A 47,548-nucleotide genomic window follows, 5' to 3' on the forward strand; every position below is an offset into this window, starting at 1 on the left:
CGTCCGGCAGAAAAGTGTGGATCCGGTAGCCCCTGCGGGGGAGGGAGAAAGGCGGATGCCGTCGCTCCTGGCCTGACAGCTTCGAGCGACCTCGGCCCTAACCCAGCGACATCCCGCCATGATCGATCCCGACCTCGCCGGCCGCCTGGACTTCCGCCACCGCCTGCCCACCCAGCAGCCCCTCCCCCCGGGCCGGCATGACCTCGGCCTGTTCTCCGAGCGCGACGCGGTGCTGGTGGTCCCCGAGGGTCTCGATCCGCGCCGGCCCTGCCCCCTGGTGGTGCTGTTCCACGGCGGCGGCGGCAGCGCCGAGCGGATCCTGCCGATGCTCGAGCGGCACGCCCACGCCGAAAAATTCCTGCTCCTCGCCCCGCAATCGCTGTTCCCGACCTGGGACATCGTCATCGCCGGTCACGGGCCGGACCGCGAGCGGGTCGCGACGGCGCTCGGCTCCGTGGCGGACCGATTCCTCCTCGACCCCCAGCACCTCTGCTTCGCCGGCCATTCCGACGGCGGCAGTTACACCCTCTCGCTCGGGCTCGCGAACGGCGACGTGGCGAGCCACCTGATCGTGGCGTCGGCGGGCTTCCTGTCGGCGCACCTGCAAGTCGGCGCGCCACGAATCTTCCTGTCGCACGGCACGCAGGACGCGCAGATCCCCATCGACCGCAGCGCCCGGGTCCACGTCCCGGCGCTGCGCGAGGCCGGCTACCCAGTCACGTCTGTCGAGTATGACGGGCCGCACGCACATCAGCCGGCCGTGGTGGCGCAGGCCGTCGCGTTCTTCCTGGCAGATACGTCCGACGCCCGTTGAAGCTCAGGCCAGGGCAGCCTGGGCCGGCGTGCGGATCGGTTCCTCGGGCGCATCGGCCTGGGACAGGAGCGCCGGGATCAGGTCCGTCTGGGAGACGATCCCGACGAGGCGGCCGTCTGCGTCGATCACCGGCAGGTGATGGAGCCCCGCCTCCGACATCCGCGGCACCAGAGCGGCGATGGGTGTATCGGGAGCGACCGGCTCGACGGCACTCATGATGTCGGCGGCGCAGCCATGGGGCGCCCTGCCCCGCTCGGCGGTCAGGCGTAGGCGGCGGCCGAGGCCGAGCCGCGGCCCGGCCCGGTCCCAGGCGGCCTTGTCGAGGAGATCGGTCTGCGTGACGATGCCGAGGACGCGCGCACCTTCGTCGGTGACCGGCAGCGCCTTGATCCGGTGGCGACGCAACAGCCGCATGGCTTCGTCCAGTGACGCATCCGGCGCCACCGCGATCACGTCGCGCGACATGATCGCCGCGCAGGCGATCGGTCCCGAGCGGCGGCCATAGACCCGCATCTGCACCCGCCGCAGGATCTGCTCCAGGTCGCCGCGATCGACATCGAGCAGCTGGTCGAAATCCTCCAGCGCGGCGTCGAGGTCCGAGGCCCGGAACCCGACCCGGGCGTCGGACGGCGGATCGGCCGTCCGCGGCCCGGCCGGGCGCAGGTGCGGGTAGGTGCGCCCGGTCAGGTTGTTGAACAGCAGGGCGGTGGCGAGCAGGATCAGCGAGTTGACCGCCACCGGCCAGAGCACGAAGCCGTAGCCCAGTGCCCGGATCGCCGGGCCGCCCAGCACCGCCGTCAGTGCCACGGCGCCGCTGGGCGGATGCAGGCAGCGCAGAAGCATCATCAGGGCGATCGCCACCCCGATGGCGCAGGCCGCAGCCACGAACGGATCGGCGATCCAGGCCGCCGCCGTGACGCCGACCAGAGCGGCGACCAGATTGCCGCCGAGGATCGACCAGGGCTGCGCCAGGGGACTCGCCGGCACGGCGAAGAGGAGCACCGCCGAGGCGCCCATCGGGGCGATCAGGATCGGCAGCGCCTCGGCCGGGGCGGATGCCCGGCAGACGAGGCCGGTCGCCAGGATGCCCACCAGGGCGCCCGCGGCGGAGCGCAGGCGCTCGCGCGTGCTGACCGGGGTCAGCTCCGGCAGGAAACGACTGAGGAACGCACGCATCGGGTCGGAGGCTCACACATGGATAGGACGGCGCCGCGGCGACGCCGTCCTGTCTCAGGATCACAGAGGGCGGCCGGTCCCTATCAGACTGCGCGGGCCTCGTGCATGGCCCGGATCTGCTCCTGCGTGTAGCCCAGGTCTGCCAGCACCTCGTCGGTGTGCTCGCCGAGCAGGGGCGAAGCCTTCACCTCGACCGTCATGTCGGAGAACTTGATCGGGCTTCCGACCGTCAGGTACGTGCCGAGCTTCGGATGCGCCACCTCGACCACGGTGCCGCTCTCGCGCAGGGACTTGTCCTCGGCGATCTCCTTCATGGACAGCACCGGCGCGCAGGGAATGTCGTAGGTGCGCAGGATGTCCACCGCCTCGAACTTGGTCTTGTCGGCGAGCCAGTCCTCGATCGTCTTGAAGATGTCGAAGATCTTGTCCTGGCGGGCCCGCGGGGTGTTGTAGGCGGGATCGGAGATCCACTCCTCTTTGCCGAGCACCTTGCAGATCGGTGCCCAGGCGTGGCCCTGGATCGTGAAGTAGATGTAGGCGTTCGGGTCGGTCTCCCAGCCCTTGCACTTCAGAACCCAACCCGGCTGACCGCCGCCGCCCGCGTTGCCGCCACGCGGCACCACGTCGGAGAACTCGCCGTGGGGGTATTGGGGGTACTCTTCGAGGTAGCCCAGCGCGTCGAGGCGCTGCTGGTCGCGCAGCTTCACCCGGCAGAGGTTGATCACCGAGTCCTGCATCGACACGGCGACCTTCTGGCCGGTGCCGGTCTTGTTCTTCTGGTGGAGGGCCGTGAGGATACCGATGGCCAGATGCATACCGGTGTTCGAGTCACCGAGCGCGGCGGCGCTGACGGTGGGCGGCCCGTCCCAGAATCCCGTGGTCGAGGCGGCACCGCCCGCGCACTGGGCCACGTTCTCGTAGACCTTCAGGTCCTCGTAATGGTGGCCGTCGGAAAACCCCTTCGCCGAGGCGAGGATCATGCCCGGGTTCAGCGCCTGGATGCGCGCCCAGGAGAAGCCCATCCGGTCGAGCGCGCCAGGGCCGAAATTCTCGACCATGACGTCGGAATCCTGGATCAGCTTCTCGAGGACTTCCTTGCCGGCCTGGGTCTTGGTGTCGAGGGTGAGCGAGCGCTTGTTGGAGTTCAGCATCGTGAAGTAGAGCGCGTCGGCATCCTCGACGTGGCGCAGCTGCGTGCGGGTCACGTCGCCGGACCCGGGGCGCTCGACCTTGATCACGTCGGCGCCGAACCAGGCGAGGAGCTGCGTGCAAGCCGGTCCGGCCTGAACGTGCGTGAAATCGATGATCTTGATGCCTTCCAGCGGCTTGCTCATGGGGCGTCCTCCCTTGGAATGTTGGGCGTTTCGGTGAAGGCGATGCGCGGCGGGCCCGGTCAGGCCGGCACGGTGGCTTCGAGCTCGGCCACGCGCTGGCGCAGCCGCTTTTCTTCCGTCCAGCGCTCGGTCTCGTCGCGGATCACCGCCACGATCCCGGTCACCCGGTCGGCGGCGTCCCGCACCATTCCCACCGTGAAGGCGATGGAGAGCTGGCTTCCGTCCTTGCGGATGGCCGGCACCCTCAGGGTCTCTGCGCCGTAGCGTGTGGTCCCGGTCCGCATCGTCTTGGCGTAGCCGTCCCAGTGGCGACGGCGGTGCCGTTCGGGCGTGATCAGGTCGAGCGTCTGGCCGAGCGCCTCCGTGGCGGAGTAGCCGAAGATCCGCTCGGCGGCCGGGTTCCAGACGGTGATCAGACCCTCCGGATCGGCGACGACGACCGCGTCGCCGATGGCCGCAACGAGACTCGCAAGCGCGGATCCTGACCCTGTCGTCGTGCTGGCCGCCCCGTGCGGGATCGGTGGCAGCGGGGCATGCGTCATGGGCGGCCTTTCTCTCCGGACTTGGAGCTAAAGTTCCGGCTTACCGGTGTGGCGACGGCAATTTACCGCCCCGCACCGTTGGTATTTGGTATGCCATATGTGGAATGGCGTCAACGGCACGCGGAGAGCTGCACTTTCATTCCAACCCGTTCTGTATTCCGGCGCATGCGCTCGTCGAGGCCGGATGCGGGGCCGGTCCGGCCTATCGTGTTCTCAGATTTGCCGCTTTCGACGCGCAGGAGCGCCGCAGCCGACAGCTCGGACCGGCGGTTCGGCACCCCGCCCTGGAGTTCATCCGGTGATCCGCTTCGAGAAAGTCAGCAAGGTCTACCGCACGGACGGTCACAAGCGGACCATCCTCGAACAGGCCTCGTTCACCCTGAAGCCAGGCATTTCTTATGGGATCCTCGGCATCAACGGTGCCGGAAAATCGACCACGATGCGGCTGATCGCCGGAACGGAAGATGCCACCCGGGGCAAGATCTATCGCGGGCTGCGGGTTTCCTGGCCGCTGGGTTTCGCGGGCGGCTTCCACCCAAAGATGACCGGCCGTGACAACGTGATTTTCGTGGCCCGAATCTACGGCGAGGACCCGCGAAAGGTGCTGGATTTCGTCGAGGACTTCTCGGAGCTTGGCAGCTACCTCGACGTACCGATCTACACCTACTCGTCCGGCATGGGCGCGCGCCTCGCCTTCGGCATGAGCATGGCGATCCCGTTCGACTGCTACCTGATCGACGAGATCACCTCCGTGGGCGACGCGCGCTTCTCGAAGCGCTGCGACGAGGTCTTCTCCCAACGTCGCAAGAACGCCGACATCATCATGGTCTCGCACTCCATGGAGACGATCCGGCAATGGTGCTCGCAGGGCCTTGTGCTGCTCAACGGCCGGGCGATCATCTACGAGGACGTGAACGACGCCATCGAGGTCTACCGGCGCCTCAACGCGTGACGCGACGCCGTCCGCCGTTGGCGGACATGCTTTTGCCGTGACTGCGTGAGAGACGATCCGGACGCGTGCGCCGCTGTGCGGCCGGGTGCTTCCGGACGGATCGACCGTCAGGGCCGAGGAGGCCAGGAATCAAGCCATGAATATGGAGATCCGGAAAGCCGAGGGGCAGCCGGTCACGACCGCGGAACGCCAGCAGGCGATCACCGAGTCGCTGCGGCAGATCGCGCGGATGTCGCGCTTCGCCGATCGCAAGAAGGGCATCCGCTCCTATCAGAGCCACGTCAAGAACGACCCCTGGATCCCGATCCTGTTCGTGGTCTGCTTCGTGCTGCCGACGCTGGCCGGAGCCATCTACTACGGGTTGATCGCCTCCGACCGGTACGTCACCGAGGCACGATTCGCGATCCGGCCGGCCATCGGGACGGCCGACAAGGCGGCACCGGATTCGGTGGGAACCAGCGCCGGCGTTCCGAGCCAGATGGTCGCTCAGGATACGCTGATCACCAAGGAATACATCGTCAGCCGGCCGATGCTGGAATCGCTCGAGACACAGTTGCCACTGCGCGAATGGTTCGGCAGCGACAGCATCGATTACGTCTCGCGTTTCGACCCGAGCAAGCCGATCGAGAAATTCCTCCGCTACTGGAAGCGGCGCGTCGACATCGACATCGAGCCCAATTCCGGGATCATGGCGGTCACCGTCGAAGCGTTCGACCCGGATCATTCCCTCGCCATCGCCAAGGCCGTGATGAAGGAGGCCGAGCGGATGGTGAACGACCTCAGCGTGAAGGCGCGCGAGGATGCGGTGGCCGAGAGCACCCGGGAGTTGAAGCTCGCCGAGGAGCGGATGACCAAGATCCGCCTCGCGATGCGCGACCTGCGCAACCGCGAAGGCGTGCTTGACGCCCAGAAGTCGAACGAAATCAATTTGAAGATGATCGCTGAGTTGCGCTCTGCGCGGATCAACCTTGCGGTCCAGCTCGCCATCGGCCAGCGGGATCTCGGCCCCGAATCCCGCCGCATCATCGACATCAAGCAGCAGATCAAGGATCTCGACGAGAACATCGCGCGGATCGAGCGGCAATCCGCCAGCCAGGATCCGGAGCAGAAGCGCCTTCTTTCGGATGCGCTGACGCGATTCGAGGCCCTGGAGAACGATCGCAAGAACGCCGAGAAGTACTATCAGCAGGTGCTGACGGCCTACGAGCGTTCCCGGATGATCGCGGCCCGCCAGATCGAGTTCTTCAGCCCGATCGTGGAGCCGGTGCGGGCCGAATCCTCGACCGAGCCCCGGCGTCTCCTGATGATCAGCCTCGTCACGGCAGGCGCGGCGGTGCTGTTCGCCGCCGCCATGTTCGCGCGGAAGATGATGGCCTGAAGCTGCGCCGCGGCGGCTCGATTCAACGATCTGCGCTGGTCGTACCGACCGTGCCGCCGGTCCAGCCCTGCGCGCGCCAGCCCTCGGCGCGCTCGTCGAGATCGATCGAGCCCGCCTGGGCGAGAATGCTCAACGCGCGGTCGGCCCGTGTCTCGTCGGCCCGGACCGTCACCAGCGTACCGCCGCGTCGCACGCCCTCGGCGTAGGTCTCGGCCTCGCCTTCGCTCAACCCGGCTCCGGTCAGCCCCCCGATCAGCCCGCCGGCGGCGGCACCGACGCCCGCGGCCGTCACGGTTGCCACGAGCCAGCCCGCCGCCACCACCGGCCCAAGGCCGGGAATGGCGAGGAGCCCGAGGCCGGCGAGCAGGCCTGCACCGCCACCCAGCACCGTTCCGACCGTCGCGCCGGTGCCGGCCGAATCGACCGCCTCGTCCGGTTCGTGCGCCTGGTCGATCGGCGGCAGCGCGGCGCCCTCGGGGTCGGTTCGGTTCGAGATGATGCTGATGTCGCCATGGGCGAAGCCGGCGGCCTCGAGTTGATCCACCGCTCGGGCGGCAGCCTCGTAATCGTCGAACAGGGCGGTCAGCGCGCGTGCAGCCATCGGTATCTCCCGGATCGGTGGCGACGCCGCGGGCGGGATACGGCGGGGCCGGTGCCGGGCGGTTGCGTTCACCGACCGGTCAAGCGGCAGAGGCGCGCCCGGTTCCCGACTCCGGCCGCTCTCGTCTTAACGGGCCGCTAACCATCCACCCGGCAGATCTTGCCGGGTTCGCTGCGGGGAACGCGTCTGGACAGGCAGCGACGGGTGGGATCGATGGCGGACACGGCGAGCGCGCCGACACGGATGGGCCCGGCGGCGATCCTGGGACAGTTCGCGCTGCCGACCCGCGGCGACATGCAGGCCCTGTCGAAGCGCTCGGACCTCCTGTTCGCCACCGGCGTGCTGGGGATCCTCGCGGTCCTGATCTTCCCACTGCCCGCGATGCTGCTCGACCTGCTGCTGGCGGTCTCGATCATCATTTCGGTGCTGATCATGATGACCGGGCTGTCGATCGACAACCCGCTGGAATTCACCGTCTTCCCGACGCTGCTGCTCATCGCCACGATGCTGCGGCTGGCCCTGAATCTGGCCTCGACCCGCCTGATCCTCGGCCACGGCCACGAGGGCACGGCGGCGGCCGGCCACGTGATCGAGGCCTTCGGGCACTTCGTCATGGGCGGCAATTTCGTGATTGGGATCATCGTGTTCGCGATCCTGATCATCGTGAACTTCGTGGTGATCACGAAGGGTTCGGGCCGCATCGCCGAAGTCGCGGCGCGCTTCACCCTCGACGCGATGCCCGGCAAGCAGATGGCGATCGACGCCGACCTCTCGGCCGGGCTGATCGACGAGAAGGCCGCCAAGGCCCGCCGCTCGGCGCTCGAAGAGGAATCCTCCTTCTTCGGCGCGATGGACGGCGCCTCGAAATTCGTGCGCGGCGACGCCGTGGCGGCGCTGCTGATCACCTTCATCAACGTGGTTGGCGGCATCATCATCGGCGTGGCGCAGCAGGGCCTGAGCTTCGGCGACGCCGCCAAGAGCTACACGCTGCTCACCATCGGCGACGGCCTCGCGAGCCAAGTGCCGGCCCTGATCGTCTCCACGGCCGCCGGCCTGCTGGTCTCCAAGGCGGGCGTGAAGGGCGCGGCCGACAAGGCTTTGGGCAAGCAGCTCGCCCATTATCCGAAGGCGCTCGGCATGTCGGCGGCGGTGATGCTGCTGATCGCGCTCCTGCCCGGCATGCCGATGCTGCCATTCCTGCTGCTGGGCGGCGGCGCCGGCTACGCGGCGTGGCGGATCAACAAGACCGCCAAGGAGGCACCACCGCTGGATGCGGAGGGCGCGCCGATCGACGCGAAGGCGGTCGCGGCCGCGAAGGAGGAGACCGTCACCGATCTGCTCAAGCTCGACGACCTGAAGCTCGAGATGGGTTACGCGCTGCTCGCCCTCGTCAACGGCGAGGGCCAGGACCGCCTCACCGACCAGATCAAGGCCCTGCGCCGCCAGCTCGCCGCCGAACTGGGCTTCGTGATGCCCTCGGTGCGCATCCTCGACAACGTCCAGCTCGACGCCAACACCTACGTGGTGCGGGTGAAGGAGATCGAGGCCGGCACCGGCCGGATCTTCCCCGGCCAGTTCATGGCGATGGATCCGATGGGCGGGCAGGTCCAGCTACCGGGCCAGCACATGCTGGAGCCGACCTTCGGCCTGCCGGCGACCTGGATCGACGCAGCGCTGCGGGATCAGGCGCAGCTCAAGGGCTACACGGTGGTGGACGCCGCCACCGTGGTCTCGACGCACCTCACCGAGTTGATCAAGGCCCACGTCTCCGAGCTCCTGAACCATGTCGAGGTCTCGAAGCTGCTGCGCGAGCTGTCGAAGGATCACACCGACCTGCTCAAGGAGATCGTGCCGTCGCAGATCTCCACAACCGGCATTCAGCGGGTGCTGCAGTTCCTCCTGGCCGAGCGCGTCTCGATCCGCGATCTCGGGGCGATCGTCGAAGCGGTCGCCGAGGTTGCGGGCGGCGTGAAGAACCCCCGCGACGTGGTCGAGCATGTCCGTGCCCGGCTCGGGCGCCAGATCTGCGCCCAGTACCAGGATCAGAACGGCGCGTTGCCGATCATCACCCTGTCGCCGGCCTGGGAGCAGGCCTTCCTGGAATCGATCGTCGGCGAGCGGGAGGAGCGCTACCTTGCGATGCAGCCCTCGAAGCTCAGCGAATTCGTCACGGCGGTGCGCGACCGCTTCGAGGCGGCGGCGCGGCAGGGCGAGATGCCCGTGCTGGTGACCTCGGCGCAGACGCGACCTTTCGTGCGTTCGATCATCGAGCGGTTCCGCCGGGAGACCCCGGTGATGAGCCAGGCCGAGATCCACCCGCGCGCACGGCTGCGGACGGTGAGTTCGATCTGAGCGAGAGGAAATAGAGGCGCTGCCGGTCCGACTCGCTTCCCCTTCCCCTTCGGGGGGACCCTCCCCCGCAGAGGCGGAGGGAGAGGCGGCGCTCGACGTGCCCTCCCCGCTGACCCGCCTCAGATCGCCTTCTGCTTCAATTCCCGCTCCAGCTCATGGGGATTGAGCCCCGGGGCCACGACCGGCGGATCCGGCACCACGGTCGCCTTCGGTCCGTGCGCCGCGGAGCCGATCGCCGCCGCCAGCCTGGACCGCTCGAACGCGATCACCACGACCACTGAGATCAGCGCGGGGATCCAGAAGTAGAAGATCCGGAAGATGATCACCGCCGCGATGATCGCGTCCTTCTGCGCCTCGTCGGTGATGTGCATCGCTGTGATGAACACGATCTCGAACACACCGAGACCGCCCGGGGCGTGTGAGGCGAGCGCGACCGAGAACGAAGCCAGGAAGATCGCCAGCACCGGGATGAAGCCCGGATTCATCGCGTCGGGAAGCGCGAAGTAGATGATGCCTGCCGCACCCAGCAGCTCCAGCGGCGCCGCGAGCAGCTGGCGGGCCATGATGCCGGGCCGCGGGTATTCCAGCTTGAACGAGCGGATGTGCATTGGGCGCAGCCGCAGGATCGATCCGATCACGTACAGGCCGACGAAGGCCAGCATGCCAATGCCGACGCTTAGTGCGGCCTTCGGATCGGTGAGGAAGCCCGGCAGCTTGCCGTCGAGCCGCGACAGCAGGTGCGGATCGACGACGAGCGTGAAGCCGCCGAGCAGGATCGTGCCCAGGAAGAAGGTGAAGGAGCAGAGCGCCACCAGCACGGCGACCTGAGCGGCGGTGAGGCCCTTGGCGGTGTAGGCCCGGTAGCGCACCAGGGCGCCCGAGAAGACCGAAGCGCCAATATTGTGCGAGAGCGCGTAGGTCGTGAACGAGCAGAGCGAGACGAACAACAACGAGATGTGGCGGACGCCCAAATGCAGCAGTGCGATTCGGTCGTACCAAGCGAGTGCCGCGTAGGCGACCAGCGTCGAGAGTGCCGCGAGCATGATCCGATGCGGCGGGATCGCCAGGATTGCGGCCCAGATCGCCGACAGCGAGGTCGACTTCAATTCCTGGTAGAGAAAATAGCCCGATATGACGACGGCGGCGAGGCCGATGAGCGGCCAGATGAACTCGCTGATCTTCTTCATGAATACCGACGCCCCGGGGATAGCCCCTGATGCGCCGTCACGCGGCGCCCTGCAAGCGGCGTGACGCCACCAAGGGGCCCCCTTGTCAGCTGATCATGACGGTTTCGTGCCACGCACCGGCTCGGGGGCCGATCGCATCAGCCGCGGGCGCGGTTCAGTCCGATCCCGTCCATCGCGGCCTGATCGCGGACCAATTCCGCGGCCCGCTCGGCGGTACGCTCGCGATCGTTCAGGATCTCGACCTTCTTCAACTCCTCGAAGGCCTCGCCGAGCTCGGCCTTGGCCTCCGCGAGCTGGCCCTCCAGGGCCTGGGCGGACTGGCGCATGTTGTCCCGGCGGGTGGCCGCCGCGCGGGCGTAGGTCGGGTAGGCGAAGTGGCCCACATCGGTGATGCCGGCGCGGGTCTCCTCGACGGCGACCTCGCGGTCGAGTTCCACCGCCATGCGCTGGAAGTCGGCCATCATCATCTCGATCTGGGTCACACGCCGGCGCTTCTCATCGACCTGGAAGCGGCGCAGGCGGATCAGCGTGTCACGCGATTTCATCAGGACGCTCACTCCACGCAACGCTCAAGGCCGTGCCGAGGATCGCGCCTGGCCCGTGCCCCTAGGCCCCGCCGACGATCTGACCGAGCCGTGCGTAACCATCGCTGATGGACGTTGCTTCTTCCTTACCCTGCCCAAGAAAAGCCTCAAGATGAGGCATGAGCGCCACGGCCTCGTCGACCTCCTGGGATGAGCCGGCGCGGTAGGCGCCGAGCCGGATCAGCTCCTCCATATCGGCATAGGTCGAGAGCACTCGGCGCGCCCGCCGCACCACCGGCAGGTAGGCCGGATCGCAGGATCGCGGCATGGTCCGCGAGACCGAGCGCAACACATTGATCGCCGGGTAGCGTCCCCGCTCGGCGATGGCCCGCTCCATTACGATGTGCCCATCGAGGATGCCGCGCACCGCATCGGCCACCGGCTCGTTGTGGTCGTCGCCCTCGACCAGCACCGTGAAAAGCGCCGAGATCGTGCCCTGCCCGACGCCCGGGCCAGCGCGTTCCAGCAGGCGTGGCAGTTCGGAAAAGACCGTCGGCGTGTAGCCCTTGGCGGTGGGCGGCTCGCCGGCCGCGAGGCCGATGTCCCGCTGGGCCATGGCGAAGCGCGTGATCGAATCGATCATGCACAGCACCTTGGCACCCTGATCGCGAAAATGCTCCGCCACCGAGAGCGTCACGTAGGCCGCGTTGCGGCGCATGAGGGCCGGCTCGTCGGAGGTGGCCACCACCACGACCGAGCGCGCGAGGCCGGCGGCACCCAGATCGTCCTGCAGGAACTCTTGGACCTCCCGCCCGCGCTCGCCCACGAGCCCGATCACCGCCACGTCGGCCGCCGTGTAGCGGGCAAGCATCGAGAGCAGCACCGACTTGCCGACGCCGGACCCTGCGAAGATGCCCATCCGCTGGCCAGCGCACATGGTCAGGAAGGTGTTGATGCAGCGGACCCCGAGATCCAGCGGGCCGCCGACCCGGGTCCGGGCATGGGCGGGCGGCGGGTCGGCCCGCAGACTATAGATGTCCGGTCCCTGCGGCAGGGGCCCGAGCCCGTCGACCGGTCGCCCCAGGGCGTCGATCACGCGCCCGAGCCAGGCGCCCGAGGGGCGGATCGCCCCCGCAGCCTCGTCGCGCACGAAGGCCGGGCAGCCGCGGCGGACACCCTCCAGGGACCCGAACGGCATGGCCAGCGCCCGGTCGCCTTGGAAGCCGATGATCTCGCAGGGGACCAACCCGTGGCCGTTCGCGCCTTCGACGTCGATCCGCCCGCCGAGCCGCATCGCCGCCACGGGGCCGGCGACCTCCACCAGCAGGCCGCGGATCGCCACGACCCGGCCGAAGGTCTCCAGCACCTCCACGCGCTCCAGCGCGGCCTGCGCCGCCGCGAGGGAGGAAACGGATCTTGCCGAATCCTGTGTCATGAGCCGCGCTCTCAACGCTTCGTTTACCGGCCTCCTTAACACTGCGACCCACGAGCACGCAGCGGCTCGGTCCAGCAGAGGTTCACGGTCAAGCTCCACGAATCCGGGCGCTGTGTCCGGTGAACCACAGCTCGGACCATAGCGTTTCGTGAGAAGTACTTAGACCGCCGGGGCGGACGCCCCGGTCGCAAGCGAAGCAGAATCACGGTCCCGGACGGGGCCGGAGGAGCCTTCTTTCTCCGGTCAAGCTCGCAGATTGGCGAATGAAGCGCTTGCGGTCGGGAACCAGGTTTTGTTAACGATTAATCCATAGCGTCCCACGTCAAGAGCGACGAGGCGTCCGTCCACAGGCCGGTGGCGGGCGAACGACGGGACGTGTCTGCGCGCTGATGCGGCCGGCGGGGCTGGGGACCGACGATGCGGGTACTTCTGATCGAGGACGACAGCGCGACTGCGCAGAGCATCGAGTTGATGCTCAAGTCCGAGAACTTCAACACCTACACCACCGATCTCGGTGAGGAAGGTATCGATCTCGGCAAGCTGTACGACTACGATATCATCCTCCTCGATCTGAACCTGCCCGACATGTCGGGCTACGAGGTGCTGCGCAACCTTCGGGTCGCGAAGGTGAAGACGCCAATCCTGATCCTCTCCGGCATGGCCGGCATCGAGGATAAGGTGAAGGGTCTCGGCTTCGGGGCGGACGATTACCTCACCAAGCCGTTCCACAAGGACGAGCTGGTGGCGCGGATCCACGCCATCGTGCGCCGCTCGAAGGGCCATGCCCAATCGGTCATCACCACCGGCGACCTGATCGTGAATCTCGATCAGAAGACCGTCGAGGTCGGCGGCGCCCGGGTTCACCTGACCGGCAAGGAGTACCAGATGCTGGAACTCCTCTCGCTGCGGAAGGGCACGACGCTCACCAAGGAGATGTTCCTCAACCATCTCTACGGCGGCATGGACGAGCCGGAGCTGAAGATCATCGACGTCTTCATCTGCAAGCTGCGCAAGAAGCTCGCCAACGCCAGCTCGGGCAAGAACTACATCGAGACCGTCTGGGGCCGCGGTTACGTGCTGCGCGAGCCGATGGACAGCGAAGAGCGCATGGCGGTCTGATCCGCCAGGCAATCCGATCCGGAAAAACCCCGTGCGGTCCGGCCGCGCGGGGTTTTCGCGTTTTTGACGGGCGCGCGACTCCGAAACTTCAGCGCCCTTTTGAAAAAACCTGCGCGGCCGGCGCGATCACCACGTAGTTGCCGCACGGCGCGGCCCGGCTGATCACCGCGCTGGCGACGCCCCAGACGTAGAGGCCACGCCGGTCCTGCGCCACGACCGGCCCACCGGAATCTCCGAAGCAGACCCGGGCGCCCTGGGCCTGCGCGATGGTCAGCCCGGTGCTGCTGGCGGCCAGCGGCGTCAGCGTCGCCGTGCGCAGGCGCCCGACGCCGTTCCCCGACAGGCCAGCCCCGGCGATCCGCAGGGTCTTCGGAACGCGCCCCGCATCGGCCGCCAGCGCGATTGGCCGACGGCCGCGCGCCGGCTCGGTGAGGCGCAGCACCGCGAGGTCGAGGGAGAGGTCGGCGAGGCTCACGTCGGGGGCGGCGTTCGGCAGCATCTCCCCCGGATCGGGGCTGTAGCGGGCCGCGACCCGCGCGCCATAGACCGGCTGCGCCGGTTCGGTGCCGCGGAAGAAGACAACCAGCGCGCCGAGGGGATCACCGTTCACGCAATGCGCCGCCGTGAGAACGAGGTCCGGCGCGATGAGGATTCCGGTGCAGCGGGTGAGTTTTAGCGCCTCCTCGGGCTGGGTGATCGTGCCGACGGCGACGGTGGCCTGCGCCAGGGCGTCCCGCCCGGCCGGCGCGCCGCCTTGGATCGCTGCGGCCGGCCCGGCCAAGCCAAGCCCGAGCGCGAACACCGATCCGGCGCGGGTGAGGCGCCACCCAAGGGTTCCGATGATGGTCACGTGCGGATCCCTTTTCCGGCTTACTGTCCTGCCTGACAGATGCTGCCCGCAAGCGCCCCGGCAAGCAGGCGCGAGGACGCGGCCGAAACGTCAGCGCGCCACCGTCCACGTGGTCGTGCCGTCCTTGTTGTCCTTGACGGCCACGCCCATCGCGGCCAGGGCGTCGCGCGCCCGGTCGGAGGCCGCCCAATCCTTGGCAGCTCGGGCCGCGCGTCGTTCGGCGATCAATGCGTCGACCGCCGCGACATCGACGCCGGAGGCGGCGACCGCGTCCTGCTCCCGGTCGCTGCGGGTGCGCGCAAGGAGGCCAAACAGGTTCGCGCCAGCGCGCAGCGCGGCGGACTGCCCCTCCGAACCGAGCCGATGCAGTTCGTTGATCGCTGCCGGCGTGTTGAGGTCGTCACACAGGGCGTCGACGACCGTGTCGGGGATGTCGCGCGCCACCGGCGCATCCCCGGCGGCGTTGTACCAGCGGTCGAGCACCCGGCTCGATTCCTCCAGCCCGCGCAACGTCCAGTCGATCGGCTGACGATAGTGCGTCTTCAGCATCGTGAGCCGCACCACCTCGCCGGGCCAGTCCTTCAGCACGTCGCGGATGGTGACGAAATTGCCGAGCGACTTCGACATCTTCTCCCCCTCCACCTGGAGGAAGCCGTTGTGCAGCCAGACATTGGCCATCACGGGCGTATCGAAGCAGCAGCGCGATTGCGCCACCTCGTTCTCGTGATGCGGGAAGATCAGGTCGATCCCGCCCGCGTGGATGTCGAAGGTCTGCCCCAGGTGCTTGGCCGACATGGCGGAGCACTCGATGTGCCAGCCCGGACGCCCCGGCTCGGCGATCCCGGCCGGTGACGGCCAGGACGGCTCACCGGGCTTCGAGGGCTTCCACAACACGAAGTCCAGGGGCGAGCGCTTGTAAGGCGCGACCTCGACCCGGGCACCGGCCTCCATCTCGTCGAGGGGGCGCTTCGAAAGCCCGCCGTACTCCGGCATCGACGGCACATCGAACAGGACATGGCCCGCCGCCACGTAGGCGTGGCCGGAGCGGACCAGCGCCTCGATCATCGCAACCATCTCGGCAATGTGATCGGTGGCGCGGGGCTCGATGAAGCGGGGACGCTCGCCGGCCACGTTCACGTCACCCGGCATCAGCACGCCGAGGTCGCGCACGTCGCGGTGGAACTGTGCCAGCGTCCCGTCGGTGAGTTCGCGTATGGTGATGCCGCGTTCGGCCGCTCGCGCGTTGATCTTGTCGTCCACGTCCGTGACATTGCGGGCGTAGGTCACGTGCGCGGTCCCGTAGAGGTGACGTAGCATCCGGAACAGCAGGTCGAAGACGATGATCGGCCGGGCGTTACCGATATGGGCGGCATCGTAGACCGTCGGGCCGCACGCGTAGATGCGGACATGCTCCGGATCGATCGGCGCGAAGCTCTCCTTGGCGCCGGTCAGCGTGTTGTAGAGCCGCAACATCGGCGCCATGAATCCAACTCTCCTTCCGGCGCGACCGCCGACGAAAACGAGCCTGCCTTCAGAGGCCTACGGGGCCCACGCGGCCAAGAACGGCCGAAACGTGGCGCTGCGGACGGTGCCGTCACGGCATCCTGTTGCATCGCCGCGACGGCGCGGCCCGCGCGATGGGGCTAACGCAAAAGCGTGAGGAATTCGAGAAGGCACTCGCATCCTGCGGGTAAGGCTTCCTTAACCGCGGCGTCGGACCGTCCGGGCCACAAACCTCACGCCGCAGTTCCTGTGCTCAAGGACCCTCGATGCGTCGCTCGGCAATCGGTATTCTCGCCCTCGTCACGGCTTTCGCCACCGCAGGTCTTGCGCATGCCGCGCTGGCCGGCAGCGACGGCGAGACGCCCGTGAAGGCGCCGAGCCACGTCGAGAAGACCTTCCTCATCCCCTCGAGCGACGGCTACGGCGTCGGCGACTGCCTGACGACGCCAGGAAGCAGCTGCGGCCAAGTCGTCGCCAATGCGTGGTGCGAGGCGCAGGGCTACGCCGCGGCCAACTCCTACGGCATCGCCGCCGCCGACGAGTATACCGGCGCGATCAGCCAGCCGGTCTCGACTCCGCTGGAGCGGCCGATCCGGATAACCTGCCAGGACTGACAGTCACAGACCGACCGCGGGAGCCCACCCTACTTCATGGCGTCCGCGCATTTCGGTGCCGGCTCCGTGCCCCATGGGGCGAGCGGCACCGCCGAGCTCGAGTTCTTCGGCGAGCCCTGGATCACCTTGTCGGAATAGACCATATAAATCAGCGTATTGCGCCGCGCGTCGCAGCCGCGCACAATCTGCATCGATTTGAAGATCAGCGAACGGCGCTCGCTGAACACCACCTCGCCCTGGCTCAGCTTACCCTTGAAGGTGACCGGTCCGGTCTGGCGGCAGGCCAGCGAGATATCCGAGACATCCTCGGCCAGACCCAGCGTGCCCTTGATCCCGCCCTTCTCGGGCTGCGTGTACCAGCAGGCGACACCCGCCACCACCGGATCATCGATGCCGTAGACGACCAATTTGTCGTTCGGCGTCAGCGGGCGCCAGACCGTCGATTTGTCGAAAATCCGGTCCGGCTCCTGGGATGCCGCGGGGCCCGCTGCCGCCATCCCGAGCGCCAGAACGCCAACATAGGTGAGACTCCGAAACAACATCACCGGCCAATTCCCCCTCAAGCTTGCCAATGGGATGTAGGGGGGGTGTTGCCGTCCTGCGAGGGGGCGTAGGATCGCGGTGCTTCGGCCCCGAAGCGCGGATGCGCGCCGCTCGGCCTCTTCGGAGCGCAGCGTACCTGGCCAACGCGATGCAGCCTATGCCTCACCGTCCGATCGTCCGTTCGCTCGGCCGCATCCTTTCGATTGCGGCCCTGACCCTCGGACTGTCCTGCCCCCTCCTCGTGCCGGCTGCCGCGCAGGAGACGCCGTCGGCCGCCGAGACGCGGCCGGTGCCGCAGATGCCCTCGCCCCAGTGCCGGCGCTATCGAGCCGAACTGGCGTCGATCCAGAACGGCGGCAGCACGACGCGGGCACTCAACGACGAGATCGGGCGGCTCGAGGCCTATTACCGCGGCCTCAACTGTTCGGAAAAATTCCTGTTCTTCGATACGCGGCCACCGCAATGCGGGGCCGTGGAACAGCGGATCCGCGCCCTCAAGGCCACCTACGGCGGCGCGGTGCTCGACGACGATGGTGCGCGCCGGCGCGAACTCCAGAGCCTCGTGGCGTCGACCTGCCCCACGCGGGAGACCTACGCGGCAAGCGGGGAATCCTACGCCCGGGGCGGCCCGCAGATGGTCTGCGTCCGGAGCTGCGACGGCGGGTTCTTCCCGCTGCGCAACCTGCCCGAAGGGCGCGGCGGTGCGGACGAGATGTGCCAAGCGCTCTGCCCCGGCGCCGAGGCGCAGGCCTATTCCATGCCCTACGGCGACGATGCGCTGAAGCATGCTGCCACGGTAAAGGGCAGCCGCGCCTATACGAGCCTCGCCAACGCCTTCAAGTTCCGCAAAGAATTCGTGCCGAATTGCTCCTGCAAGCCCGAGGGCAAGACCTGGGCGCAGTCGCTGGTCAAGGCCGAGAGCATGCTGGTCCGGCACAAGGGCGATATCTTCGTGACGCCCATGCAGGCCGAGGCGCTGTCCCGCCCGAAGGTCAGGCTGACGCTGGTCGGCCGCGCCGATCGGACCGCAGCGGAACTGGCTGCCGACGCCGCCGGACGGGCCGTAAAGGGCAACGCGGAAGCCTCTGCCACAGGGCCCGACGCCGGCAAAGGCTGGGTCGACCCTGAAGCACAGCCGTCCAATCGCGCGAAGCCGGATCACGTCGCCGTGCGCATCATCGCGCCGAATGTGATCGCTGTTCCACAGCGTCTCACACCTTAGCGCGTATCCGCGGGGAACCAATCGCAGCGTTCCGTGTTCGGCTCGGCCTGATCCGATACGAGGCCTCGATGCGGCTCCTGCGACTGCTCCTTCTGACCGGCACCGTGCTGCCGGCTCTGACCACCCTCCAGCCGGCCGACGCGGCGCCGGGCCGAATCATCCTGGCGCAGGGCGGTCCGGAGGAGCGTGGCCCTCGCGGCGGCGGTGAGACCCCGCGCGGTGGCCCAGGTCCGGAGCGCCCGCCGCAGGAACGTCCCGGCCCGCCGGCGGGACGCGAGCGGCCGGAATCGCGTCCGGATCGGGCGACCCCGCCGCCGCGGGAGCGTCCCGAGCCCCAAGCCCCGCGTCAGGCAGAACCTCCGCAACGGGAGCGGCCGCCTGAGCGCCGACCGGAACCGCCGGCCCCGCGTCCGCCGGCCCAGGAGCGGCCGGATGCACGCCCGGATCGGCAGGAGCAGCGGCAGGAGCAGCGACCAGACCGTCAGGAGCAGCGTTCGCCGGACGCTCGGTCGAATCGGCAGGAGCGCCAGCCCGACCGTGAGGACCGTCAGCCGGATCGGCCCGCACCGGACCGCAATGTTGGTCCCGGCCGCCAGCCCCGGCCGGACAACGACCAGCCAGGGACGCCGCCGCGGCAACAAGGCCCAGCTCTTGACCGCCGTGCGCCCGATGCCGATCGCCCGAACCCGCCGCCGGGTGCTCCGGGTCGGCCCGATAACCAGCGCGACAAGCGCCCGGAGCCAAGTGCAGGACCGGGCGCCGAGCCGAGCCGTCCCGCGCCGCCCAACCCGGCTCCCGGAGCCCCCGGACGGCCGGATCAGCGCCAAGATCTTCAGCGTCAGGATCTCCAGCGTCAGAATCCTCAGCGCCAGGATGTGCAGCCCGGTGACCGGCCTCAACCGAATGCCGGTCCCGGTGCCGAGCCGAACCATCCGGCTCCGCCCAACATGGCCCCGGGCGTGCCCGGGCGGCCGTTCCAGCGCCAGGACGTTCAGCCCAATGGTCGCCCACAGCCGAATGCCGGCCCCGGCGCGGAGCCGGGCCGCCCCATTCCCCCCAATCTGGCCCCAGGCATCCCCGGGCGTCCATTCCAGCCGGGTCAAGCCGGAGGCCCCGCTCAGGTTGGTGGCCCCGGTGGTCGAGCCGGCAACGGTGTGTTCAGCGCGCCGGGTCAGCCGGGCTACGTGCCGGGCGGCTTCCGCCAAGACGACAACGTCCGCAGCTTCGACCAGGTGGTGCGTGAACGGCGCGAGTACAACGAGGACGGGCGGACCTACTACCGCGAGCCCGGGCGCATCATCGTGCGCGACCGCGACTCGTACCTGATCCGGCACGACGAGAACGAGCGCTTCCGCGCCCTCGACCCGCGCGGCTACCGCTTCGTGCAGCAGGGCGCCGATTTCTACAGCTATCTCGACCGGCCGGGCGGCCAGCAGGTCGTGACCGTGACCGCCGATGACGGGCGGATGCTGCGCCGCTACCTACGTTATCGCGACGGCCGCGAAGTCATGCTGATCGACAACAGCTATGCGGGTCCGATCCGCCCGATCTACGAGGACGTCGTGGTGCTGCCGCCCCCGGATATCCGGATCCCGCGGGACCGCTACATCGTGGATTACGCGCAGGCCGACGCGGGCGAGGTCTACGAGGCGTTGACGGCACCGCCGGTTGTTCCCGTCGAGCGCCGCTACACCCTTGACCAGATCCGCAACAGCCCGGACCTCCGGGCCCGTATGCGCGCGGTCGATATCAACGCGATCACCTTCGACACCGGCTCGTTCACGGTCACGCCAGAGCAGGCGGCGAAGCTCTCGGTGATCGCGGCCGCGATGAACCGCGCCATCCAGGCGAACCCGCGTGAGGTCTTCTTGATCGAAGGCTTCACCGACGCGGTCGGCTCCGCGATCGACAACCTCTCCCTGTCGGACCGGCGTGCCCAGTCGGTGGCGACCGTGCTCACCGAGCAGTTCCGCGTGCCACCCGAGAACCTGACCACGCAGGGCTACGGCGAGCAGTACCTCAAGGTGAACACACAGGGCCCGTCGCGGGAAAACCGCCGCGTCGTCGTCCAGCGGATCACGCCGCTGCTGCAGCAGGGCGAGGGGCAGGGACAGGCAGCGCCGCCCCCGCCACGCTGAGCCGGAAAGACGTCTCGATCGGGCGGCCGCCATCGGCCGCCCGGTCCTTCGCCTTCAACCTCAGCCGGGCGGCGCGAGGCTGAGAAGCCACCGGCGTGCGAGGGCCTGCACGCGTTGCCGAACGGCAGCATCGAGGTCGCACCTTCGAACCAGTCGGGCGGCAACCTCTTGATCCGCGACGTGGCCAGCAGTCCACCCGCCAGAGACAGCCCGCGCTAACCCTCTCTGCGAACGCCGCACAACGCTGGCGCTGATCCGCAATCGCCTGGAGCGCGCCAGAGAGTCCGACGACCTGCCGCCTAAGCGGATGCGGCGCGGTTGGGGGCGTTCGTCCACGGGATCATCAGGCAGGCGATCTCGTTCCAAGTGCGCGACGGCGCCACGCGCGAGGCGTTGCGAGCGCTGATCGCCGCGATAGCCGGATGCGCGGGAGTTGACGACAGCACCAGCGGACATCACCAACACGCGAAGATCGGCAACGCGGGACGGGCATGGACAGCGAAGCGGACGGGCGGCTGATCCGGGCGGGCACGCCGGTTTTCCGCCGGACGGCGCTGGCATTGGCGGCCGCGGGGTTCTCGACCTTCGCGGTGCTCTACGCGGTGCAGCCCCTGCTGCCGATCTATGCCGAGGATTTCGGCGTGTCCCCGGCCGAGAGCAGTCTCGCCCTGTCGCTGCCCTGCGGCCTGCTGGCCGTAGCGCTCTTGGTGGTGAGCCCGCTGTCCGAGATGTGGGGCCGCAAGCCCGTGATGCTGGCCTCGCTCCTGGCCTCCGCGCTGCTCACCATCGTGGCCGCCCTTATCCCCGGCTGGCACGGGTTCCTAGTGCTGCGCGCACTCACCGGCCTCACGGCGAGCGGCCTGCCGGCGGTCGCCATGGCCTATCTGGCGGAGGAGATGGACGCGCAGGCGATCGGCCTGTCGATGGGCCTGCTGGTCGGCGGCAACGCGTTGGGCGGCATGGCGGGTCGGCTCATCAGCGGCGTCATGGCCGATCATGTCGGTTGGCGGATCGGGCTGGCCACGATCGGCGTGCTGGCGCTGGCTGCGGCCCTCGCCTTCTGGCGCTGGCTGCCCCCCTCCCGCAGCTTCGTGGCGCGCCGGATGGCGTGGCGCGAGGTGCCGGGGAGTTTCGGCCACCATTTCCGCGATGCCGGCCTGCCGTGGCTGTTCGTCGAGGCGTTCCTGCTGATGGGCGGCTTCGTTTGCATCTACAACTACATCGGGTTCCGCCTGCTCGATCCGCCCTTCTCGTTGAGCCAGACGGTGATCGGGCTGATCTTCTCGGTCTACCTCGCCGGCATGGTAAGCAGCCCGGTCGCCGGGGAGCTCGCCAGCCGTTTGGGCCGGCGGCGGGTGCTGTGGCTCGCGACCAGCCTCGGGCTCGCCGGGATCCTGATGACCCTCTTCGACAACATCGTGCTGATCGTCTTCGGCGTCGTGGTCACGACGGTGGGCTTCTTCGCGGCACACTCGGTCGCGAGCAGTTGGGTCGGCCGGCGGGCGCGGCGCGACCGGGCGCAAGCCTCCTCGGTCTACCTGTGCATGTACTATCTCGGCTCGTCTGTGCTCGGAACGGCGGGCGGCTGGTTCTTCGCCCATTCCGGCTGGACCGGCGTGGTGCTCTTCGTGGGCGGGCTCTACGGGCTGGCGCTGGCTGTGGCACTGCGGCTATCCCGCCTCGAACCCCTGGGAGCTTGATTCGAGGACCGAACCATGAGCGCGCGCAGCCACACCAGCCACGTCGTCGATCAGTTCGGCGCGCAGGCCACAGCCTACGTGACGAGCGCAGTCCATGCGGGCGGTGCCGATCTCGATCGCATCGGCGCCCTGATCCGCGCGCTGCCGGGGGCGCGTGCGCTCGATCTCGGCTGTGGCGGCGGCCATGTCGCCTTCGCGGCGGCGGCGGCCGGGGCCGTGGTCACCGCCTATGATCTCTCGGCCGAGATGCTGGCGGCCGTCTCCGCCGAGGCGGCCCGGCGGGGGCTCGACCGGATCGATACCCACCAAGGGGCGGCCGAGACGCTGCCCTTCGCGGACGCGAGCTTCGACGCGGTGCTCACCCGGTTCAGCGCCCATCATTGGCGAGACGTTCCAGCCGCCCTTGCGGAGGCGAGGCGGGTGGTGAAACCCGATGGCCTGCTCGTCGCCTGCGACGCGGTGGCCCCGGAAGATCCGCTGCTCGACACGCATCTCCAGGCGGTCGAACTGCTGCGCGATCCGTCCCACGTGCGCGACTACCGGGTCTCGGAATGGCGCACCATGCTGGAGGCGGCGGGCTTCGCGCCTGGTGCCGTCATGGCAAGCCGTCCGCGCATGGATTTCGCGAGCTGGATCGCCCGCATGCGCACGCCGCCGACCCATGTCGCGGCGATCCGGGCCCTCCAGGCTTCGGCCGCCGCCGAGGTCACGGCGCATTTCCAGATCGAGCCGGATGGCAGCTTTCTGCTCGACTCGGTGCTGATCGAAGCACGACCGCACCGGACCGCGGCTTGATGCCCTGCGCAGCGCGTCCGTGCCGATGGCGCTGGTCCACGACGAGTACGGCCATTTCGACGGGCTCGTGACGCCGGCCAACATCCTCGACGCCGTCGCGGGCGCGATGCCGACCGACGAACTGGCCGACCAGTTCGTCTTACGGCTCCCGCCGTCGCGCAACGACGCCACGGCTGCCGGCCTCGTCATCGCCACGCTTCAGCGCCTGCCGGAGACCTGCGACATCGCCGGCTGGCGGTTCGAGGTGGTGGATCTCGACGGACGGCGCGTCGACAAGCTGCAGGCGACCAAGCTGGTAGAGTCCGAGGCGGAGGAGCTCAGGCCGCCTCACCCGCCAGCCGCCGCATTGCGCGCTCGCGACCGATCAGCGGCAGCAAACCCGAGAGATCAGGCCCGTGCTCCAGCCCGGTGAGCGCAAGCCGCAGCGGCATGAACAGGCCCTTGCCCTTCGCTCCGGTTCGGGTGCGGATCTCGGTCGTCCAAGCTTTCCAGGTCTCGGGGCCGAACGGCTCGGGCGGCAGGCTGTCCTGCGCCGCCGCGATCACGGTTGGCTCGATCAGCACCGGCTCGACCGGACCGGCAACGACCCTCCACCACTCGGCCGCCTCGGCGACCCGGTTGAGATTGGCCCGCACCGCCAGCCAGAACGCCTCTGCGCGATCCGCCTTAACCCCGAGGTCCGCCAGCCGATCAGCCACATCCGCGTACGGCATGGCGTGGACGAGGCGCGCGTTGAGACCGTCAAGCTCCGCCGTGTCGAACCGGGCCGGCGCCCGAGAGATTTCCGCGAGGTCGATCAGGCCGGCCAGGGTGTCCAGGTCGGGAACCGCCCGGACGGATTCGGCGGAGCCGGTCAGGACGGCGAGGGAGCGCACCGCAGCGGGCTCGTAGCCGGCCTCGCGCAGGCCGCGCAGCGACAGGTGGCCGAGCCGCTTCGACAACCCCTCCCCGTCCGCGGTCGTGAGCAGGTTGTGGTGGCCGAAGATCGGAACGGCGGCGCCCAGTGCCTCGAAGATCTGCACCTGCACGCCAGTGTTGGTGACGTGGTCCTCGCCGCGGATCACGTGGGTGATTCCCAGATCGGCGTCGTCCACGACCGAGGGCAGCGTGTAGAGGTAGCTGCCGTCGCCGCGGATCAGCACCGGATCGGACAGCGACGCGCAATCGACATGGGCCGGACCGCGGACGAGGTCGTCCCAGGTCACGGTCCGGGCCTCCAGCAGGAAGCGCCAGTGCGGCCGCCGCCCCTCGGCTTCCAGGGAGGCGCGCTCTTCGGCGGTGAGCTTGAGCGCCGCCCGGTCGTAGATCGGCGGCTGGTTACGGCCGAGCTGGCGCTTGCGGCGGCGCTCCAGTTCCTCCTGGGTCTCGTAGCACGGGTAGAGCCGGCCGGCAGAACGCAGGCGATCGGCGGCTTTGTCGTGCTGCGCCTTCCGTTCGCTCTGCCGGGCGAACAGGTCGGGCTCGATGCCGAGCCACGCGAGATCTTCCTGAATCGCCTGGGCGAACGCCTCGGTCGAGCGCTCCGCATCGGTGTCGTCGAGGCGCAGCAGGAAGCGTCCGCCGGTCCGGCGGGCGAACAGCGCGTTCAGCAGGGCCGGCCGGGCATTGCCGATATGGAGGTAGCCGGTCGGCGACGGGGCGAAGCGAACGAGAGTCATGGTCCGCTCCATAGCCGATCTTGGCGCCGATGGCGCAGGACTTCATGGCCTCTGCCCCTCGCCCGGCTCATGGCGGCCCACCAGGAAGACGCTACCCAGGGTCGTGGAAACCGGTCAGAAGGCTCCGCTTGGCGCTGCGCGGGACAAGGCTCGATGGCGACGGACGAGACGGCCGACATCGTGGTGATCGGCGGCGGGATGGTCGGTCTTGCCAGCGCCATCGCGCTGAAGGATCGGGGCCTCGACGTGGTCCTGTGCGATCCCGGCGAGGCCCGCGCCCGGACCTCCTACGGCAATGCCGGCGTGGTCAGCCGTGGGTCGATCCTGCCGATGTCGAGCCCGGCCCTGTGGGGCAAGCTCCCGGCCTATCTGCGCAACGCCGACCGTGGCTTGCGCCTGAACTACGCGCACCTGCCGCGGATCCTCCCCTACACGGCGCATTTCCTGGCGAGCGCCCGCGCCGCCCGCTGGCGCCGGGCCGCCGAGGCGCTGCTGCCGCTGACGAGTGCCGCCTACCCGGCCCATGAACGCCTCGCGGCCCGGGCCGGGACGAGCGACCGGCTGCAGCGGACCGGATGGCTGAAGGCTTACCGAACGGAAGCCGCTTTCGCGGCGGCCGCCCTGGAGCGCGAGATTCTGGCTGGGCACGGCGTGGCCTTCGACATCCTCGATACGGCGGCCCTGCGCGATCTGGAGCCGGCCGTGGTCCGACCCTACGCCAAGGCGATGCTGCTGACCGAGACCGGCTCGGTGCGCGAGCCCGGCCGCCTGATCGAGGCCTGCGAGGCGCTGTTTTCCGGCCTCGGCGGGCGGCGCCTCCGCGGCAGCGTCGCGCGGCTGGCGCCCGATTCGGGCGGATGGCGGATCGATCTGGAGGCCGGCGCGGTCCGGGCTCACCAGGTGGTGCTCGCGGCCGGCGCCGCCTCGGGGGCGATCGCGCGGCCGCTGGGCTACCGCTTCGCGGTCGCGGCCGAGCGCGGCTACCATCGCCACTACGCCCTGCATCCGGAGAGCCCGCCGCTGACCCGGCCGGTGCTCGATACGGGCGCCGGCTCGATCCTCTCGCCGATGGGCGATCACCGGGTGCGCGTGCTGTCGGGCGTGGAACTCAATGCGCGCCACGCCGCACCGGATCATACCCAGATCGACGCGGCCTCCCAGGAAGCCGCCGGGACCCTGCGGCTGGACGGGCCCCTCGACAACGCGCCGTGGCTCGGCTCCCGCCCCTCGACGCCGGATGGAATGCCGGTAATCGGCCGGGCGCCCCGACACGACGGATTGTTCTTCGCTTTCGGCCACGGCCATATCGGCCTGTCCACCGGCCCGATCACCGGGGAGATCGTTGCCGATCTCGCCACCGGCCGGAGTCCGGCGGTGCCGGTGGCGGCCTTCGCGCCGGAGCGGCTGCTGCGCTGGCCGAGCGTGTTCTGAAGCGCTCTTCGCCGAAGCGGATACCGGTTCGGTGCAAGAGAGCGCGTCACTGCAAAGACTTAGAGCCGTGCGCGATTGCAACGCGCACGGTACACGACAGTGACGCCACCGTCGCGGAACAGGGCGCGGGTCCCCTCTCCCGTGCGGGAGAGGTCTGCTTTCGCAGAAAGCCGGGTGAGGGATGAGACCTGTCCGGAAGAGGCGCACCCTGTCAGCGCCTTGACCGTGCGCGCGATCCTGAACCGTCTCGACCCTCACCCCAACCCTCTCCCGCACGGGAGAGGGGGCAGGTCGCGCTTGCCGACCCAGGAGGCGGACAAATGTCGTGTATCGTGGGCAACGCGATCGAGCTCGGCTCTAAAAATCAGCGCCAGTCGTAGGGGTTGTAGGGGTCGAGCGCTGCCTGGATCTTCCGCAGGATCGCGGGCTGGCGCTGGAGGTCGACGTCGCGGGCCAACGCCCGCAGGAAGGCGCGGGGCCCGTGTTCGAGATCGCGGGTGAGGCCGTCGTAGCGGTCGGACGGCTCGACATGTGCGGGATTCACGGCAACCCGGTAGTCGAGGCCGCAGGTCGGCGGATCGATCCCCAGCCGGTAGCAGATCCGCACCCGGGCGAAAGGCGCCTCCGGACGATAATCGACGCGATATCCGCCGAAGCTGAAGGCCCCGCCGGTCACGCGCTCGGCATAGGCCAGGGTCTGAGCGACGGTGGCGAACCCGGCGGTGCGGCGGTCGCGCACGAGGTCGATGGCCGCGCGCTCGCTGGGCACGACCGATTGGGCGCTGGCGGCCGTATAGACCAGCGCGGCAAGTAAGGCGGAGACCAGGGCTTTCATCACGGCGTCTTCATGCAGACCGCGACAGGCTGTGCATCCTTGGCGGCCTTCGCGGTCATGTCGAGGCAGCCGACCGTGGCGACGCCGTCCGTAACGGTCACGGACGGCAGCACCGCCATGCCCCGGCAATAGGCGCCGATCAACGCCTCGTCGCGTTGGCAGGCGACATCCAGTCGGATCTGGCTGTTTACGGCCGGACCTGCCGGCCCCGCGGGCCCGGCCGGGCCCCGTTCGCCTGTAGGTCCACGTTCGCCCGTCGCCCCATTCAGGCCGGCAGGGCCCTGCGGCCCCTGATCGCCCTTCGGCCCGGGCGGGCCGGCCGGTCCCGGCTTCGGCCCTTCGCAACCCGCGAGCGTAAGGGCCGCGATCGTGGCGGCCACGATCACGGTCAGGGGGCGTTTCATGGAGATCTCCGGCCAAGCCTTCACCCGGAAGTGGTGCAGCTTCCCGGAGCGTCAATCGTGCCTGGGGACGCTCCAAGCCGGCGCGACCGGGCCGTAACCGGTGGGATAAGCTTCGATTCGGGCCGACTCCAGAAATTGTATTAATTCTTTGGTAAAAGCTCGATCTTACGAAGATACACGAGACTATTGCTGCGTAATTTATGACGCATGACGGACATAAGAACAAGGTTTCTCAATCGAGGCAGAACGTTAGGTTGGCATCTGGCACGCCTCCGTGGCGAGGCCGATGGTGCCGCCGCGGTGGAGTTCGCCCTGGTGAGCCTACCCTTCCTTGCCCTGTGCGGCGCAATCTTCCAGGTTGCCTTCCAGATCTGGGCCACGCAGAACTTCGATCGGTCCTTGCAGAACGCCGTCCGCACGATCTTCACCGGTCAGTTCCAGCAGGCGAATGCCGGGCAGACCGACGCAACCAAGCTTCTGGCGGCCCTGAAAACCACGATGTGCGGTCCGGCCAACGCCACCATCGTCAACATCTTCAATTGCCAGAGCGTCAAGCTCGACGTGACGACCTCGAGCACGTTCTCAAGCGCGAGCCCGTCGATCCCGGTCAACAGCGCGACCGGCACCTGGAACACGAAATTCGGCACGAACTACGCCTGCGCCGCGCCGGGGTCGATCGTGATCGTCACGGCGGCCGTGCAGTTTCCGACGTTCTTCAATCTGATGGGGCTCAACACCCGCCAGTTCACGACCGGCAGCGGCGCCGGATCGAGCCTGCTGATCTCGACCGCGGTGTTCCGCACCGAGCCGTACCAGACGAACGGTTCGAGCCCATGCTGAGCCGCCGGCCGCGCAGAACCAAGCATCTGCTGCACGATCGCCGCGGCACGGCCGCCGTCGAGTTCGCCGTCATCCTGCCGCTCCTGCTGGCAATCTGGGCCGGCATGACGGAATTGGCCCACGCCATGGACGAGTGGCGCAAGCTGACCCTGCTCGCGCGCACGGTCGCCGATCTGACCGCGCAGGGCGATACGAAGAATCCGATCAGCACGCCCCTGATGACCGACATCTTAGCCTCGGCGACGACGGTGATGCGCCCGTTCAACACCGCGAATGCGCGGATCGTGGTCAGCGCGATGGGCGTCGGACTGTCGGGCGCGACCCAGATCCCGACCGTCTGCTCCAGCTATGCCAGCGGCAACGCCACGCCGCGCAGCACCGGTCTGGCGACCGGCCTCACCGTACCGCCGGGCTATCAGATCCTTGGCATGCGCTACGTCCTCGCCGAGGTCAGCATCCCGTATGCACCGATGATCGGAGGCGCCTTGGTGAAGCTCGCCAAAGGCGTGAACGGCACCATCACCTTCTCCAGCGTCGTTCCATGGCCAACGCGGGGCGGCAAGACCTATGGGAACAACATCTACACCGAGGTGGTGTTGCCCGGCACGAACGCAGCGGCGTGCGATGGCTCGACTCCGTAACGCCCCCCACCGCCTCGTGCGGGACCGTTGCGGCAACGTGGCGCTCCTGTTCGCCTTTATGAGCGTGCCGATGCTCATGCTCGGTGGCGCGGCGATCGATTACGGTTTCGCGACGCGTCTGGAAACGAAGCTCCAGGCCGCGACGGACGCCACTGCGCTGCTCCTCTGCCAGACGCCGTCGACCGCGACCTCGGCCGACCTGAACACCATGGCCCAGACGACGATGATCGGTGCCATGGGGGCGACCAACCTCGTCGTCGATCCGCTGGCGATCACCAGCAACCCGCGTCAGATCACGTTGTCGGCGCACAAGCTGTCGACGACCTTCTTCGGCAAGCTGACCGGCACCACGCGCATCAACCCGGGCGCCACGTCGCAATGCGCCACGCCGATCCCCAAGACCTTCGAGATCGCGCTGGTGCTCGACAATACGGGGTCGATGGCCGAGTCGAGCGGCGGCCAGTCGAAGCTGCAGGCGGTGCAGCAGGCCGCTACGAACTTCGTCAATTACGTCTACACCAACTCGTCCTTCAGCAGCGCAACCCGGATCTCGATCGTGCCGTTCGCCGGAGCGGTTGCGGTCAACCCGACCCTCTACCGCTACGCCAGCTGGATCGACCAGAATGGGCAGTCGAGCTATCACTGGACCAACGTGCTCCAGCCCAGCGGATCCAACTTCACGAGCCGGTTCGACATTTTCACGAAGCTTCAAAGCGCGAGCAGCATGAGCAGCTGGGGCTGGGGCGGGTGCCTGGAGATGTTGTCCTATCCGCTCAATACTCAGGACGTCGCACCGTCCTCAGGGAACAAGGACTCCTATTTCGTCCCGCTCTTTGCACCCGATGAACCAGGCGACGCCAGCAGCACAGGGCGTTACTACAGCGACACCACTGGCACGTATTACTCGTACAACAGCTACATTGACGACGACACCAGCTCCAACATCGGCAATTGTCCGATCAATAAGAATCTGGATTACGATTCCTCCCTAGGCCGGGCGTGCAAATACGCGAGTCCGCGCAACGCGACGTCCAGCAGCTATGTCGGCATTCCCAACGGCCCGAATTTCGGCTGCACGACCCAGCCGCTCCTGCCGCTCACGAGCGATCAGACCGCCTTGAAGACGCTTATCGGCAACATGGCGCCGCTCGGCTCGACCAACATCTTCGAGGGCCTCATGTGGGGCTGGCGGACGCTCTCGCCGGTCAGTGTCTTCTCGACCAGCTACGCATCCTCAAACCCGACCGCGAGCGCGCCCGCGGCCTACACGACAACTTCGAGTTCGTCGAACGCCAGCGCGATCAACAAGATCATGATCCTGATGACCGATGGTACGAATAGCTGGACGGTCAACCCCAATGCGCCGACCGGATCTCTGTACTTCGCCGCCGGCTACTTCCAGAACGCGAACACACAAAACACCAAAACTCAGACCCCAAACTCTCGGTTACCTTCCACAAATCAGAATATCTCGGATACCAACAGTGCCCGAAGCGCGCTGGACGCCCTCACCGCAACAGCGTGTACGAATGCGAAGGCCGTCAACATCTCGATCTACACGATCGGATTCAGCGTCTCGACCGACCCGATCGATGCGGCGGGCCAGACGCTCCTGAAGAACTGCGCCTCCTCGGCAAGCCAGTTCTTCATCGCCAACACATCAGACGACCTGATTGCGGCCTTCCAGAAAATCCAGTCCAGCATCGGCGCGCTGCGTCTGACGCAATGAGCCGAGACGGCTCCTGATCGAGCCTTGAGACCGTGCGCGATTGCGTTGCAATCGGTACACGACACTTGTCTGCCGCCTGGGTCGGCAAGCGCTACCTGCCCCTCTCCCATGCGGGAGAGGGGACTCGCGCTTCACTCGGCGAAGTTGGCGTTCCTGTCGTGCCTGTGCGCGTTGCAATCGTGCGCGGCGCTGAGCTCTCGTCGCGACGCGCTCTCTTGCGCCGAACCGGTGCCCACTTCGTCGGAGAGCGCTCAAAACGGAAAAAGCGGGCGCCTCCGAAGGAACGGCGACGGCCCGCGGTACGGACGGACGAAGTCTCAATCGTCCCGGTAGACCCGCTCGCGCCGTTCGTGGCGCTCCTGGGCTTCCAGCGACAGGGTGGCGATCGGTCTGGCGTCGAGGCGGCGCAGGGAGATCGGCTCGCCGGTCTCCTCGCAGTAGCCGTAGGAGCCATCCTCCAGCCGAGCGAGCGCAGCGTCGATCTTGCCGGTGAGCTTGCGCTGGCGGTCCCGCGCCCGCAGCTCAATCGACCGGTCGGTCTCCGACGAGGCGCGGTCGGCGAGATCCGGATGATTCTCGTTCTCGCTCTGAAGTGCGACCAGGGTATCCTGCGCTTCGCGCAGGATATCGGTCTTCCAGCTCAGCAGCTTGCGCCGGAAGTATTCGCGCTGCCGGTCGTTCATGAAGGGCTCGTCGTCGGACGGGACGTAGCCGTCCTCCAGCGTCACCTTCGCCATGCGTCACCCTCGCTGGAATCGAGCCGCCCACCAGGGGATGGCCGGTGCGCGGCGATAACGTGAGGTGCCGTATAGTCGAGGCGGTCTATCGCGACAACGCGCCCGGGACTCGGCATTTGAAGGCGCGGCCACTGTACCGCCGCGTGCGGCAATCCGGTCACGGTACAGACCTTTTACTCTGTCATCCGTGTCCGCAAGCGAACAATCGCGTCGGCGATGTCCGTCGTGAGGATACGGGCGAGCGGCAGCCTGTAATGCGTCTGGTCGAAAAATAGGTCGGGATCGCCGGCCTCGGGGCGCCCATCGCGCCAATCTACCACCGTGCTCGACGGATGCTCCGACAGCGCGGCCCGGACTTCCGCGCGGCAGGCCGCCTCGGCCGCCGCCCGGGGGCTGCCGGCCGGCGGTTCCGAGCGTGCGTAGACCGGGGGGAAGACGATCACCACCGGCGTCCGCGCGGGGATCCGCGCGAGCTCGGCCCGCAGCCGGGCGGCGATCGGGAACGGCCCCCCGTGATGCGGCTCCGGGGTGGGGCCGGCGGGCTTCTCGAGGGCTGCCTTTTTGGCTGGGTCGATGCCGAAGCCCTGGCTGAGGTAATTGCGCTCGTAGTCCCACCAGCCATCGGCCGCGGCCGTCTTATGCCGCGGATTCAACAGCCAGCCGAGCCGGTTGATCGTCTCTTGAGCGGCCGGGAAGCGGATAAGGCCGTTCAGGTAGTCAGGCCAGCCACCGAGCAGCCAGTAGGGAAACCCGTGCTCACTCGGGAAGGCGGGATCGTCGGCACACCAGAAGGCATCGGCCGAGAGGACGAGGGCGGTGGGCCGGGCGTGGTGCTGAAGATACCAATCGAGCACCGCGAATTGCTCCATGGGACCGGTGGCCGGTACCGAAAGCTGGACGAACGGGATCCCGGTGAGCCGGGTCAGCGTCGCCGGCTCGATCAGTTGGATGTGCGAATTGCCGATCACCGCACCGGTATAGGCCGGATCGCGCCCGCGGACGGCCGAGGCGGTGCGCGGGCCCTGCGGCCGGACGGCGCCGCGGGACAGCAGGGTCGAACGGCCGGTATCGTAGGGATCGACCAGCACCGCCAGCGCCAGATAGGCCACGAACACGCCGGCCACCGACAGCAGCAGGAACCGGGCGAAGCCCTGCCAGTCCCGGTCCGCGCTGGGTGGGGTCGCCGCCATGCTCAGAACTGGAAGTAGATGAACTCGTAGTTCGCATCGTCGCCGATCTTCAGCAGGACGAGGACGAACAGGAGCGCGAAGCCGAAAGCGAGGAGGCGCCGCGGCGGCAGCCGGTGGACGGCAGCCCAGGCGGTCGGCCCGACCGTGGCCACCAGGGCGGCGACCGCGATGGTACGCCACTTGAAGCCCGAACCCTTGGGCGCCAGCCCGAACAGACCCTTGAACACGATCAGCGCGGCGTCGAAACTCGTCGCGCGGAACAGCACCCAGGTCAGCATCACGAACAGGCTGGTCAAAAGCCAGCCGACTGGGGCCGGGATCGTGATCCGGGCGCGGCGCGCCAGCACGCCGGTGCCGAGTCCGACCCCGTGCAGGGCGCCCCAGGCCAGGAAGGTGAGGCCCGCCCCGTGCCAGAGGCCGCCCAGCGTCATGGTGGCGGCGAGCGCCCCGACCTGCCGAAGCAGCCCGTGCCGGTTCCCGCCCAGGGGGACGTAGAGGTAGTCGCGTAGGAACCGCGACAGGGTCATGTGCCAGCGCCGCCAGAAGTCGCGCAGCGAGGTGGCGCGGTAGGGCGTGTCGAAATTCTGCGGCAAGACCAGCCCGAACAGCAGGGCGATGCCGAGCGCCATGTCGGTGTAGCCGGAGAAGTCGAAATAGATCTGGAAGGTGAAGCCGAGCGTCGCCTGCCACGCCTCCGCGACCGTGACGACCTTCCCGGCCGCCGCCGCCTGAAACACGGGATTCACGTAGGCCGCGAGCGGATCGCCCAGAAACACCTTCTTGGCCAACCCCACCGTGAGCAGCATCAGGCCCCGGCTGAAGCGTTCGGCGGCATCCGGCCGCGCGTCGGGCGCGGCGTCGAACTGGTGCATGATCTCGCTCCAGCGCACGAGCGGGCCGGCGAGAACCTGCGGGAAGAAGGCGATGTAGAGGGCGTATTTCACCAGCCCGAAGGATGGGGCGCGGCCGGCCCGCAGGTCGGCGAGGTACATGATGTGGTGGAAGGTGAAGAACGAGATGCCGAGCGGTAGTGCGAGCCCGAGCCGCGGCGCCTCCAGGCCCGGGATCAGGTTGGCGAGATCGGCCGCGAAATCGAAATACTTGAACACGCCGAGCAGCGCGAGATTGGCCGCGATGGCCGCCGGGATCAGCCAGCGCCCGGGCCAGCGGCGATAGGTGCGGGCGACGCACCAGTTCGCGAGGATCGAGCCGGCGAGCAGCGGAACGAAGCGGATGTCCCACCAGCCGTAGAACACGAAGGACAGGCCGACGAGGAGCGGCAGCCGCCACGCCGGCGCGACCCGCGCTACCAGCGCGTGCAGGATCAGGGCGGCCGGCAGGAAGGCGAGGAGGAAGACGAAGGAGTTGAACAGCATCGGGCGAGGCGGCGCGGAGGAGCCCGAATGGGCCGCCGTTGTCCTGAGCGGAAGGGCCCGCCTTGTCGGGGATCGTGGGCGGCCCGTCAATCGCGGGTGTCATCCGCTCGTGACCTCGTGCGGGCCTACAAGCGGGCTCTTGCGCCGAACCGGCAACCACTTCGGCACAGAGCGCTTTGGAAGCCGCCTAGGGGACCGACAGCAGGTCGGGCAAACCCGCAAGGTCGTTCAACGCGGCGTCCGGCGGCCAGTTCGGGTTCGGCGGCTCGCCTGCACGGTCGATCCATACGGAGCGGATGCCAAGTTCGTGACAGACCTTGAGGTCGGTGAACTGTCCCATGCCGACGTGCACGGTTTCCTGCTTCGTCACGCCCATGATCTCGTAGGCGTGAAGAAAAAGCCGGTGGTCGGGCTTGTAGGCGCGGGCCTGCTGGGCCGTGATGACGAAATCGATCGGCAACCCGATTGCCGCGATGGAGCCGGCGATCAGGTCGTCGTCGGTGTTGCTGATGATCGCGAGCCGGTAGCGCGCGCGCAAGCGCGTAAGCGCAGCCGGGACGTCGGGATGCGGCTCGATCCGACCGAAGGTCGAGAGCAGCGTTCCCTCATCCTCGGGCGTCGCTGTATGACCGGCCTCGGCGAGCGCGACCGCGAGGGCGGACCGCAGAACAGACTTGTAGTCGCAGTAGGGCGGGTGCTGCTGGCGCTCGACTGCGGCGCTGCGCAGCCGGTCAGCCAGCGTGGGTGATCGGTCTTCCGCTTCCGCCTGCGTTACGCGGCCGGCGAGGATCGCGCGGGCGGCGGACCGGACGGCGGCATGCCACTGAACGAGGGTGCCGTAGCAGTCGAACGTGATGATGGTCGGCACGGGTTGCAGTTGCAGCATGATCGGTCTCACCGGGCGGCCCTCAGCGAACTATCCCTGTCCGCAAAGTCCGGTTCCAAACCCCGAGCCAAAGTTGCTCCAGTGCTCACAGGCGACCGCTTGAGGGAAGCACGGACGGTAGTTCGGGGGACTGGAGCGCTCTCCGCCGAAGTGGACACTGGTTCGGCGCAAGAGAGCGCGCACAAACAAAGGCTTCGCGTGGGACTCGATTGCAGCGCGCGCGGTACCCGACACGCGTCTGCCAACACGGGTGTCAAGCGCGACATGCCCCCTCTCCCGTGCGGGAGAGGGTTGGGGTGAGGGTCGAGACGGTTCAGGATCGCGCGCACCGTCAAGGCGCCGACAGGGTGCGTCTCTTCCGGAAGCCGCACATTCCTCACCCGGCTTTCTGCGAAAGCAGACCTCTCCCGCACGGGAGAGGGAACCCGCGCCCTGTTCGGCGACGGTGGCGTCACTGTCGTGTACCGTGTGCAACGCGATCGGGCACCGCTCCAAGTTGGGTCGGAAGCAGCCCCTCGCATGGTCCTGCCGAATCGATCCTGGCCTCAGCGCAACCCACCAAACACACGCCACGCGCTCACCCCGGGTTGCTTCGCCCCGATCGCAAGGCCGGCAGCGCCATCGAGCCCCCGCGAGTCACCCTCCGCGGCGCGCGGCCTCGATGGTCAGCCCCAGCCCAACCGAACCGAAGATGTCACCCTCCACCACCCGGGCCGCCGGCAGCGCAGTTGTCAGCGCGGCGCGCAGATGCGGCAGGCCCGTGGAGCCGCCGGTGAGGAACAGGGCATCGATCCGCTCCGGCGCCAGCTCGGCCTGGGCGAGGCAGCGGCCGATGCGTGCGGCGACCGAACGGGCTAGGTCGCCTGTCTGGACAGCGAGCGTCCCGCGATCGACCCGGGCCGCGAGCCCGCGCTCCACGAGACCGAGGTCGAGTTCCGCGGCGCCCTGTTCGGAGGCCGCGATCTTGGCGCCTTCCACCGCCCCCGCCAGGGCATGACCGCGCTCGCCCTCCACCGCCGCATGCAGCCGCGTCACGAGGTCGGGCCGTGCGCAGTCGCGGATCACCTCGTCGATCTCGCGCAGGGTCTTCGCGTTGTAGAGCCGGTTGATCGCCGACCACGTGGCGAGGTCGTGATAATAGGCGTTCGGCACGGCGAGGTCGGCGCGGCGCATCGGGCTGCCGAGGCCGAGCAGCGGCATCACGGTGGCGAGGCTGAGCAGCCGGTCGAAATCGGTACCGCCGATCCGCACACCGTCATTGGCCAGGATATCGCCGGCCCGGTCCACCCGGCCCCTGCGCTCCGGCGACAGGCGCACGATGGAGAAATCCGAGGTGCCGCCGCCGATATCGGCCACCAGGGCGATTTCCTCCGCCTCGACCTGCCGCTCGTAGTCGAGGGCGGCCGCGATCGGCTCGTACTGGAACGACACTTCTCGGAACCCAACCTCGCGGGCGATCTCACGAAGCGTGTCCTCGGCGCGGCGGTCGGCCTCCGCGTCTCCGTCCACGAAATGAACCGGGCGGCCGTGGACCACGCTGTCGAGGGTCGCGCCACAGGCCGCCTCGGCCCGCGCCTTCACCTCCGTGAGATAGCGCGCGATGATGTCGCGCAGGCGCAGGCGCTGGCGGCCGACCGGGGTGGCCTCATCCATCAGCGGCGTGCCGAGCACGGATTTGAGACCCCGCATCAGCCGCCCGGACAGGCCCTCCACGTAGGCTGCCGTAGCGGCCCGGCCGATCACCGGCTCTGCGCCGAGTTCGAAGAAGATCGCGCTCGGGATCGTCCGGTGCGCGCCCTCCAGCGGTAGCAGGATGGGTCCTCCCGGGCCGACATGCCCGAGGGTGGTGTTCGACGTGCCGAAATCGAGGCCGCAGGCCGCCATCGTGTCCTGGATCCGGGTTCTGTCTGGGAGGGGCGTCGCCGTAACAGGGCCGGAGCGTTGCGGTCCAGGCCCGAAACGGCGGGGCTGGTATCGCGGGAAGCGTGGACAGATGCCAGCAGACCGCCCGCAGCCGCCGCCGGCATGCTATGAGGCGCCATGCGTTCCGACATCGATCTCGGCCTGACCGGCGAGCGCCCCGCGCTCCTCGACCTCACCGAACTGCTCGCCACGCGGCTCCTGGTCCAGGGCAATTCGGGCTCCGGCAAGTCGCACCTGCTGCGGCGCCTGCTGGAACAGAGCGCAGGCCTCGTGCAGCAGGCGATCATCGATCCCGAGGGCGATTTCGCGAGCCTCGCCGACAGCTACGGCCACGTCGTGGTGGAGGCCGACGGCGACGATGTCGCGCTGCAGCGGATCGCCGCCCGGGTGCGCACCCACCGGGTCTCGGTGGTGCTGTCGCTGGAGAATCTCGACGCCGACGGGCAGATGCGCGCCGCAGCCGCGTTCCTCGGCGGCCTGTTCGACGCGGACCGCGACCATTGGTACCCGATGCTGGTGGCGGTGGATGAAGCGCAGCTCTTCGCACCCGCGGCGGCCGGTGAGGTCTCGGACGAGGCGCGGCGTCTGTCGCTCGGAGCGATGACCAACCTGATGTGCCGTGGGCGCAAGCGCGGTCTGGCCGGGATCATCGCCACGCAGCGGCTGGCCAAGCTTGCCAAGAACGTCGCGGCCGAGGCCTCGAACTTCCTGATGGGCCGGACCTTCCTCGACATCGACATGGCACGCGCCGCCGACCTCCTCGGCCTCGAACGCCGCCAGGCCGAGACGTTCCGCGATCTGCCGCGGGGGCATTTCGTGGCTTTAGGGCCAGCGCTGTCGCGCCGCCCGCTCACGATCGCGGTCGGGCCGACCGTCACGGTAAGCCGGAGTTCCTCGCCGGTCCTCGTGCCGCTGCCGGAGGCGACGGAGGATGCCCGTGCGCTCATCCTGACGGCGAGCCCTCAGGACAGCATGGTGCCGCTCGCGCCGCGCCCGAAGCCGCGTCCCGCGCCGACGCCGGACGTGCTCGTCCAGCTGGCGAACTATCGGCCGCCGGCGCCCGCCGAGGAGCCCGACGAGGAACCGATGGACCCGGAGGCGCGGGAGGCCGCGCTCGCCGAGGTGCTGGGCTCGGTCCTGGCCGATGCGGACGCCGCCGCCTGCACGCCCGCGACGCTCTACCAGGACTTCACGGTCCGCTGCCGGATCCGGCGCCTGCGCGGCGACACGATGGGCCTGCCCGAGTTCAAGCGGCGTCTCGCGGTGGCCCGGGCCGAGGCCGGGGGCGCGGTCGCCGACGATTCCGGCTGGGCGCGGGCGCAGGAGATCGCGGCCGGCCTACCGGACGATTTGGCCGGCCTGTTCCTGGTGGTGGCCCGGGCGGCGATCGAGGGCGCGCCCTGCCCCACCGACACGATGCTGGCGGAAGCCTACGGTACCAGCTCGGGCGGCCGGGCCCGGCGGATGCTGGCCTATCTGGAGGAACGCGGCGCGATCGTCACCCGCAAGGACCTGCGTGGTGCGCCGATCATCGCGGTGCCGGATCTCGGCGTGGAGACCGGGCCGGGCGAACCGCAATTGCTGCCGACCGGGCCGAAGCGGCGGGCGGGTTAGAGCGCTCTCCGCCGAAGTGGATTCCGGTTCGGCGTAAGAGAGCGCGCCAGAACAAGGGCTTCGAGCCGTGCTCGATTGCAACGCGATCGGGCACGGCTCTAGTCAGACGCTCCGGCGCGTTTCAAGTTTGGCGAGTTCCACCGCCGCCCGCAACTCGATCTCGGTCATGAGGCCATCGAGCCGCGGATCGCCCGAGGGACCCGACCGCTCGGCCAGCCGGCCTGCGATCGCGCGCAGGTCCTGCGGCGCGACCCGGCCTCCGAGCAGCGCGGCCTTCAACCGGTCGAGGCCGTCGAGCAGATCCTGGCCGCGCTTGGCCGAGCGGCGGCGCCGCTCCTGCGGGGTTTCGCTCTCGGTTTGAAGCAGCAGGACCGCGTCGAGCCCGGCCAGCGACATTGTGGCTGCCGGAGCGTTAGCGCCCGAGGTCGGGGTCGAAGCCGCGTCGAGGCTGAAGCTGGGGCTGCCTTCGGGCCGCCGGGGGGCTGCGACGCCGCCTGCGCTCTGGATCGGCTGGCGAGTCTCGACGCGCATGATCCGGTTCGCGGTGCTCCCGGCGCCCCTGCGCCAAACCGGAAACTCGGCTCACGGGGTTAAGCGCCGGTAAACGAGCCGGCAGAAGCTGCCGGGTAGGCAGGTCCGGTGCCTGCTCCGGGCACCCATCCGTATCGCGGCTCGCGGTGAAAACACAACGTTCCGAGACGCTTGGCGGCTGGCCGTTCGTGGCACGGCGCTGGCAGGAGGACGGCAGGTCCGTTCACCCGTGAAACCCTCGGCATGCGCCCGCGCCCCGCGATCAGTCTCCTGCAAGTCCTGCTCGGCCTCGTCGCCGGTGCGCTTCTGCTCGGCGCCCTGTCGGGCCCGGCGCTTGCCCTGTCGCGGGTGAAGGACCTCGCCTCCATCGAGGGCGTGCGCCAGAATCAGCTCGTCGGCTACGGCATCGTGGTCGGCCTCAACGGCACCGGCGATACGCTCAACAACATTCCGTTCACCAAGCAATCCCTCCAGGCGATGCTGGAGCGGCTCGGCGTCAACACCCGCGGCGCCACGATGCGGACCCAGAACCTCGCCGCCGTCATGGTGACGGCGAGCCTGCCGCCCTTCTCCGCGCAGGGCACCCGGATCGACGTGACCGTCTCCTCGCTCGGCGATGCCAAGTCGCTCCAGGGCGGTACGCTGCTGGTGACGCCGCTGCTCGGCGCCGACGGCGAGGTCTACGCCCTGGCTCAGGGCTCGGTGGCGATCGCGGGTTTCGCCGCGGAGGGCGCCGCCGCCAAGATCACCCGGGGCGTGCCGACCAACGGACGCATCTCCAATGGCGCCAATATCGAGCGCGAGATCGCCTTCAAGCTGAACGACGCAAAAGCCCTGCGCCTGTCGCTGCGCAATCCCGATTTCACGACCTCGAAGCGGATCGCGGCGGCGATCAACGATTTCATGGGCGCCGACACCGCCGAGCCCACCGACCCGGCCACCGTGACGATCCAGATCCCGGCCCGGTACAACGGCAACATGATCCGCCTGATCACCGAGGTGGAGCAGTTGAAGGTCGAGCCCGATCAAACGGCGCGGGTGATCGTCGACGAGCGCTCCGGCATCATCGTGATGGGCCGCGACGTCCACGTCTCCACGGTGGCGATCGCGCAGGGCAACCTGACCATCACCATCACCGAGCAGCCGCAGGTGAGCCAGCCGGCCCCACTCTCCAACGGCCGCACCACCGTGGTGCCGCGGACCGGCGTGAAGGTCGATACCGGCGAGGGCAACAAGCTGGCCCTGGTCAAGGAAGGCGTGAGCCTGCGCGAACTGGTCGATGGGCTGAACGCACTGGGCGTCGGCCCCCGCGACCTGATCTCGATCCTGCAGGCCATCAAGGCGGCCGGCGCCCTGCAGGCCGAAATCGAGCTGATGTGACGATATCGTCAGTGGAGGGTACGATCATGCTGCAAGACACCACCATCACGGCCAACGCAGCCGCGAGCCTCGGCACCGCAGCGGATGGCCGCATCGGCCCCGCCAGCAAGGCCAAGGCCTGGAAGACCGCGACCGAGTTCGAGTCGATGTTCCTCGAATCGAGCCTCGACCGGTTGACCCAGTCCCAGGGGACCGACGGCCCGCTCGGCGAGAACGGCACGGGCGGCAGCGTCTACCGTTCGATGCTGACCAAGGAATACGCGGGACAGATCGTGAAGAGCGGCGGCGTCGGCATTGCCGATTCGATCTTCCGTGAGATCATGAAGATGCAGGGAGCAGCGAGCGATGGAGCGACCCATGCACAAGGCTGAGCCATTGCGCGTCGCAGATCGCGTGACCGCGGAGGCGCTGGTCGCAGGCGTGCTCGGCAACATGGCGTCGCTCGAGGCTGTGCTGGCCGAGGAAGCGGACCACGTCCGCGCCGGGCGGCTGCGGGAGGGGATCGCGGCGTCCGAGCCGAAAGCGGCGCTGGCCGCTGCCTACATGCAGGGGCTCGAAGTCGCCAAGGCGAACGCCGTGGCGCTGAAGCGCTTCCATCCCGAGGGCGTCGAGCGTCTGCGCGCAGCGCACCGGCAGTTCACCGCCGCCGTGGAAGCGAACCAGACCGTGCTCGACAGCGCCCGGACGGTGTCGGAGAGTCTGATCAAATCCCTGGCCGAGGAGATCGGCCGCGCGCAGCTGCCCGCGACCTACGGCCGCCAGGCTCAGGCGCCCTCCCCTTATGGACGCGGCGTGCGCAGCGGGCCCCTGGTCCTGTCCCGGAACCTGTAGGACACCCGCGAACGGGGCGTTCAGCGGCGACCGTTGCCGATCCGCACGTAGGTCCGAACCTCGCCCAGATCCGTGTCGGCGCGATTGTCGATCGCGAGGCGACCCGCGACGAGCGGCGCCATCGCCGGAGCGTGCCCGACGCGTAGATCCGTCCCGGCGGTCACCCGGCCGGAGATGCGCACGCAGCTGTCGCTGCCCGGCAAACGCACGAAACCTTGCCCCTTCGACGGGCATGGCACCGGCCCAGGCGCCACGGGCGCCTTCTGCAGCTCGGCGGCGAAGGCGGGGAAGCTCAGGAGGAGGGCTGCCAGGAGAGAGGGCGGCAGAAGCTTTTCCGGCATCTCAGGCGGCCTGTCGCGTCAACTGGCAGTGTAGGGAATCGATATAGCTTTCAACCTGAGCGATGAAGACATCGAGATCCGGCTCGATGGTGCGCAGCCGTGCGAGATCACGCAGGAGAATATCGAGGGCGATACGGCGTTCGTCCAAATGAGTGTAGCCAGCGGCGTACAGATCGATCGCCTGCTCGATCATGACGAGGGCGCCGACATCCGGCGTGGGACCAAGCCGGCGAACGCGTTCGACAGGTTCGGACAACGCCATGCGAACCTCTCCTCACATCGGCGGCGTCGCCAAAACGCATCCGCACCCCACGGTTCACTGCGGGAAAGCGGCAAGACTATGATCGCGGCGGTCGATCGAGATCCGCTTCACCTCAGACGTGCGCGACAGCGCATCGGCTGCCGGAGGTCCTCAGCTGATGTAGTTGACGAGCGAGAGCTTCGAGAGCGTGGCGGTGATCTGGTAGCTCGCCTGAAGCCGGTTTTGGACGTCGAGGAGTTTGGCAACGACTTCCTCGGTCGGGGCCTGCTCGATTCCGTCGATGGTATTCTGGACGGTGTTCTGGGTGGCCGCGTTGGTCGTGCCCGCATTGGTCAGACGCGCGGACGCGAGCGAGAGCTGGGTGACAGTATCTTGAACGCTCGGGCTGGTATACGCGGAGGTGAGGAGCTGTCCCGCCCGATCGACTACGGCCTGATAGGCCGTGTTGACGTCGCCGCTACTCGTGGCCGGCAGGGCGTACGCCATCGTGGCGAGGCCGGTCAGCACCTTCTGGATCGAGGCATCGTTGGCCCGTGCGCCGGTGCCGACGCTGGCGCTCGCGCTGATCTGGACCGATTGCGTGTCGATCGCCGGGGTGCCGGAATCCTCGCCTTGATACCAGAGGACGGTGCTGTCCTTCGTTCCAGCGACGTAGCTCGGCGTGCCGCTTGGATCGGCGATGCGCGGGGGATAGACAGGCTTGTTCGCCGAGCCTGTGAAGAAGTTCTGCGCGGCGGTCGCCGTCGAGCTGGCCGCCAGGGTGGTTCCGGCAGCGGCCTTCAGAGCGTTCTGCAAGGCCCCGTTGAGGCTGTCGGCGGTAGCGGCCGGACTCGCGCCAATCGTGAAGGTCGCCCCCGTCCCCGTGGAAGACGTTTCCGTCGTTCCGCCGACTGCGGTGAGCGTCAGAGTCGTCGAGGTCCCGTCGTGCATCTGCAGCGTAACCGTGACGCTGTCGCCGACGGCCGGCTGACCGGTCACGTTGAAGCTGACCGAGCCCGGCGCGCCGGTTGTTCCAGTCACGGGGGCGGCGGTGATCGCGGTCGTCGACGACGAGGCATTGCCCAGGGTGAATCCGAAGGTCCCGCGGGTCGCATCGTTCGGCTCCGAGACCACCACCGGGTTGATGCCGGCGGACGAGACCGTCAGCCGCCCCATCCCCGATCCGAGATCCGCCGCCACCTGGTCGGCGATGTAGCCCTGCAGGCCAAGCTTCTTGGTCCCGTCGCTGTTGGTCGATCCGTTGAGGATCGTGGTCCCATCGACCACCGGCTGGGTGGTCGCATTGCCGCCACCGAACAGATAGTTGCCCGCGGCCGACTGGTTGAGCGTGTCGAGGGCGGTCTGCAGGTCCGACAGTGCGGTCGCGCGACCGGCAACGGTGGTGGCCGCGGCACTCTGGAGGCCGTTGTTGAGCGCGTCCCGGGCGCTCGTCCCGATCGTCGCGACCTGCGTCAGGCTGGTGACCGCGAGATTCGTGCGCGTCTGGGCGATGCCGATGCCGGCGGCGTAGCCGGTGAGCGCGCTGAGCGTCGCCTGCGCGGAGAGCGCCGTCGAACGCCCGGAGCCGAGGCCGCCATAGGTCGTCGCCACCTTACCGCTGGAGACCTGATTCGACAGGTCGTTCAGCTGATTCTTCAGCGCCGTCAGGTGCGAGGCGTTGCGGGCCGTGATGTAGGAGCCGGCCGCGAAGGGCGTGATCGTCGTCATGATCAGATCTGCAGCAGCTGGTTGAGCATGTCGCGGGCTGCGGAGAGCACGCGGGCGTTGGCACCGTAGGCGGTCTGAAGGGCGATCAGGTTCGACATCTCCTGGTCGATGTTGACCCCCGCCGCGGAGGAGAACCGGGCCTGCGCCGTGGAGAGCGCGGTCTGCTGCGTCGCGTCGATCGCGTTCGCGTTCGCGGAAGCCGCGCCCTGCGTCGCGATGATGTCCTGTGCGAAGCCCGCCACGGTGGCGCTGTAGGGTGCCGAGACCCCGCCGATCCCGCTCGCCGACGAGAAGGTCATCGCCGTGGAGGTCAAGGCCGAGAACAGGATCTGTGCGCGCTTGCCGGTCGCGGTCGGGTCCGTGGCGCTCGTCGCCGTCAAGAACGCCGTGTTGGCGGAGATGTTCTTGTTGATGGTGAGGCGCTGGGCGAGCCCCGCGAGCTTCGATCCACCGTCGAGCGAGCCCGTATAGAGGGTGTTGCCCGTGCCGTCGACGAACAGCGCGATCTGCGGATAGCCCGACGCGGGATCCGCCGAGGTCGGGACGGTGATGCTCGCCGTACCGGTGACCTGCGGTGAGGCGGCCGAACTCGTGAGGGTGATCGCCGCGCCGGTGCCGGACGCCGACAGAGTGGGATCGAGGGCGCTCAGCGCCGCGCTAACCTGGTTCGGATCCACCGGGATCCGGATCTTCGCCACCAGGGCGTTGGCATCGGCGGTCTGGCTCGCCGTGATCGGCGATGCATCATTGGACGCGACCAGGATGATGTTCCGGCCCGTGCTGTTCGCGTTGGCGGGGATGATCAGGGTGTTGCCGGCCTGGAGGCCGGTCAGGTCGATCGCGGCGGAATTGCCCGCCCCCTGGGTCGCCGTGACCTGCTTGTTGGTCAGCGCGGTGGCGAGACCCGCCGCAAGGTCGTCGAGCTGGCGCTGGGCCTGCGGCAGGGTCTGGTCGCGCAGCTCGAACTCGGCCGCGAGGCTGCCGGAGCGCAGCACATTCGGTGCGCCGAGGTCGATGATGCCACCGCCCGGCAGTGTGGCGGTGATGGTCCCGACCGAGCGCTGGTTCGGATCGGTCGCGTAGGTCGACGTGGCGTTCAGGGTACCGCGGCCGTCGAAGCTCAGGGAAGCCGCGGATCCGCGGTCGACCAGCGTCACGCCGGACTGGGTGATGACCGAGATCGTCCCGTCACGCTGCGGGGTGGTCTTGACGTCCATGTAGCTTGATAGGCTCGTGACCGCCTGATCGCGCTGGTCCTGCAGATCGGCGATCGAGGCGCCGTCGGAGGTGTTCTGGATCTTCGTGTTCAGGTTCGCGATGCTGATCAACAGCGCGCCCGCCGCGCTCGTATCGGAGCCGAGTTGCGCCTCGATCCCGCTGCGCAGGGACTGCACCGTATCGGCGGCGCTGTTGATCTGGCTGGCCAGCGCCGATGCGTTGCCGAGGACCGTCGTGCGCGCCGCCGCGGAGGTCGGGCTCGCGGCCAGCTCCTGCAACGACTCGGTGAAGGTGTTCAGCGTGCCGTCGAGCGACGTCGCGGTGCCCGGTGTGCCGTACAGGGCATCGAGCTGCGTGGTGATTCCGGCCTTGGTGCTGGTGTAGGCGGCGCCCGACGTCTCCAGCCGCAGCTGGTTGAGCGCCGCAGCGTCGAAGCTGCGCGTGATCTGCCCGGCCGCGACCCCGGAATTGTTGGGGCCGGTGGAGACCGTCGAGAGTGTCCGCTTGACGTAGCCCGCCGTCCCCGCATTGGCTACGTTCTGCGAGACGACGTTGATCGCCGCCTGTGTGGCGGCCAGCCCCGCGGTGGCGGTCGAAAGCGCATTCAGCGACATCTCACACCCTCCGCGGCCCGGCGCTCAACACTCAGCGGATCACGTTGAGCAGATCAGACATCATCGTCTGAGCCGTCGACATGACCCGCGTGTTCGCAGAATAGGCCTGCTGGGTTACGATCATCTTAGAGAATTCGGTCGCAATGTCGGTGTTGGATTGCTCGATGCTCGCTCCTGAAATCGTGCTGCCGTTGAGCCCGGTGAGCGGCGGACCGGAATCGACCGTCTGGAGATAGTTGCCGCTCGTGTCGCCCTTCAGACCGTCCGGATTGGCGAACTGAGCGATGCCCACCGTGGCGATCGCCGCCACCGACCCGTTGGAAAACGTGCCGTTGACCTTGCCGTCGCTGCCGACATCGACGCTCGTCAGGGTGCCGGCGGAATTGCCGTCCTGGGTCAGCTTGTTCGTCGTGACGGCACCGCTCGTATCCGAGTACTGCGTCAGGTTGCCGGCTCCGATGTTCATGCTGACACTCGGAAACGTGTAATCGCCGATGCTGATTGCGCCGAGGGGGACAGGATTGGCGGTCGGCGTCAGCATCTTGCCGGTGGAGTCGAACGTGAAGTCCGTCCCGACATTCTGCCAAGCGGTCGCGGTTGCCGAGACGGTCGGGTCGGACGCGTAGAAGAGATTCCACGTCGCCGGGGTGTTGCTGGCCGGGTCGGCATCCTTCATCTTCGCCCACCGCGTGCTCAAGGTCAGCGGCGCGCCGGTCGCCGTGTAGGCCGTGACGGAGGGGCCGGAGATGCTCTTGCTGACGAAATCCGGAGCGTTGGCCGCAGTGACCGAGGCTCCCGCCGCGCCATTGAAGGTGTCGTCCTTCGTGGCGGCGTAGTTGGCGGTCGCGGGCGTCGCCGGCAGGTTGGCGGCGTAAGTGATCGTGGTCGTCGCCTGAGCTGGGAGCGAGACGCTGCTGAGCTGGACGGGACCCGTGCTGACCACCTGGCCGGTTTTCGGGTCGAGATTCGTGCCGGTCAGGTATCCGCCGGCTCCGTTGACCAGGTAGCCGTCCTTGTCCTGCGAGAAGTCGCCCCGGCGGGTGTACATGGTCGTGCCGCCCAGCGTCGAAGCGCCGTTCGCGTCGCCGGTCTTCTGCACCACCGTGAAGAAACCCGTGCCGCTGATGGCCATGTTGGTCGGCACGGTGGTCGCGACGATGTTGCCGGCCAGCGTGTTGGTCAGCTGCGACTGCGCCAGGACGGAACCGGAGGTTTCACGCTTGGGCGTCGATTCGTTCATCAGGTCGACGAAGCTGGTGTCGACGCGCTTGAACCCGGTCGTCTGCGAGTTCGCGATGTTCCCGGAGATGTTGCTGATGGCGTAGGATTGCGCCTGCAATCCGGAGACCGAGGTCTGCAGGGCTGAGAAAAGATCCATGGCGAGCGATCCCGATGCGCGCCGGCACGGCCCGCAGCCCCAATCGGCCGCAACCGCTGTGCCAGGGCTAAGCCATTGAAAACACTGAGTCCGTCGCGGAGCGACTCGGCAGCCTTGGCAGGCCGGACAGCCGGAGCCGGCAAATCCTGCCCAGCAGGCCCGTGATGGCCGCCAGCCCTCGTTTACGACGCGTTATCCGGACTCATGCGAGACTCGCCTTCGGCCAGGATCGGGTGCGGCGCGACCTGCCCGGAAGCGCCGAACCGGTGGGGATTTCAGGTCTCGGGATCATGCGGGCGAAACGGACGAGCCTCGTCCACATCATCTACTTCTCGCGCCTGAACCTGTCGTCGGACGCGGCGAAGCGGTCGGAGCAGATCGGCGATATCGGCCGCATCGCCCAGAAGAAGAACGAGTTCGCGGTCATCACGAGTTTCCTCGTGATCGAGGGGAACTTCGCCTGCCAGGTCATCGAGGGCGAGCGCTCGTCCGTCCACGAGACCTTCGACCGGGTCAACGCCGACAGCCGCCATCGGGATGTGCAGATCAGTGAATGGCGTGAGATCGCCAAGCGCGAGTTCGTTCACTCCTTCAAGAGCGCGCAGCGCACGCCCGGGAACGAGACGCTGTTCGCCAAGGCCAACCTGCTGCCGATGCTCCAGCGCGGCACGCCGAAGGCCTCCGCGATCCACGGGCTGTGCCTGTCTCTGCAATCCGACACGATGTCCCGCCAGGGCATCGATCATCTCTTCGTCTGAGCCGCGCGATGTCCGAGAGCGATACGCCCCCGATCCTCATCGTCGATGATCAGGAGAAACTTCTCCGGCTGATCATCATGCTGATGACCCGGATCGGTTTCCCGGATGTCGAGGGCGTCACCAGTGCGCCGGAGGCCCTGGAGCGTCTGCGCCAGCGCCGCTACGCCCTGGTGATCTCCGATCTCGATATGGAACCGATGGACGGGCTCAGCCTGCTGCGCGAGATCCGCGCCGACGACGCGCTGATGAACACGCCGTTCATGCTCACCGAATCGTCCTTCGACTTCGAGGACATCAACCTCGCCCACCAAGCGGGGGCGGACGCCTTCATCCTCAAACCGTTCGACATGGCGGTTCTGAAGACGAAGCTGAAGCAGGTGCTCAACCGCAAACCGCGCAAGCGCGAGGCGCCAATGGCGGCGGAATCGAGCTTGAGCGTGGAATTCCCGATGCTCGGGAAGTTCTGAGGCCAAGCCGTCCGGCCC

At 68.3% G+C, this 47,548-nt stretch carries 45 protein-coding genes and 1 pseudogene; 21 read left to right on the top strand and 25 right to left on the bottom strand.

Features of this window, described 5'->3' with window-relative positions; all coding sequences use genetic code 11:
* Positions 1 to 118: 118 nt before the first annotated feature.
* Positions 119 to 814, top strand: coding sequence for an esterase (locus tag OXS49_RS15890; protein WP_267425549.1), 696 nt, complete (start codon positions 119 to 121; stop codon positions 812 to 814).
* A 3-nt stretch (positions 815 to 817) separates the two neighbouring features.
* Here OXS49_RS15890 and OXS49_RS15895 read toward each other — a convergent pair whose 3' ends face one another.
* From OXS49_RS15895 to OXS49_RS15905, 3 genes are all read right to left on the bottom strand, one after another.
* Entirely contained in the window at positions 818 to 1,990 is a 1,173-nt protein-coding gene (locus OXS49_RS15895) for an HPP family protein (protein WP_267425552.1), read from the bottom strand.
* 83 nt (positions 1,991 to 2,073) lie between these two features.
* A complete protein-coding gene (gene frc / locus OXS49_RS15900; protein WP_267425555.1) occupies positions 2,074 to 3,324 on the bottom strand; it encodes a formyl-CoA transferase in 1,251 nt (416 codons plus the stop codon).
* Between the two features lie 59 nt (positions 3,325 to 3,383).
* Entirely contained in the window at positions 3,384 to 3,866 is a 483-nt protein-coding gene (locus tag OXS49_RS15905; RefSeq protein ID WP_267425557.1) for a PAS domain S-box protein, read from the bottom strand.
* A gap of 298 nt (positions 3,867 to 4,164) precedes the next feature.
* Between OXS49_RS15905 and OXS49_RS15910 the strand changes: the two genes are divergently transcribed.
* Together OXS49_RS15910 and OXS49_RS15915 are read left to right on the top strand one after the other, a co-directional pair.
* On the top strand, positions 4,165 to 4,818 hold the full coding sequence (locus OXS49_RS15910) for an ABC transporter ATP-binding protein (protein ID WP_243925617.1): 654 nt from the start codon (positions 4,165 to 4,167) through the stop codon (positions 4,816 to 4,818).
* A gap of 136 nt (positions 4,819 to 4,954) precedes the next feature.
* A complete protein-coding gene (locus OXS49_RS15915) occupies positions 4,955 to 6,196 on the top strand; it encodes a capsule biosynthesis protein (protein WP_244008153.1) in 1,242 nt (413 codons plus the stop codon).
* A 22-nt stretch (positions 6,197 to 6,218) separates the two neighbouring features.
* Here the strand turns inward: OXS49_RS15915 and OXS49_RS15920 are convergent, their stop codons facing one another.
* Positions 6,219 to 6,797, bottom strand: coding sequence for a hypothetical protein (locus OXS49_RS15920; RefSeq protein ID WP_267425559.1), 579 nt, complete (start codon positions 6,795 to 6,797; stop codon positions 6,219 to 6,221).
* A gap of 213 nt (positions 6,798 to 7,010) precedes the next feature.
* On the opposite strand from OXS49_RS15920, the gene flhA reads away from it, so the two are divergent.
* Entirely contained in the window at positions 7,011 to 9,149 is a 2,139-nt protein-coding gene (gene flhA / locus OXS49_RS15925; RefSeq protein WP_267425560.1) for a flagellar biosynthesis protein FlhA, read from the top strand.
* A 119-nt stretch (positions 9,150 to 9,268) separates the two neighbouring features.
* Here the strand turns inward: flhA and OXS49_RS15930 are convergent, their stop codons facing one another.
* From OXS49_RS15930 to fliI, 3 genes are all read right to left on the bottom strand, one after another.
* A complete protein-coding gene (locus OXS49_RS15930; protein WP_267425562.1) occupies positions 9,269 to 10,336 on the bottom strand; it encodes a lysylphosphatidylglycerol synthase domain-containing protein in 1,068 nt (355 codons plus the stop codon).
* Between the two features lie 137 nt (positions 10,337 to 10,473).
* Positions 10,474 to 10,881: a flagellar export protein FliJ gene (gene fliJ, locus OXS49_RS15935; RefSeq protein WP_267425564.1), complete on the bottom strand. Its 408-nt coding sequence runs from the start codon at positions 10,879 to 10,881 to the stop codon at positions 10,474 to 10,476.
* A gap of 61 nt (positions 10,882 to 10,942) precedes the next feature.
* A complete protein-coding gene (fliI, locus tag OXS49_RS15940) occupies positions 10,943 to 12,295 on the bottom strand; it encodes a flagellar protein export ATPase FliI (RefSeq protein ID WP_244008162.1) in 1,353 nt (450 codons plus the stop codon).
* 417 nt (positions 12,296 to 12,712) lie between these two features.
* Here fliI and OXS49_RS15945 point away from each other — a divergent pair, with 417 nt between their 5' ends.
* A complete protein-coding gene (locus tag OXS49_RS15945; RefSeq protein ID WP_244008164.1) occupies positions 12,713 to 13,414 on the top strand; it encodes a response regulator transcription factor in 702 nt (233 codons plus the stop codon).
* A gap of 88 nt (positions 13,415 to 13,502) precedes the next feature.
* Here the strand turns inward: OXS49_RS15945 and OXS49_RS15950 are convergent, their stop codons facing one another.
* On the bottom strand, positions 13,503 to 14,264 hold the full coding sequence (locus OXS49_RS15950; RefSeq protein ID WP_267425569.1) for a trypsin-like serine protease: 762 nt from the start codon (positions 14,262 to 14,264) through the stop codon (positions 13,503 to 13,505).
* Between the two features lie 90 nt (positions 14,265 to 14,354).
* Positions 14,355 to 15,746 (bottom strand): cysteine--tRNA ligase, encoded by a 1,392-nt coding sequence (cysS, locus tag OXS49_RS15955; RefSeq protein WP_267425572.1) that lies wholly within the window; start codon positions 15,744 to 15,746, stop codon positions 14,355 to 14,357.
* A 287-nt stretch (positions 15,747 to 16,033) separates the two neighbouring features.
* Here cysS and OXS49_RS15960 point away from each other — a divergent pair, with 287 nt between their 5' ends.
* Positions 16,034 to 16,381 (top strand): hypothetical protein, encoded by a 348-nt coding sequence (locus tag OXS49_RS15960; RefSeq protein ID WP_244008170.1) that lies wholly within the window; start codon positions 16,034 to 16,036, stop codon positions 16,379 to 16,381.
* Between the two features lie 29 nt (positions 16,382 to 16,410).
* On the opposite strand, the gene OXS49_RS15965 is transcribed toward OXS49_RS15960, so the two are convergent.
* Positions 16,411 to 16,923: a CreA family protein gene (locus tag OXS49_RS15965; protein WP_244008172.1), complete on the bottom strand. Its 513-nt coding sequence runs from the start codon at positions 16,921 to 16,923 to the stop codon at positions 16,411 to 16,413.
* A gap of 158 nt (positions 16,924 to 17,081) precedes the next feature.
* Here OXS49_RS15965 and OXS49_RS15970 point away from each other — a divergent pair, with 158 nt between their 5' ends.
* Positions 17,082 to 18,146: a DUF2865 domain-containing protein gene (locus tag OXS49_RS15970; RefSeq protein ID WP_267425579.1), complete on the top strand. Its 1,065-nt coding sequence runs from the start codon at positions 17,082 to 17,084 to the stop codon at positions 18,144 to 18,146.
* Here the strand turns inward: OXS49_RS15970 and OXS49_RS33655 are convergent.
* Positions 18,143 to 19,351: a hypothetical protein gene (locus OXS49_RS33655; protein ID WP_346016952.1), complete on the bottom strand. Its 1,209-nt coding sequence runs from the start codon at positions 19,349 to 19,351 to the stop codon at positions 18,143 to 18,145. The two genes, OXS49_RS15970 and OXS49_RS33655, sit on opposite strands and share 4 nt — an antisense overlap.
* Here OXS49_RS33655 and OXS49_RS33660 point away from each other — a divergent pair.
* The 4 genes and pseudogenes from OXS49_RS33660 to OXS49_RS15990 form a co-directional block, all read left to right on the top strand.
* Positions 19,301 to 20,284 carry an OmpA family protein gene (locus OXS49_RS33660; RefSeq protein ID WP_346016953.1) on the top strand — a complete coding sequence of 328 codons (984 nt, stop codon included), beginning with the start codon at positions 19,301 to 19,303 and terminating at the stop codon, positions 20,282 to 20,284. The genes OXS49_RS33655 and OXS49_RS33660 overlap by 51 nt on opposite strands.
* A 491-nt stretch (positions 20,285 to 20,775) precedes the next feature.
* A complete protein-coding gene (locus OXS49_RS15980) occupies positions 20,776 to 21,984 on the top strand; it encodes an MFS transporter (protein WP_267425583.1) in 1,209 nt (402 codons plus the stop codon).
* A 15-nt stretch (positions 21,985 to 21,999) separates the two neighbouring features.
* The gene (locus tag OXS49_RS15985) at positions 22,000 to 22,779 is read left to right on the top strand and encodes a class I SAM-dependent methyltransferase (protein ID WP_244008181.1); all 780 of its coding nucleotides are present in this window, start codon (positions 22,000 to 22,002) and stop codon (positions 22,777 to 22,779) included.
* A pseudogene (locus OXS49_RS15990) lies at positions 22,775 to 23,074 on the top strand (transporter associated domain-containing protein); the annotation flags it as partial. The gene OXS49_RS15985 and the pseudogene OXS49_RS15990, both read left to right, overlap by 5 nt.
* A gap of 22 nt (positions 23,075 to 23,096) precedes the next feature.
* Here OXS49_RS15990 and gltX read toward each other — a convergent pair.
* Positions 23,097 to 24,437: a glutamate--tRNA ligase gene (gene gltX / locus OXS49_RS15995; RefSeq protein ID WP_267425585.1), complete on the bottom strand. Its 1,341-nt coding sequence runs from the start codon at positions 24,435 to 24,437 to the stop codon at positions 23,097 to 23,099.
* A 153-nt stretch (positions 24,438 to 24,590) separates the two neighbouring features.
* Here gltX and OXS49_RS16000 point away from each other — a divergent pair, with 153 nt between their 5' ends.
* The gene (locus OXS49_RS16000) at positions 24,591 to 25,868 is read left to right on the top strand and encodes an FAD-binding oxidoreductase (protein ID WP_267425587.1); all 1,278 of its coding nucleotides are present in this window, start codon (positions 24,591 to 24,593) and stop codon (positions 25,866 to 25,868) included.
* A gap of 364 nt (positions 25,869 to 26,232) precedes the next feature.
* Here the strand turns inward: OXS49_RS16000 and OXS49_RS16005 are convergent, their stop codons facing one another.
* Positions 26,233 to 26,703, bottom strand: a complete 471-nt coding sequence (locus OXS49_RS16005) for a hypothetical protein (RefSeq protein WP_267425590.1) — start codon at positions 26,701 to 26,703, stop codon at positions 26,233 to 26,235.
* A complete protein-coding gene (locus tag OXS49_RS16010; RefSeq protein WP_267425593.1) occupies positions 26,703 to 27,107 on the bottom strand; it encodes a hypothetical protein in 405 nt (134 codons plus the stop codon). The genes OXS49_RS16005 and OXS49_RS16010 overlap by 1 nt, the downstream gene beginning before the upstream one ends.
* Before the next feature lie 300 nt (positions 27,108 to 27,407).
* Between OXS49_RS16010 and OXS49_RS16015 the strand changes: the two genes are divergently transcribed.
* The 3 genes from OXS49_RS16015 to OXS49_RS16025 are packed head-to-tail and all read left to right on the top strand — an operon-like array spanning position 27,408 to position 30,317.
* Entirely contained in the window at positions 27,408 to 27,947 is a 540-nt protein-coding gene (locus OXS49_RS16015) for a TadE family protein (protein WP_267425596.1), read from the top strand.
* On the top strand, positions 27,941 to 28,588 hold the full coding sequence (locus tag OXS49_RS16020; protein WP_244008185.1) for a TadE/TadG family type IV pilus assembly protein: 648 nt from the start codon (positions 27,941 to 27,943) through the stop codon (positions 28,586 to 28,588). The genes OXS49_RS16015 and OXS49_RS16020 overlap by 7 nt, the downstream gene beginning before the upstream one ends.
* Positions 28,589 to 28,625: 37 nt before the next feature.
* Positions 28,626 to 30,317 (top strand): pilus assembly protein TadG-related protein, encoded by a 1,692-nt coding sequence (locus OXS49_RS16025; RefSeq protein WP_244008186.1) that lies wholly within the window; start codon positions 28,626 to 28,628, stop codon positions 30,315 to 30,317.
* 317 nt (positions 30,318 to 30,634) lie between these two features.
* On the opposite strand, the gene dksA is transcribed toward OXS49_RS16025, so the two are convergent.
* From dksA to OXS49_RS16050, 5 genes are all read right to left on the bottom strand, one after another.
* Positions 30,635 to 31,054: an RNA polymerase-binding protein DksA gene (gene dksA / locus OXS49_RS16030; RefSeq protein ID WP_244008187.1), complete on the bottom strand. Its 420-nt coding sequence runs from the start codon at positions 31,052 to 31,054 to the stop codon at positions 30,635 to 30,637.
* A 173-nt stretch (positions 31,055 to 31,227) separates the two neighbouring features.
* Entirely contained in the window at positions 31,228 to 32,244 is a 1,017-nt protein-coding gene (locus OXS49_RS16035) for a hypothetical protein (RefSeq protein WP_244008188.1), read from the bottom strand.
* 2 nt (positions 32,245 to 32,246) lie between these two features.
* Positions 32,247 to 33,620, bottom strand: a complete 1,374-nt coding sequence (locus tag OXS49_RS16040) for an MBOAT family O-acyltransferase (RefSeq protein WP_267425601.1) — start codon at positions 33,618 to 33,620, stop codon at positions 32,247 to 32,249.
* Between the two features lie 187 nt (positions 33,621 to 33,807).
* Complete coding sequence (locus tag OXS49_RS16045; RefSeq protein ID WP_267425602.1) at positions 33,808 to 34,506, bottom strand: haloacid dehalogenase type II; 699 nt, start codon at positions 34,504 to 34,506, stop codon at positions 33,808 to 33,810.
* 636 nt (positions 34,507 to 35,142) lie between these two features.
* Positions 35,143 to 36,390 carry an Hsp70 family protein gene (locus OXS49_RS16050; protein ID WP_267425603.1) on the bottom strand — a complete coding sequence of 416 codons (1,248 nt, stop codon included), beginning with the start codon at positions 36,388 to 36,390 and terminating at the stop codon, positions 35,143 to 35,145.
* A 156-nt stretch (positions 36,391 to 36,546) separates the two neighbouring features.
* Here OXS49_RS16050 and OXS49_RS16055 point away from each other — a divergent pair, with 156 nt between their 5' ends.
* Complete coding sequence (locus OXS49_RS16055; RefSeq protein ID WP_267425604.1) at positions 36,547 to 38,043, top strand: ATP-binding protein; 1,497 nt, start codon at positions 36,547 to 36,549, stop codon at positions 38,041 to 38,043.
* 102 nt (positions 38,044 to 38,145) lie between these two features.
* Here OXS49_RS16055 and OXS49_RS16060 read toward each other — a convergent pair whose 3' ends face one another.
* A complete protein-coding gene (locus OXS49_RS16060; RefSeq protein ID WP_267425605.1) occupies positions 38,146 to 38,574 on the bottom strand; it encodes a flagellar assembly protein FliX in 429 nt (142 codons plus the stop codon).
* A 243-nt stretch (positions 38,575 to 38,817) separates the two neighbouring features.
* Between OXS49_RS16060 and OXS49_RS16065 the strand changes: the two genes are divergently transcribed.
* Genes OXS49_RS16065 through OXS49_RS16075 form a run of 3 tightly spaced genes read left to right on the top strand, consistent with a single transcriptional unit; the run spans position 38,818 to position 40,785 of the window.
* Positions 38,818 to 39,954, top strand: a complete 1,137-nt coding sequence (locus tag OXS49_RS16065) for a flagellar basal body P-ring protein FlgI (RefSeq protein ID WP_244008194.1) — start codon at positions 38,818 to 38,820, stop codon at positions 39,952 to 39,954.
* Positions 39,955 to 39,980: 26 nt separating this feature from the next.
* The gene (locus tag OXS49_RS16070) at positions 39,981 to 40,325 is read left to right on the top strand and encodes a rod-binding protein (RefSeq protein WP_267425607.1); all 345 of its coding nucleotides are present in this window, start codon (positions 39,981 to 39,983) and stop codon (positions 40,323 to 40,325) included.
* Positions 40,312 to 40,785: a hypothetical protein gene (locus tag OXS49_RS16075; protein ID WP_267425609.1), complete on the top strand. Its 474-nt coding sequence runs from the start codon at positions 40,312 to 40,314 to the stop codon at positions 40,783 to 40,785. The genes OXS49_RS16070 and OXS49_RS16075 overlap by 14 nt, the downstream gene beginning before the upstream one ends.
* Positions 40,786 to 40,805: 20 nt before the next feature.
* Here the strand turns inward: OXS49_RS16075 and OXS49_RS16080 are convergent, their stop codons facing one another.
* The 5 genes from OXS49_RS16080 to OXS49_RS16100 all read right to left on the bottom strand — a co-directional run bounded on the left by OXS49_RS16080 (position 40,806) and on the right by OXS49_RS16100 (position 46,305).
* On the bottom strand, positions 40,806 to 41,126 hold the full coding sequence (locus OXS49_RS16080; RefSeq protein ID WP_244008197.1) for a porin: 321 nt from the start codon (positions 41,124 to 41,126) through the stop codon (positions 40,806 to 40,808).
* 1 nt (position 41,127) lies between these two features.
* A complete protein-coding gene (locus OXS49_RS16085) occupies positions 41,128 to 41,388 on the bottom strand; it encodes a hypothetical protein (RefSeq protein WP_244008198.1) in 261 nt (86 codons plus the stop codon).
* 150 nt (positions 41,389 to 41,538) lie between these two features.
* Entirely contained in the window at positions 41,539 to 43,095 is a 1,557-nt protein-coding gene (locus OXS49_RS16090) for a flagellin (protein WP_267425610.1), read from the bottom strand.
* 2 nt (positions 43,096 to 43,097) lie between these two features.
* The gene (gene flgK, locus OXS49_RS16095; RefSeq protein WP_267425611.1) at positions 43,098 to 44,927 is read right to left on the bottom strand and encodes a flagellar hook-associated protein FlgK; all 1,830 of its coding nucleotides are present in this window, start codon (positions 44,925 to 44,927) and stop codon (positions 43,098 to 43,100) included.
* Positions 44,928 to 44,958: 31 nt separating this feature from the next.
* Positions 44,959 to 46,305 (bottom strand): flagellar hook-basal body complex protein, encoded by a 1,347-nt coding sequence (locus OXS49_RS16100; protein ID WP_244008201.1) that lies wholly within the window; start codon positions 46,303 to 46,305, stop codon positions 44,959 to 44,961.
* Between the two features lie 290 nt (positions 46,306 to 46,595).
* Here OXS49_RS16100 and OXS49_RS16105 point away from each other — a divergent pair, with 290 nt between their 5' ends.
* Positions 46,596 to 47,063 (top strand): BLUF domain-containing protein, encoded by a 468-nt coding sequence (locus tag OXS49_RS16105; RefSeq protein ID WP_244008255.1) that lies wholly within the window; start codon positions 46,596 to 46,598, stop codon positions 47,061 to 47,063.
* Positions 47,064 to 47,071: 8 nt separating this feature from the next.
* Entirely contained in the window at positions 47,072 to 47,530 is a 459-nt protein-coding gene (locus OXS49_RS16110) for a response regulator (RefSeq protein WP_243925574.1), read from the top strand.
* The last annotated feature ends 18 nt before the right edge of the window (positions 47,531 to 47,548 follow it).

It is taken from the genome of Methylobacterium sp. GC_Met_2, from assembly GCF_026540795.1.
In the GTDB taxonomy this organism is placed as follows: Bacteria; Pseudomonadota; Alphaproteobacteria; order Rhizobiales; family Beijerinckiaceae; genus Methylobacterium.

What these genes read in the sequence shown, in the direction of transcription:
- OXS49_RS16060 (WP_267425605.1), bottom strand. Translation starts at nt 38,574, where the DNA reads ATGCGCGTCGAGACTCGCCAGCCGATCCAGAGCGCAGGCGGCGTCGCA.
- OXS49_RS16080 (WP_244008197.1), bottom strand. Translation starts at nt 41,126, where the DNA reads ATGCCGGAAAAGCTTCTGCCGCCCTCTCTCCTGGCAGCCCTCCTCCTG.
- OXS49_RS15980 (WP_267425583.1), top strand. Translation starts at nt 20,776, where the DNA reads ATGGACAGCGAAGCGGACGGGCGGCTGATCCGGGCGGGCACGCCGGTT.
- OXS49_RS16105 (WP_244008255.1), top strand. Translation starts at nt 46,596, where the DNA reads ATGCGGGCGAAACGGACGAGCCTCGTCCACATCATCTACTTCTCGCGC.
- OXS49_RS16040 (WP_267425601.1), bottom strand. Translation starts at nt 33,620, where the DNA reads ATGCTGTTCAACTCCTTCGTCTTCCTCCTCGCCTTCCTGCCGGCCGCC.
- OXS49_RS15890 (WP_267425549.1), top strand. Translation starts at nt 119, where the DNA reads ATGATCGATCCCGACCTCGCCGGCCGCCTGGACTTCCGCCACCGCCTG.
- OXS49_RS16085 (WP_244008198.1), bottom strand. Translation starts at nt 41,388, where the DNA reads ATGGCGTTGTCCGAACCTGTCGAACGCGTTCGCCGGCTTGGTCCCACG.
- OXS49_RS16000 (WP_267425587.1), top strand. Translation starts at nt 24,591, where the DNA reads ATGGCGACGGACGAGACGGCCGACATCGTGGTGATCGGCGGCGGGATG.
- OXS49_RS16110 (WP_243925574.1), top strand. Translation starts at nt 47,072, where the DNA reads ATGTCCGAGAGCGATACGCCCCCGATCCTCATCGTCGATGATCAGGAG.
- OXS49_RS15895 (WP_267425552.1), bottom strand. Translation starts at nt 1,990, where the DNA reads ATGCGTGCGTTCCTCAGTCGTTTCCTGCCGGAGCTGACCCCGGTCAGC.
- OXS49_RS16020 (WP_244008185.1), top strand. Translation starts at nt 27,941, where the DNA reads ATGCTGAGCCGCCGGCCGCGCAGAACCAAGCATCTGCTGCACGATCGC.
- OXS49_RS16035 (WP_244008188.1), bottom strand. Translation starts at nt 32,244, where the DNA reads ATGGCGGCGACCCCACCCAGCGCGGACCGGGACTGGCAGGGCTTCGCC.
- OXS49_RS16065 (WP_244008194.1), top strand. Translation starts at nt 38,818, where the DNA reads ATGCGCCCGCGCCCCGCGATCAGTCTCCTGCAAGTCCTGCTCGGCCTC.
- OXS49_RS15930 (WP_267425562.1), bottom strand. Translation starts at nt 10,336, where the DNA reads ATGAAGAAGATCAGCGAGTTCATCTGGCCGCTCATCGGCCTCGCCGCC.
- gltX (WP_267425585.1), bottom strand. Translation starts at nt 24,437, where the DNA reads ATGACTCTCGTTCGCTTCGCCCCGTCGCCGACCGGCTACCTCCATATC.
- OXS49_RS16005 (WP_267425590.1), bottom strand. Translation starts at nt 26,703, where the DNA reads ATGAAAGCCCTGGTCTCCGCCTTACTTGCCGCGCTGGTCTATACGGCC.
- OXS49_RS15905 (WP_267425557.1), bottom strand. Translation starts at nt 3,866, where the DNA reads ATGACGCATGCCCCGCTGCCACCGATCCCGCACGGGGCGGCCAGCACG.
- flgK (WP_267425611.1), bottom strand. Translation starts at nt 44,927, where the DNA reads ATGTCGCTGAATGCGCTTTCGACCGCCACCGCGGGGCTGGCCGCCACA.
- OXS49_RS16055 (WP_267425604.1), top strand. Translation starts at nt 36,547, where the DNA reads ATGCGTTCCGACATCGATCTCGGCCTGACCGGCGAGCGCCCCGCGCTC.
- fliI (WP_244008162.1), bottom strand. Translation starts at nt 12,295, where the DNA reads ATGACACAGGATTCGGCAAGATCCGTTTCCTCCCTCGCGGCGGCGCAG.
- OXS49_RS16090 (WP_267425610.1), bottom strand. Translation starts at nt 43,095, where the DNA reads ATGACGACGATCACGCCCTTCGCGGCCGGCTCCTACATCACGGCCCGC.
- OXS49_RS16045 (WP_267425602.1), bottom strand. Translation starts at nt 34,506, where the DNA reads ATGCTGCAACTGCAACCCGTGCCGACCATCATCACGTTCGACTGCTAC.
- OXS49_RS15920 (WP_267425559.1), bottom strand. Translation starts at nt 6,797, where the DNA reads ATGGCTGCACGCGCGCTGACCGCCCTGTTCGACGATTACGAGGCTGCC.
- OXS49_RS15985 (WP_244008181.1), top strand. Translation starts at nt 22,000, where the DNA reads ATGAGCGCGCGCAGCCACACCAGCCACGTCGTCGATCAGTTCGGCGCG.
- OXS49_RS16010 (WP_267425593.1), bottom strand. Translation starts at nt 27,107, where the DNA reads ATGAAACGCCCCCTGACCGTGATCGTGGCCGCCACGATCGCGGCCCTT.
- OXS49_RS16075 (WP_267425609.1), top strand. Translation starts at nt 40,312, where the DNA reads ATGCACAAGGCTGAGCCATTGCGCGTCGCAGATCGCGTGACCGCGGAG.
- OXS49_RS15915 (WP_244008153.1), top strand. Translation starts at nt 4,955, where the DNA reads ATGAATATGGAGATCCGGAAAGCCGAGGGGCAGCCGGTCACGACCGCG.
- fliJ (WP_267425564.1), bottom strand. Translation starts at nt 10,881, where the DNA reads ATGAAATCGCGTGACACGCTGATCCGCCTGCGCCGCTTCCAGGTCGAT.
- OXS49_RS15965 (WP_244008172.1), bottom strand. Translation starts at nt 16,923, where the DNA reads ATGTTGTTTCGGAGTCTCACCTATGTTGGCGTTCTGGCGCTCGGGATG.
- flhA (WP_267425560.1), top strand. Translation starts at nt 7,011, where the DNA reads ATGGCGGACACGGCGAGCGCGCCGACACGGATGGGCCCGGCGGCGATC.
- dksA (WP_244008187.1), bottom strand. Translation starts at nt 31,054, where the DNA reads ATGGCGAAGGTGACGCTGGAGGACGGCTACGTCCCGTCCGACGACGAG.
- OXS49_RS15960 (WP_244008170.1), top strand. Translation starts at nt 16,034, where the DNA reads ATGCGTCGCTCGGCAATCGGTATTCTCGCCCTCGTCACGGCTTTCGCC.
- cysS (WP_267425572.1), bottom strand. Translation starts at nt 15,746, where the DNA reads ATGGCGCCGATGTTGCGGCTCTACAACACGCTGACCGGCGCCAAGGAG.
- OXS49_RS15945 (WP_244008164.1), top strand. Translation starts at nt 12,713, where the DNA reads ATGCGGGTACTTCTGATCGAGGACGACAGCGCGACTGCGCAGAGCATC.
- OXS49_RS16100 (WP_244008201.1), bottom strand. Translation starts at nt 46,305, where the DNA reads ATGGATCTTTTCTCAGCCCTGCAGACCTCGGTCTCCGGATTGCAGGCG.
- OXS49_RS16070 (WP_267425607.1), top strand. Translation starts at nt 39,981, where the DNA reads ATGCTGCAAGACACCACCATCACGGCCAACGCAGCCGCGAGCCTCGGC.
- OXS49_RS15970 (WP_267425579.1), top strand. Translation starts at nt 17,082, where the DNA reads ATGCCTCACCGTCCGATCGTCCGTTCGCTCGGCCGCATCCTTTCGATT.
- frc (WP_267425555.1), bottom strand. Translation starts at nt 3,324, where the DNA reads ATGAGCAAGCCGCTGGAAGGCATCAAGATCATCGATTTCACGCACGTT.
- OXS49_RS16050 (WP_267425603.1), bottom strand. Translation starts at nt 36,390, where the DNA reads ATGGCGGCCTGCGGCCTCGATTTCGGCACGTCGAACACCACCCTCGGG.